The following is a 57,671-nucleotide window of genomic DNA, read 5'->3' on the forward strand; positions in this document are numbered from 1 at the left end:
AGGAGGATTTGTTAGAGATTTTATTTTAAATTTGAAATTTTCTGATATTGATATAATAACTAATGCGAATATAAAAAAAATTAAAAAATTATTTAATTGTTTTTATATAAACGAAAAATATGGTTCTTTCAAAATTTTATTTGAAAAAAATATATTTGAAATTAACATTTTTAGAAAAGAAGATGGTTATTTAGATTATAGACATCCAACATCGGTAACAGGGCGTGAAATGATGCCTAATTATTAGTGATTTAACGTATCACGAACATAATGATAATGTGTTCCTTCATATTCTTGGCTTTTGAAACGAAAGAATGAAAAGTTACAGCAAAGAATAAAAGCGGATTGAGGAGAAATTCATATCCAATAAGATTACGCTAGAAGAATGACTCACATGGATAACCTTTATCGAAAAAGGCTAAATGCAATAAACGGGGTAATGATGCTACTGAACAGAAATGAATTGTGACTGTTCATCAAAGTTATTTGAAAAAATAAAAGTTACAATTTTCAAAATTATCAATGTTTTTAAAAAACATCATAGGTTAGTATTAACCTAACTTTGAACTTACCTTTACTTTATATATTATATAAATGAACTTACTCTTTCATGTTATATAGATGTAAGAATAAATTATAAAAAGGTCTGCATGCCTAAATGAGTCGCGTAAATAATTAGAGTAACTTCGATCTTCCTAAACTTCTCTTAGAGAAAAAAATTCTCTGAAAAAAAACACAGAATAGTCTGTGGAAGCAAGGAAAAAGCAGAATCATAGTAGTCGTGAGTAATACAAAGCTTCTTTTGGAAGAAAGAAGTGGACTGACTCACCAAGGCAAAGGGTAATAACCTTTACAAGGCGAAAGAGGAAAAAGAAGTTTTGAGAAAAAACTTGTTTAACCGCCGAATGCTTGGAAACTTGCTTGTTCGGTGGTGTGAGGGGCTTAGATTAATATCTAGTAAATAGAAAAACGGTCTAATTCTATCTCGATCCATCATTCGCTCCAAAAAAATATTAATTTTGTTTGACATTTTTTAATTATTTAAGTATACTAATTTTACATATTTATTAAAATTTTAATAATTTATATTGTTTTTTTATTTAATTTTTTTTATTATCTTTAGGGAAAATTTTTATTTTTTATTAAATTTAATTTATACTTATATTTAAATTTATTTTATTTATAAATTAAATTTAATAAAAATTTTTAAAATAAAGAATTTATTTTATTTTATTAATAAAAAAAATAAGTAAATTTTAATAAACTATCAAATGTTAAGGTATATTATTTCATATGAACAAAAAAGAATCAAAAATAATTTCATTAAAACAAAAAAGCAAAGAAAATAAAGAAAATAAAAAACAAAAAATAAATAATAATGATAAAAATAATAAAACTTTATCAATAAATGAAAAAAAAATAATCCGTAGATGGTTTTTAGTTGATGCAGAAAATAAAATTTTAGGCAGACTTTCAACTAAAGTAGCTTCTGTTTTGAAAGGTAAAAGTAAAACTGATTTTACTCATAATATCGATAATGGAGATTATGTAACAATTATAAATGCTAGTAAAATTGTTTTAACAGGTAAAAAATGGAAACAAAAAAAATATTATAGACATTCAGGTTTTCCAGGAGGACTTAAAAAAATAACAGCATTTGAATTAAAAAATAAATTCCCAAACAAAATAGTAGAAAGATCTATTTTTGGAATGTTACCTAAAACTAAATTAGGAGAAAAAATGCGTAAAAAATTATTTATTTACTCTGAAAAAAATCATAAACATGAATCTCAAAAGCCTATAATTATAGAGGTATAAAGAAATGAAAATGGAAATCAATAAAAATCAATTTTTAGGCACAGGAAGAAGAAAAAGTTCAATAGCAAGGGTTATTTTAAAATTAGGTTCTGGAAATATTACTATAAATAAAAGAAAATTTCAAGATTATATACCTTCGGAAGAAACTAGAACTGATACTATAAAACCTTTAAGATTAACTAAAAAAACAGATGAATATGATATTTTTGTAAATGTTTGTGGAGGTGGAATTACATCACAAGCAGGAGCTATTCGATTAGGAATTTCTAGATGTTTAATAAAAGCAAATCCAGATTTAAAAATTATTTTAAAAAAAGATAAATTATTAACTAGAGATTCTCGTTGTGTAGAACGTAAAAAATATGGTTTGAAAAAAGCTCGTCGTGCTCCACAATTTTCTAAACGTTAATTTGTTATTATCATATTACATCATATTACTTTAAAACATTTTAGAGAACCTACATTCTTTTTTTAAAAAAATATTAAAAAGATTGCAGGTTCTTTTTTATTTTTTTCAGCAAAAAAATATTTTTTTATTTTAATGTAAACATTTAATAAAATAAAATAAACTAAAAGAGGTATTTATGAATAAAATAAGAGTTCGTTATGCTCCAAGTCCTACTGGTTTTTTACATATAGGTAACGCGAGGACTGCTTTATTTAATTTTTTATTTGCTTGCCATTTTAAAGGCAATTTTATTATTAGAATAGAAGATACAGATTTAAAAAGAAATGTTGATAAAAGCGAACAAACACAATTACAACAATTAAAATGGTTAGGTTTAAAATGGTCAGAAGGACCTGATATTGGTGGTAATTTTGGACCTTATAGGCAATCCGAAAGAACAGAAATTTATCAAAAATATGCAAATTTTTTAATAGAAAAAAAATTAGCTTATAAAGAATATAAAGATCAAACACAAAAAAATAATTTTGTTATTCGTTTTAAAGTTCCTTCAAATACTAAATATGAATTTAATGATTTAATAAGAGGAAAATTATCTTTCCAGAGTAAAGATATAGAAGATTGGATCATAATTAAAGAAAATGGTTTCCCTACTTATAATTTTGCTGTAACAATAGATGATCACTTAATGGGTATTTCTCATGTTTTAAGAGGAGAAGAACATATAACTAATACTCCTAAACAAATAATGTTATACAAGTCTTTTGAATGGGATATACCTTTATTTGCGCATTTATCAATAATTTTAAATAAAAATAAAAAAAAATTAAGCAAAAGAGATAACAATGAAATGCAATTTATAGAAAAATATATTAGTTATGGTTATTTACCAGAAGCTGTATTTAACTATTTATGTCTTTTAGGTTTTTCTCCTTCTAATGATAAAACTATTCTATCAAAACAAGAATTAATCGATTTATTTAATATAAAAAAATTAATTAAATCTCCTGCTATATTTGATAATGAAAAATTAAATTTTATTAATTCACAATATTTAAAAAAAATGGATTCACAACAATTAGTAGAACAAACTCAATATTTTTTTAATAAAAATAAAATAAATAAAAACAAAGAATGGATAACAAATTTTATTTATTTATTTAAAAATAGATTAAATAATATTCAAGAAACTATAACTTTATATAATGATTTTTTTTCAAAACAAGAAAAATTAATTTTAAATTTAAATTCAGAAGAATTATCTTTTTTAAAAGAAAAAAATACTTTATATAATATAAAAGAATTATACAATATGATATTAAAAATAAAATCATTAGATGATTCTTCAATAGAAAAATTAATAAAAGAATTTAGCGAAAAAACAAAATTAAAAGGTAAAAATTTATTTCAAACTATCAGAATTTCTTGTTCAGGTAAAACACATGGTCCTGATTTATATATTTTTTTAAAACTATTAGGAAAAAGCCAAATAATTAAAAATATAGAAAAAATAATAAAATTAATAGAATTATAAATAATAAAATAATTTTTTAATTTTTATAATTAATTGTATAAAAAAATTGTATTTTATATTAAAATATAATTATATAGAATATTTTTTTTGAAAAAATATATCTTTAAAAAAGAATTGAGTTTATTTTATGTTATGTTAAAAATTTATAACTCTTTAACAAAGAAAAAAGAATATTTATTAACTTCAAATAAATCTAAACTAAATGTTTACCTATGTGGACCCACAGTATATAGTCATTTACACATAGGAAATATAAGATCTTTGATTTTTTTCAGTATGATGAAAAGATATTTGAAACTAATAGAAATTGAAACATATTTAGCAGTAAATATTACTGATATTGATGATAAAATTATTGAAATCGCAAAGAAAAAAAATAAATCTGAAAAAGAAATATCTTCAAAATATACTTTAGCTTTTTTAAAATTATTAAAAAAATTAGAAATAAAAAATATAAATGAAATTCCAATGGTAACAAATTATATTGAAAAAATTGTATCATTCATTGATATTTTAATTAAAAAAAAATACGCTTATACAACTGATAAAGGAATATATTTCAGAATTAATAAAATAAAAAACTATGGTATTCTAAGTGGACAAAATCTAAAAAAATTAAAAATAAATCAAAGAAAAAAAATTAATAATTTTCAAGAAAAAGAAAATTATAAAGATTTTATTTTATGGAAAAAAACAGATATAGGAATTAAATTTCCAAGCCCTTGGTTCATGGGAAGACCAGGTTGGCATACCGAATGCGTTGTAATGATAAAAGAAATTTTCAAAAATAACACTATAGATATACATGGGGGTGGAATTGATTTAAAATTTCCACATCACGAAAATGAACAAGCTCAATTTTTGGCTAGCGAAAATAAACCTTTAGCTAATTTTTTTATACATGTAGGACACGTAGAGTATGAAAACAAAAAAATGAGTAAATCTACAGGAAATATAATCTTAGTTAAAGATTTATTAAAAAAATTTGAAACAAACGTTTTAAAATTATTTTTTTTAAAATATCATTACTTACAACCAATAAATTTTAATGAACAATTAATCGAAAAAACGCAAAAAGAATATTCAAACTTATTAAAAATTTTAAACAAAAATAATTTTCAATTAAATTTAAATAAAATTAATGATTTTAAAATAATTCCTGATTATATTAATAAATTTCATGAAATTATGAAAAATGACTTTAATACTCCTAATTTAATAACTATAATAGAAGAAATTATAAAAGAATTAAACAAAAACAAGAATTTAAATATTTTAGCACAATTACAAAATACATTAATTTTTTTATTAAAAAATATAAATATAAAAATTATTTTAAAAAAAATAGATCCGCAAGATGAAAAATTATACAATTTATGGGAAAAAAATAAAAAAAATAAAAATTTTAAAGAAGCAGATTCTATTAGACAAATTTTATTAAAAAAAGAAATTATTTAAATTAGAAAAGTATGGTATATTCAATATTGTTATGATAAAAAATATAATAAAAAAAAAAGAAAAATCAAATATTAAAAAAGAAATTTGGTCAAATTTTGAAGGCTTATCAGAAGAAATTGTAAAAAAGAAAATAAAAGAAAAAAAAAACAATAAAAATATAATAGATAATAATAAAACTATAAAAGATATTATATTTAGTAATGTATTTACTTTTTTTAATTTATTATTATTTTTCATGACAATTATAATCTTAAATACTCATCATTATGAACAATTATTTTTTTTATTTATAAATGCTTTAAACCTAATCATAAACATTACTCAAGAAATAAAAGCAAAAATTACTTTAGATAAAATTTCTTTAATAACACATACTAATTCTAAAGTAATTAGAGAAAAAAAATTAATTTCTATTTCTTCGGAAAATATAATTAAAAACGATATTATCTTTTTAGACAATAATGAACAAATTATAGTTGATGCTAAGATTTTAAAAGGATTTTTAACAGTAGATGAATCGCTTTTAACAGGAGAATCCAAACCCATAATTAAAAAAAAAGGTGACTTTTTATATTCTGGAAGTTATGTAATAGATGGACAAGCTTGTGCACAAGTAAAAGCTGTAGCAAAAAATATGTATATTTCTAAATTATCTAAAACAGCAAAAAAATATAAAAAAATTAAAACGCCTTTAACTCAAAATTTTTCTTTTTTAGTTTTATTTATAACTTTTTTATTAGTTCCTATCGCTTTATTATTGTCTTTTTCATTCAAAAAAATTTCAAATGATAATTTTATTTTAAGTCTATGCGGTTTCATGTTAGGAACAATGCCTTCAGGACTTTTTCTTTTAACTAATGTGACTTTAGCTATAGGTTTTGTAAAATTAGCGAAAAAAAAAGCATATATTAAAGATCTTTTTGGAATAGAAATGTTAGCGCAAATAGATATTTTATGTTTAGACAAAACTGGAACTATTACAGATGGAAAAATGGAAGTAAAAGAAATTTTAAATTATCCAAATTACCCTATGAATAAACAATTATTATCTGATATTATAAATTCATTTAGTAATAATAATGCTACTCAAAACGCCTTAAAAGAAAAATTTTACATTAAAGAAAAAAATATTAAAAATAATAATAAAATTATAAAAGTGCAAAATTTTTCTAGTTTATTAAAATACAGTATGGTAGAATTTGATAAATTAGGTACTTTTGTCTTAGGTGCCCCTGATTTTATACTGAAAAAAAATTTTTATATTATTGAAAATGATGTAAATAATAAAACAAAAAAAGGATTTAGAGTTTTATTACTAGCACAAACAGATGAAAAAATAAATAAAATTAACAAAAATACTAATTATAAATTAATTTCTTTAATAATGTTAGAAGATGTAATTAAAAAAGATGCTCCTCAAACTATTAAATTTTTTAAACAAAATAATATAAAAATAAAAATTATTTCAGGCGATAATCCAGAAACTATCAACTTTATATTAAATCGAATAGGAATAAATGATTCCAAACAAAAAGTAATAAACTTAGCTAATTTATCAGAAGAAGAAATAAAGAAAATATCTATTAAAAATGATTTTTTTGGAAGAGCTACACCAGAACAAAAAAAAATAATAATTAATGAAATTAAAAAAAATAATCACAAAGTTGCTATGATAGGTGATGGTATTAATGATATTTTAGCTTTTAAAGAATCAGATTTATCGATAGCTATGGCTTCAGGAAATAAAACAGTTCAAAATGTTGCTAATTTGATATTAATAGATTCTAAATTCCATTCTTTAACTAAAGTAATAACAGAAGGAAAAAGAGTAATTAATAATTTAACAAAACTTTCCGTTTTATTTTTAGTTAAAACTATTTCTTCTTTTGTTTTAGCATCAATAACAATTATAAATAATACATTTTCAAAAATAATATTAACATATCCATTTAACCCTTTACAAATGAATTTAATAGATACTTTTTTTATTGGAATACCTTCATTTTTTTTAGCTTTAGAACCTAGTGAAAAAAAAATAAAAACCAATTTTCTAAAAATTATTTTTAAAAATTCACTACCTTTCGCAATTATGATAGGATTTAATTATTTTTATTTATTAAATTTTATTTTTGAAAAAAATTTTATACAAGAACAAATATCAATTATATTACACTTTATAACTGCTATTATTTTTCTATTTCTTTTGATAAAGAGCTCTATGCCTTTAAAAAAATTTAAATTATTTTTGATAATTTTAATGTTATTAGGGTTTGTAATTTTTGATTATTTTTTATTATTAAATAAAACTGATTTAGTTTCTTTAAAGCAAAATTTAATTCAAAATTATTCTTCATATATAAAAATTTCCATAATAAATATTATTTTTTTATTTTTTGTAACAAAAAAATTCAATATAAAAAAATAAATTTTAAACAAAAATTATTGTATATATTGTTATGCGAATAATACTTTTAAAATAAAAATATAAAAATAAATATACAAAATATAAAAATTATATTATAATGTAATTAATGATAATTTATGGAAAAAATATAATTAAAGAAGCAATAAAATCAAAAAGATTAATATATAATTTATTTATAGATGAAAAAATAAAAGATTTAAAATTTTTAAATTTTTTAAAAAAAAATAATATCAAATTTAAATTATTAAATAAACATCAATTAAATGAAAAAGTTAAAAATAATTCTCATCAAGGAGTTGTAGCAGAAGTTGAAGATTATTGTTATAAAAACTTAAAAAATTCATTGAATTATAATAAAATACAAAAATTTTTAATTTTAGATTCAATTCATGATCCTCAAAATTTCGGAGCTATTTTAAGAACTATCGAAGCAACAGACTTTAATGGAGTAATTATAGGAAAAAAAAATCAGGTTTTATTAAATGGAACAGTAGCGAAATCAGCGAGCGGAGCATTAGAATATGTAAATATTTTTCTAGTAAATAATTTATATACGACAATTTTAGAATTAAAAAAAAATCAATTTGTTATAATAGGTTCTGATTCTGATGCTAATATTGAATTAAATAAAATACCTTTAAATCGTTCTATAGCTATTATTTTAGGTAATGAAGGAAAAGGAATGCGTTATTTATTAAAAAAAAGTTGTGATTTTTTAATTAAAATACCTATGAAAGGTAAAATAAATTCTTTAAATGTAAGTGTTGCAGCTGCTATAATATTGTATTCAACGCAAAAATAAAAAATAATTTTAATTTATTTTTCATTAAATTAATGTTAAAATAAGGGTAATATAATGTTTTTATAATTATTAATATTATTATTTTATTAAAAAAATAATTTTTTTTTATAAAATTTAATTATTTTTTTTCTTTTTTTAATTGCAATTAATTATAAAGATTATAAAAAAGGAAAATTTTTATTAAATATGAAAAAGAAAAAAAATATTCTAATATGTAGTTGTTGTTTGAATCGTAATTATAAAATTAAAATTCATAACAGCAATAATCGTTTAATTTTAAAAAAATTTTGCCCTAAATGTAAAAAACATATTTTACATGAAGAAACAAAATAACAAATAAAATATAAGGAGTTTTTATGGTATTTAAAAATCCGGAAGAACAACAAAATCAATTATCCAATATATTATCCGATATTATTAAAAAAAAATATAGTTTTAACAATATTTTTATTTTTTTCTTATCTATTTTTTTAATGGGTTTGTCTAGAACTTTAAATCATGAATATACAAATTTAGAAGATTTTTGCTTTATTTTATTTATGTTTTCTTTTGTTATTTTTTTGTTTAATACTTTAATATTTATTTTAAATTCATTGGAAATTTTATTTTTAATAAAATGGCCTTCTTTTAGAAAAATTTTAATTAATTTAATACAAGTTTTTTGTTTTACTTTGATTTTTGTATTGATAATAGATTTATTTCAAAATTTTTATAATAACTATATTGATCCTTTCAAAGAAGCTAAAAAATTATTTTCAAATTTTAATATTATTTAATGTTTATCCAAAAAACAAAAAAATTAAAAATAAGGTTATTTTAAATGAAAAATAAAAAAAAAATAAATAATGAATTCGAAGAAAATCAAAAAATAACAAATTCAGAAGAAAATCAAAAACCAAAATGGTATATTATTCAAACTTATTCTGGATATGAAAATTCTGTTAAAGAAGACTTATTAAAATTAGCGAATAGCGGAGTAGGAGTTTCTAATTTAATATTCGAAGTTATTTGCCCAAAAGAAAAATATTTTAAATTTAAAGCAGATGGTTCCAAACAAGAAAAAGAAAAGAAAATGTTTTCTGGTTATATATTTATTAAAATGATTGTTACTGAACAATCTTGGTTTGTAGTGAGAAATATACCAAAAGTTACTGGTTTTTTAGGTTCTATTAAAGGAAGCGATGCAAAACCTGTTCCTTTAAGTGAAAAAGAAATTAACCCTATATTAATAAAAATGGGGATAATAACAAAACCTAATTATGAATATTTAATAAATAAAAAAGTAGAGATAACACATGGTTCTTTTGCGGGTCAAAAAGGTAAAGTGGCTTTTGTTGAACAATCCAAAGATAAAATTATAGTAGAAATAGATTTATTTGGTAGAAATACTCCTATTGAAATTTCTTTTGCTTGTTTTAAAGAAATTAATTAATGCCTAATTTATGTTAAAATTTTAAATTATTTTTTATATTTATTTTATATTTTAGGTGATAAATATGTTATAATTATCTCTTAGAGAATTATTTTTTTAGATTTTGATAATTTTTATTGTAAAAAATTATTTTCAATTTTTTAATTCAATTTTTAATATATATAAAAAATAAATTTCGTTATTTATAATATTTTTTTGAAAGAGGTTTTACAAAATAATGGCTAAAAAAATTATAAAAACTATTAAATTACAAATACCAGCTAAAAAAGCAAATCCAGCTCCTCCAGTAGGTCCAGCTTTAGGTCAAGCTCAGGTTAATATTCCATCTTTTTGTTCTCAATTTAACGAAGCTACAAAAGATCAAGAAGGATTTATAATACCTGTTATTATTTCAGTTTTTCAAGATAGAACTTTTTCTTTTGTAACTAAAACACCACCAGCTAGCGATCTTTTGAAAAAAATAGCAAAAATAGAAAAGGGTTCTGCTAATGCAAAAAAAAATAAAATAGGAACTTTAACAAAAAAACAAATAGAAGAAATAGCTAAAATAAAATTATCTGATTTAAACGCTTATTCTTTGGAAAATGCATGTAAAATCATAAAAGGTACTGCTCTTAATATGGGATTTACAATAGAAGAATAATTGAATATTTTATATTTTTATTTGTTTAAAATTAATTATATTCTTCTTAAGAAAGGATTTATTTTTTTCTATATTGAATTTTATATAGAAAAAAATATAAAAATAAAATAAATTATTTATGAAAAAAAGTAAAAAATATTTAGCAGCAAAAAAATTAATAGAATGTAATAAATTATATAATTTAAATGAAGCTTTAGAATTAGTCAAAAAAACTAAAATAGCTAATTTTGATGCTACAGTAGAGTGTAATTTTTGTCTTAAATTAGATCCTAAAAAAGTTGAACAAAATATAAGAAGTTCATTAATTTTACCTAATGGAAATGGTAAAAATTTAAAAATAGCTGTTTTAGCTAAGGGTTTACAACTAGAAAAAGCAAAAGAATTAAAAGTTTATTGTTCAGGAAATCAAGATTTAATAGATAAAATTTCTAAAAAAATTTTAGATTTTGATGTTTTAATTTGTACACCAGATTTAATGCCATCAATATCTAAATTAGGTCGTATTTTAGGACCAAAAGGTTTAATGCCTAATGCTAAATTAGGTACTGTAACAGAAAATATAGAACAAACAATAAAAGATATCAAAAAAGGAAGAATAGAATACAGAGTAGATAAATCAGGTAATGTTCATACTATTATAGGAAAAATTTCATTTCCAAAAGAAAAATTAGAAGAAAATTTAAAATTTTTATATTCACATTTAACATTAAATAAACCTAAAACCGTAAAAGGAGAATTTTTTAAATCTGTAACTATCTCAACTACAATGGCTCCTGGAATTAAAATAGATCACGTATCTATACAATAAAAATATTTAACAATTAAGTAAATAAAATATAATTAAACAAATCATTTTTTTAAAAAAATATATTTTTTATTTTTAAACAATTATTTTGTTTAAATATTTTTTAGTTGTTTAATTTGAAATATTCATTATATTTTATAAAATAAAATTAAAGAAAGAAATAATAACTAAATCATGTCAAATTCTATTATTAAAAAACAAGAAGAAGTAAATTTATTAGTTCAAGACATTAACAATTCAAAATCAATAGTTTTGTTCGAAAGTCAAGGATTAAAAGTAAGTAATATTACTGAATTAAGAACAAAAATAAGAGAATTCGATAGTAAAATTAAATTATATCCAAATAATATAATAAAAAGAGCTTTTAAAATTGCAAACAAAGAAGAAATTTCAGAATTAGCAAAATATTCTAAATCTTTATTAATAAATAATAAAAATTCAGTAGAACCTATTAAAATTTTGTATGATTTTACTAAAACTAATAAATTTTTGAAAATTATTGCAGGAATTTTTGAAGATAAATTTTATACAGAAAAAATGATTAAAGAAATAGCAAATTTACCATCAAAAGAAGTATTATTGGCAATGTTATCAACAAGTATGTTAATGCCTTTAAAAGAATTAGCAATATCATTAAATTTATTATTAAAAAGAGATAATTTCAAAAAATAAATAATTTTATTTATTGTTAATAATTGAAATTTTTTAATATAAAAAATATATAAATAAAAAAAAAAGAAGGATTTAAAAAATGTCTAAATTAAATAAAGAAAAATTTATAGAATCATTAAAAGGTATGACTTTACTAGAAATAAAAGAATTAGTAGATGGAATAAAAGAAGAATTTGGAATTGATCCTTCTAGCGTTTTATCAGCAACAAATCAAAAAGATTCAGAGACAAAAAATGAACAAGAAGAAAAAACAGAATTCCAAGTTATACTTAAAACTTTTGGTCAACCAAGCAATAAAATTGCAGTTATTAAAGCGGTTAGAGATATAACTAATTTAGGATTATCAGATTCTAAGAATTTAACTGAAACTCCTGATTCAATAATTAAAGAAAATATTAACAAACAAGAAGCTGAAAAAATAAAAAAACAATTAGAATTATTGGGCGCTACAGTAGAATTAAAATAATATTTTAAAAACCTAAGTTGAAATATATCTTAGGTTTTTATTATCTATTTGGTTTCAAAAATTTTTATTAATTTTTATTTTCTATTTATATTTATTTCAAAAAAAATTTAAAAAAAATAATAAAAAATAATTTCAAAAAATATTGGGAGCATTTTATAAATGATAAAATATCGTAACGTTAAATATGGTACTAAAGTAGAACGTCGTAATTATTCAAAAATTAATTTTGATGTTGATTTGCCAAATCTAATTAAAATACAAAAAGACTCTTTTGAATTATTTTTAAAAGAAGGAATTCGAGAATCTTTAAACGAAATTTCTCCTATAGAAAGTTATAATGGAGATTTAAAATTATATTTTAATGATTTTTTTTTAGCAAGTCCTAGATTAAATGTTAAAGAATCTAAAAAAAGAGATTTTAGTTATTGTTCAGAACTATTCGCGGAAGTAACATTAGAAAATGTATTAACAGAACAAGTTAAAAAAAGCCGCGTATTAATGACAGATTTACCTTTAATGACTCCTTCTGGTACTTTTGTTTTTAACGGAACAGAAAGAGTAGTAATAGCTCAAATAATACGTTCTTCAGGAATTTATTTTTCTGAAAAAATAGATATAAAAACAAATAAAATACGTTATGAAGCACAAATTATACCTACAAGAGGAGCTTGGATCGAATACGAACAAAGCAATAAAGATGTTCTTTATGCTAAATTAGATTGTTCTAAAAAAATTCCTTTAACTAAATTTATCCATGTTTTAGGCTTAAATAATCAAGAAGAAATAGAAAGAGTTTTTGGACAAAATTATCTTTTAAATTTAAGTTTTCAAAAAGACAATATTTCTAATACTAATGATTCCATAATGGAACTTTATTCAAAATTACACCAAGGAGAAAAAGTTTCAATTAATTCAGCTAAAGATTTTATAAGAACTAGATTATTTGATAGAAAAAAATATGATTTGTCTTCTGTAGGAAGATATAAAATAAACAAAAAATTAGATGTTTTAAACAGAATTGAAAATACTGTTTTAGCCCAAAATATAATAGAACCGACAACAAATAGAATTATTTTCAGTCGAAACACTTTCGTAACAAAATCTGTTATAGAACAATTAAAAAATTATCGTCATTGTTTTAGAGTAGAAACAATCAATAGCGAAATTACTTTAGAAAACGAAAATAATAAAAATCATATAAACATAATTTATAAAAAAAATAATTCTAATGATGAAATATATATAAAAAATAATATTTTTAATTTACAAACAGGAGAAATTGTAATACCTGCTGATACTTTGTTAGATGATAAAGCAATAAATATTTTAAAACAAAATCAAAATTTTATAAAAACAAAGATCCTGAAATTTCTTTTAAATTACAAAAAATATCAAAATCAAGAATCTATAAAAAATAAAAGCGTTTTAAATGAAGTATTAGAAGTTTATGCAGATGGAAAAAAAATCAAAATATTAGGAAATAATCAAGAAGAAAATAGAAAAAATATTACTTTATCAGATATTATAGCTAGTATTAGTTATTATTTAAACCTTTATGACAATGTTGGATATACAGATGATATAGATTATTTAGGAAACAGAAGATTAAGATTAATAGGCGAACTTTTAAAAAATCAATTTCGTATAGGGTTAACTCGTTCTGAAAAAAATATAAAAGATAGAATGTCTATCAGTAAATTTGATTCAACAACTGCTGGAGAATTAGTTAATTTTTCTTCGCTTTCGATGGTTATTAAAAACTTTTTCGGAAGTTCTCGTTTGTCTCATTTTATGGATCAAATCAATCCGTTAGCTGAATTAACACAAAAAAGAAGAATTTCAGCATTAGGAGCGGGAGGAATAGATCGTGATCGTGCAGGAATAGAAGTAAGAGATGTTCAAAACTCTTATTACGGAATGTTTTGTGCAATTGAAACTCCTGAAGGTCCATCTATAGGTTTAATTTCTTCTTTATCTACATATGCAAAAGTAGATCAATATGGTTTTCTAAAAACTCCTTTTTTAAGGGTAATACATTCAGGAGGATTAAGTCAAGTTTCTCAAGAATATGAATATTTAACTTCAATCCAAAGTGAAAACAAAATTATTGCATCAGCAGATTCTCTTTTAAAACTAGATGAAAATAATTTTTTATTAGAAAAAAAAATTATAGCTAGAAAAAACGGAGAAACAGGAGTTTATGACGTAACACAAATAGACTATATAGATGTTTCGCCAAAACAAATAGTTTCTGTAGCAACTTCTTCAATACCTTTTTTAGAACATAACGACGCATCTAGAGCTTTAATGGGTACTAATATGCAAAGACAAGCTTTACCGCTTTTGATACCTGAATCTCCAATAGTAGCAACTGGGATAGAATATAGAATAGCTAAAGATTCTGGTTGTTTAGTTATTGCTAAAGAAGATGGTTATGTGTCTTATGTTGACGCAACTAAAATAATTATTATTAACTATAGACAACAAGAAGAAGTTTACGAATTAATTAATTTTTTAAAATCTAATCAAAATAATTTAATTTTACAAAAACCTATAGTGCAAAAAAATGAATTTGTTAAAAAAGGAGATATTATAGCAGACGGACATGCTACTGAAAAAGGCGAATTAGCTTTAGGAAAAAATGTATTAGTAGCTTTTATGACATGGCATGGTTATAATTATGAAGATTCTATCGGTATTTCTGAAAGACTTGTACAAGAAGATGTTTATACTTCAATACATATAAATAAATATGAAATACATACAAGAGAATTAAAAAAAGGTTCAGGTAAAGAAGAAATAACAAGAGAAATTCCTAATGTAAGTGCTGATATGATAAAAAATTTAGATGAAAGAGGAATTATTATACCTGGTTCCGAAGTAAAAGAAGGAGATATTTTAGTAGGAAAAATTATACCACAAGGAGTTTTTGAGCCAACTCCTTATGAAAAATTAATTCAAACAATTATAGGTGAAAAAGCAAGAGACTATAAAGATGCTTCTTTAAGAGTTCCATTCGGAGAAGAAGGTATAGTGCAAAGTGTTGAATATTTTTCAGTAAAAAAAGGAGATGTTTTATCTAATCCTGGAATAAAAGAATGTATCAAAGTTTATATAGCTAAAAAAAGAAAAATAAAAGCAGGAGATAAAATAGCAGGAAGACACGGAAATAAAGGAGTTATTTCTCTAGTTCTTCCGAAAGAAGATTTACCATATTTGGCAGATGGCACTCCTATAGACATAATTTTAAATCCTTTAGGAGTTCCAAGTAGGATGAATATTGGACAAATATTAGAAATGCATTTAGGACTTGCTGCTAAAAAATTAAACATTAAAGTAGCAACTCCTGTTTTTGATGGAGTTAATAATGAAGATTTAAATTCTATTATGAAAGAAGCTAATTTGCCTTTAGATGGAAAAGTAACTTTATATGACGGAAGAACAGGAGAACCATATGATAATAAAATTTCTGTAGGAGTACTTTATATAAGTAAATTATCACATATGGTGGATGATAAACTACATGCTAGAAATGTAGGACCTTATACTTTAATAACAAATCAAGCTACTAGAGGACAAGGACAAAGCGGACCAGGAGGACAAAGAACTGGAGAAATGGAAGTTTGGGGATTATATGCTTTTGGAGCTGCTAATATATTACAAGAACTATTAACAATTAAAAGCGATGATATTATAGGAAGAAATAAAACTTACAATGCTATTGTAAATGGATTGTGTTTACCAAAACCTTCAATACCTGAAAGTTTTAGAGTATTTTCAAAAGAATTACAAGCTCTAGGATTACATGTAGAATTAATAAAATCCAACACTAAAGAAAATAAAGTTCATTTTTCTTTGGTTCAAAAAGGTAAGGAGCAATAATAATTAATCATGAATTTAAATCAAAAAATTGAAGATTTTTTTATTTCGAAAAATCAAATTGAAGAATTAAAATTAATTGGAATCAATTCTTTAAAAGATTTTAATTATTACAATTTAACAGACTTAAATTCTTTTTTAACAAAAAAAACTTTTTTTAAAATAATTCCTATTTTAAAAAAATATTTTTTGCCAAATTCTTTAGAAAATTTAGGTTTTGATCGAGAAATACAAACAATTTTAAAACAAAAAGGAATTACAGATAATTTTTCTTTTTTAAAAACGGAACCTAATATTTTATTTAATTTATTTAAAAATAATAATAATCATTATGAACAAATAAACACAATATTAAATTTGTATAATGATGACGATAAAAAATTAAACAGCAAAGAAAATAATTTCCAAAATAATAAAATTATGTCAGAAGAAAAAAAATACGATTCTAAAAAAGAATATGGTAGTCGTGAATACGATTATTTTAAAATTAGATTAGCTTCTCCAAATGAAATAAAACAGTGGTCCTATGGTGAAGTAGTTAATTATGAAACTATAAATTATAGAACAGCAAAACCAGAAATAGGAGGACTTTTTTGTCCTAGGATTTTCGGACCTACAAAAGACTTACAATGTTTTTGTACAAAAAAACAAACATTACAAAAAAATACAATCTGTCCAAAATGTGAAGTAGAATTAACAGAACAAAAAGTAAGAAGAGAAAGAATGGGTCATATTGAACTATGTTCTCCTATAGTACATAGTTGGTATGCAAATAGCTCTCCAAGTAGAATAGCTATTTTGTTAGGGATTAAGGCCAAAGAATTAACAGAAATAATTTACTACGCATCTTATATAGTAATGAATCCAGGAAGTACTAATTTAAAAAAGGACCAAATAATATCTGAATTAGAATATAGTTATTACTTAGAAAAATATGGAGATAATTTTAATGCTCTTACAGGAGCTGAAGCAATTAAAAAATTATTGAAAGATTTAGATTTAAATAAAACTATTAAAGAATTAAGAAATCTTTTAAACAACGTTTCAAAACAAAAGAGAATAAACGTAATTAGAAGACTAGAAATTATAGAATCATTTCATAAATCAGATAATAAACCTGAATGGATGGTAATGGATGTTATTCCTGTATTGCCTGCAGATTTAAGACCTATTGTTCCTTTAGATGGTGGACGTTTTGCCACTACTGACATTAATGATTTATACAGAAGAATTTTAAATCGTAATAATAGATTAAAAAAACAAATTAAGCAAAAAGCACCAAGATTAATAATTAAAAACGAAAAAAGAATGTTACAAGAAGCAGTAGATTCTTTATTCGATAATGTAAAAATGAATAAAAAAAATAATTCTAATTTAGAAAGAAATAGACCATTAAAATCTTTATCAGAAATGTTAAGAGGAAAACAAGGTCGTTTCCGACAAAATCTTTTAGGAAAAAGAGTAGATTATTCAGCTAGATCAGTTATTATTGTAGGACCAGAATTGAAAATACACGAATGTGGTATTCCAAAAGAAATGGCTGTTATTTTATTTAAACCTTTTATTTTGAATAAATTACAAAAAGTAAAAGGAATAGATAAAAAAAGTGCTATTCTATTATATGAAAAAATGAACGATTATGTTTGGACTGTATTAGAAGAAGTTGTTAAAGAACATCCTATTTTATTAAACAGAGCTCCAACTTTACATCGTTTAGGAATGCAATGTTTCAGCATTAAAGTAGTGCAAGGGAAATCAATAAAATTACATCCTTTAGTAACTCCAGCATTTAATGCAGATTTTGATGGAGATCAAATGGCTGTATATTTACCTCTTTCATTAGAAGCACAAGCAGAAGCTCGTTTATTAATGTTATCTTCAAATAATATTTTAGATCCTAAAAATGGTAATCCTGTTTTAACTCCTTCTCAAGATATGGTTTTAGGAAATTATTATTTAACTATAGAAGAAAAAAGAGACCGTACTTTAACAGGTTTTAACGCTGAAGAAAAAAATATAATTCATAAACAAAAACACAGAAATGAAGGAAAAATTTTTTCAGATTTAAAAGAAGCTGAATTGGCATTTTTTCACAAAGAAATTGCTTTACATACTAGAATATTAGTTCAACCAAAAAATATTAATTCTTATTTTACAGAAGAACAAAAAGAAAAATATTTAATTACTACATTAGGAAAATTAATTTTTAATCAAATTTTACCTTCAGATTTTCCTTATATACAAGAACCAACTGCTTTTAATTTAGAAAATAAAACACCAGATATTTATTTTATTTCTAAAGGAATTAATCCTAGAGAAAAATTAGATAAAGCAGAATATATTGAACCTTTTAAAAAGAAATTTCTTTCTATGATTATAACTCTTGTTTTTAAAAAAAATAATAACACAAAAACAGCAGAAATTTTAGATAATATTAAAGATTTAGGATTTAAATATTCAACAATGTCTGGAATAACTATTTCATACAGCGATATAAATATTTATTCTAAAAAAGAAGAATTATTAGAATTAGTAGAAAATAAAATTTTAGAAATAGACAAATGGTATGATTCTGGTCTTTTAACAAGTTCAGAAAAAAAAGGATTAATAATTCAAGAATGGAAAAATGTTAGAGATGAAATACAAGAAGGTTTGACAGTAGCTGAATTTTTCCTTTCAGTTCATGGAACTCGTAAAGTTTCTATAGATTTAGCATTAAAAACTGCTGAATCAGGTTATTTAACAAGAAGATTAGTTGATGTAGCGCAAGATAATATTATTACAAAAAATGATTGTTTTAGCGATAAATATTTTACAGTAGAAAAAATTAAAAGAGATGATAAAGAAATTATAAGTTTAGAACAACGTATTTTTGGTCGTTATTCTGCTGAAAATATATTCGATCCTATTACAAAAGATCTTATAATAGAAAAAAATCAATTAATAACTAGATCAATTAGTAAAAAAATTTGCGAATCTTTAATTACTAAAGTAAAAATAAGAAGCGTTTTAACTTGTAATTGTGAACATGGTATTTGTGTAAAATGTTACGGTTTAAATCTAGCTACTAATAAAGATGTAGAAATAGGAGAAGCGGTTGGAGTTATAGCAGCTCAATCTATTGGAGAACCAGGAACACAATTAACTATGAGAACTTTCCATACTGGAGGAGTTTTATCAGTTTCCGACATAACTCAAGGGTTACCTAGAATTCAAGAATTATTAGAAGCAAGAAAACCAAAAGGACAAGCAATAATAAGTGAATATGATGGAATTATAACTAAAATAAAAAATATTAACAGTAATTCATTTGAAATTTTTATTTCACCAGATACAGACGTAAAAAAAGAAATAAGTTATATTACTTATCCTAATACAGAAATTTTGGTAAAAGAAAATATGAATGTCAAATCAGGACAAAAATTAACTAATGGTTCTATTGATATAAAAGAATTATTAAGAACAAGTAATACACAAGAAACTCAAAAATATATTTTAGAAGAAGTTCAAAAAGTATATCAATCTCAAAGTGTAACAATAAGCGATAAACATATAGAAATAATTGTTAGACAAATGTTTAAACAAATAATGGTTATTTCTAGCGGAGATACTAATCTTTTACCAGGTTTAGAAATATCTGCGAAAGAATTTAAAAAAGCTAATGACAAAATGATCAGAAAAAATAAAAATCTAGCAGTAGGAAAACCTATTTTATTAGGTATTACTAGAGCTTCTTTAAAAAGTGATTCTTTTTTATCTGCTGCTTCATTCCAAGAAACTACTAAAATTTTAATAGATGCAGCTATAAAAGGTCAAAAAGATCCTTTATACGGATTAAAAGAAAATGTGATTGTAGGAGGTTTAATTCCTGCTGGAACAGGAATTTTAGATTCTATTCTTTTTAAATATCCTAAAAAAATAAAAAAAAATAAAATTTAATTTACAAAAATTTTAAAAAAAATTAAATAAAATTATTTTAATCAAAATCAAATGAATAAATAATACAAACATTGATTTTTTTTACAAAAAAAGATATAATTAGTTGTCTGCAATTTTATACTAAAATTAAAAAATAATTATCAAAATAATCTATAAAAGAGGTTCATTAAATGCCTACTATTTCACAATTAACAAGAAAAAAAAGAACTGCTAAAAACTTTAAATCAAAATCTCCAGCGTTAAGATATAGCTTTAATAGCTTGCAAAAAAAAAATAAACAATATAATTCTCCGCAAAAAGCTGGTGTTTGTATTAAAGTTTCTACTTTAACTCCTAAAAAACCTAATTCTGCCTTAAGAAAAGTAGCTAGAGTGAGATTAAGCAACAAAACAGAAGTAACAGCTTATATTCCTGGAATAGGTCATTCTTTACAAGAACACAGTGTTGTTTTAGTAAGAGGTGGGAGAACAAAAGATTTACCAGGAGTAAGATATCAAATAATCAGAGGAGCTCGTGACGCAACTGGAGTAAATAATAGAAAACAAAGTCGTTCAAGATATGGTGCTAAAAAAACCATTAATCAAAAATAAAAAAATAATTAATCTAAAAAATTAAATTTACAATTCTAAAAGAAAGTTAAAATAAGGTAAAATTTTATGTCTCGTAAAAAAAGTGTTTATAAAAGAGATATATCTTCAGATACTGTTTATAATTCCCAAATAATATCAAAAACAATAAACGCCATTATGAAAGATGGTAAAAAAAGCATTGCTAGAACTATTTTATATAGTGCTCTAAAAAAAGTAAAAAAAGCAACAAACCAAGAGGCTATAGATGTTTTTAACAAAGCTTTAAATAATATTATGCCCATTTTAGAAGTACGTAATCGTGCAATAGGAAGTCAAAATTATCAAATTCCTTCAGAAGTTCTTCCTAAAAGACGTCAATCATTAGGATTAAGATGGTTAATTCAATGCGCTAAAAAACGTAATGAAAAAACTATGATAGAAAAACTAGCTAAAGAAATTATAGATGCTTCTTTAGGAACTGGATTATCAATAAAGAAAAAAGAAGATATGCATCGTATGGCTGAAGCTAATAAAGCTTTTGCGTATTATCGTTACTCTTCTTCTTAATTTAATAATTTTTATGTACAACAATAATATATTAACAAGGAGATTTTATTATTATTATGGGACGAGAAAAACAATTAGAAAAAATACGTAATATTGGTATTATGGCTCATATTGATGCTGGTAAAACAACTACAACAGAAAGAATTTTATTTCATGCAGGTAAAATTCACAAAATAGGAGAAACTCATGATGGTGATTCACAAATGGATTGGATGGAACAAGAACAAGAAAGAGGAATCACAATAACATCAGCTGCTACAACTATTTTTTGGAAAAACAATAAAATAAATGTTATAGATACTCCAGGACATGTGGACTTCACAGTTGAAGTTTCTCGTTCTTTAAGAGTATTAGATTCTGCCATAGCAATTATTGATGCACAAGCAGGAGTAGAACCACAAACTGAAACTGTTTGGAGACAAGCTACAGAATATAAAGTTCCAAGAATTGTTTTTGTTAATAAAATGGATAAAATAGGTGCTGATTTTGATTACGCCATAAAAACTTTGAAAGAAAAATTAGGAATAAAAGTTGCTGCTATTCAATGGCCTATAGGAAAAGAAAATAACTTTACAGGAATTATTGATCTTTTAGAATTGACAGCATATGAATATGATGGTTCGCCAACTGAAAATAATAAAAAAATTGATATTCCAGAAAATTTAAAACAAATAGCTTTTCAAAAAAGAAAAGAATTAATCGAATTACTGTCTGAATTTGATGATAATTTAATGGATATGTTTTTAGAAAATAAAGAAATAAATTCTGATATATTAAAAAAAGTGATCAGAAAAGCAACAATTGAAGTTAATTTTTTTCCTGTTTTATGCGGTTCTTCTTTTAAAAACAAAGGAGTTCTTAAAATTCTGGATGCAATGATAGATTACTTACCTTCTCCTTTAGATATTCCACCAATAGAAGGTTTAGACGAACAAAATGAAAAATTAGTTCGTACGCCTTTGGATGAAAATTTTACTGCTTTAGCTTTTAAAATTATGACAGATCCTTTCGTAGGTAGATTAACTTTTTTAAGAATTTACTCTGGAAAGATAAAAACAGGAACTTATGTCAAAAATACAACTAAAAACATTAGAGAACGAGTTGGACGTATTTTGCAAATGCATGCGAACACAAGACAAGAAATAAAAGAAGCTAATGCAGGAGATATAGTTGCAATTATAGGTTTAAAAAACACAAACACAGGAAATACTTTAACATTAGAAGATGATTTTATAGTTTTAGAATCTATGAATTTTCCAGAACCAGTTATTGAAATAGCAGTGGAACCTAAAACTAAAATAGATCAAGATAAAATATCTGTTGCTTTAGGAAAATTATCTGAAGAAGATCCTACATTTAAAGTACATATAAACCACGAAACTGGTCAAACAATTATAGCTGGAATGGGCGAATTACATTTAGATATAATTTTGGACCGTTTAAAAAGAGAATTTAAAGTACAAGCAAATGTTGCTGAACCTCAAGTTTCTTACAGAGAAACTTTAACGAAAGTTACAGAAACAGAAGGCAAATTTATAAGACAATCGGGTGGTAGAGGACAATACGGACATGTTATTATTCGTTTCGAACCTAATCAAGCAAAAGGATTCGAATTTGTAAACAAAATTGTAGGAGGAGTAGTTCCAAGAGAATATATTCCTGCAGTTAAAAAAGGTCTTGAAGAATCTTTGCCTAATGGTATTATAGCTGGATATCCTTTAATAGATTTAAAAGCAACTTTATTAGATGGTTCTTATCATGATGTAGATTCTTCTGAAATAGCATTTAAAATAGCTGCTTCTTTATCTTTAAAAGAAACTAAAAATAGTGGCGGCATTGTTCTTTTAGAACCAATAATGAATGTAGAAATAATAACACCTAATGATTATGTAGGTAATGTTATTGGTGATTTAATTTCTAGAAGAGGGAAAATCGAAAATCAAGAAAATCGCAATAATAGCTTTTATATTAAAGCTTTAGTTCCTTTATCTGAAATGTTTGGTTATGCTACCAATTTAAGATCAAATACACAAGGTAGAGCTAGTTTTATAATGCAATTCTTTAATTATGAAAAAACACCTAAAAACATTACTGAAAAGATAATTAAAGAAAGAAATTAAAATTTTCAAAAATAATTTATTATTTCTTTATAATTATTAATTTTAATATTTTTAATATTTTTAATAGATTAATTACAAAATAAATAAAAAACATAAATAATCAAAGGAGGCCTTAAAATGGCTGTTGTATTTAAAAGAAAAAAACCACATGTAAATATAGGAACAATAGGACACGTAGATCATGGAAAAACTACATTAACTTCAGCAATAACACATTATTTGTCATTGCAAGGTTTAGCAGAAAAACAAGATTACGAACAAATAGATAAAGCTCCTGAAGAAAAAAAACGTGGTATAACTATTAACGCTACGCATGTTGAATATGAAACACAAAATAGACATTATGCTCATGTAGATTGTCCTGGACATTCTGAATTTATAAAAAATATGATTACAGGTGCTGCACAAATGGATTCAAGTATTTTAGTTGTTTCCGCAGCTGACGGAGTTATGCCGCAAACAAAAGAACATATTTTATTAGCAAAACAAGTAGGAGTTCCTAAAATATTAGTTTTTTTAAACAAATGTGATTTAGTAGATGATGAAGAACTTTTAAATTTAATAGAAATGGATATCAAAGATATTTTAAAAGAAAATAAATTTGATTATGAAAATGTACCAATCATTAGAGGTTCAGCTTTAAAAGCTATTCAAGGCGATGAAAAATATGTTAAAAGTATAGAACAATTACTTAATGCTTTAGATCAATATATTCAAGAACCAGTTCGAGAAATTAACAAACCTTTTTTATTACCTATAGAAGATGTTTTCACTATTACAGGTAGAGGAACAGTAGCTACAGGACGTGTTGAAAGAGGACAAGTAAAAGTTGGAGATAGCGTAGAAATAGTAGGAATAAAAGAAACTAAACAAGCTGTTGTCACTGGATTAGAAATGTTCCGTAAAAGTTTAGATGAAAATGGAGCTTTAGCGGGAGACAATATAGGTGTTTTATTACGTGGTATTTCACGTGAACAAATGGAACGCGGACAAGTTTTAGTAAAAGTAGGTTCTATTAAACCTTATTCTAAATTTACAGCTCAAATGTACGTTCTTACTGCTAAAGAAGGCGGTAGAACAACTTCATTTACTAATAATTATAGACCACAATTTTACGTAAGAACAACTGATGTAACAGGTATTATACAAATAAAAGATCCTAATATTCAACTAGTAATGCCTGGAGATTTAGTTGAAATAACAGTTACTTTAATACACCCAATAGCTTTAGAAAAAGGCACTAAATTTGCTGTTCGAGAAGGCGGTAAAACTGTAGGAGCTGGAACAGTAATCGATATTATAGAATAATATAACATAACACAAAATTTTTCATATATCATTATTAAAGATAAAAAATAAAAAATCATAAAAAACTAAAATTTTTTATGATTTTTTTACTTTTTATCTTTAATTTTGTTTTCAAAAATATTAATAAATTCTTCGATTGAAACATTTTTAGAAAATTTACTTCCATATTCTCTAAAAGTCAAATTATTATTTAAAAACTCTTTTTCTCCTATAACAATTTGATAAGGTATTTTATTTTTTTGAGATTCTCTTATTTTATAACTTAAACTATTATCTCTATCGTTTATTTCTGTACGGAAATTTTTTGTTTTCAATATTTTTTCAATATTTTGAGTATATTTTAAATATTTAATATTATTTATAGGAATTAAAACAACTTGAATAGGAGCTAACCATAAGGGAAAAAATCCCTTATTTTTTTCTATCAAAAAAGCCATAAATCTTTCTAAAGTAGAAATAATAGCTCTATGAATCAAAATAGGATTATATTCTTTATTATCCGAACCAACATAAGTTAAATTAAATTTTTTAGGCAACAAAAAATCTAATTGAATGGTGGACAAAGTTTCTTCATTATTTAAAGCAGTTAAAACTTGAATATCTATTTTAGGGCCATAAAACGCAGCATCACCTACACTTTCTTTATAAGGAATTTTTAATTCTGTTAAAATATTTTTCAAAATAGATTCAGATTTTTGCCAAATTATTTCATTATCAAAATACTTTTTTTTATTATTGATATCTCTAGTACTTAAATTAAAATAATATTCTGTAATATTAAAATCTTTATAAACTTCCAAAATAAAATTAATAATTTTGATAATTTCATTTTCAATTTGATTTTCTGTAATAAAAATATGAGCATCATTTAAAGTCATTGCTCTAGTTCTTTGTAATCCTGAAACAGCGCCTGAATGTTCATAACGATGCATAATACCTAATTCAGCTATCTTAAAAGGCAAATCTTTATAACTACGTAATTTTTTTTTAAAAATCATCATATGATGAGGACAATTCATAGGTCTTAACACTATTTCTTCATCATTTTGTAGTTTCATAATAGGGAACATATTTTCTTTATACAATTTTAAATGACCAGATGTTTTATATAAATCAATGTTAGCTAAAACAGGAGTATAAACATGTTGATATTTATATTCTAATTCTTTATCAACAATATATCTTTCTATAATGCGTCTAATAGTTGCTCCTTTAGGCATCCACAAGGGAAAACCCAAACCAACATCTGACGTTAACATAAAAAATTCTTGTTCTTTGTTTATATTTTTATGATCTTTTTGCTTTCTTTCTTCTAATAATTTTAAATAATTTTTTAAATCTTTAGAATTAAAAAAAGAAATTCCATAAATTCTAGTTAATTTTTTATTTAATGAATTTCCTTTAAAATAAGAACCAGATATTTTTAAAAGTTTAAAATTTTGAATAATATTAGTATTTATAAGATGAATGCCTCGACAAAGATCAAAAAATTCTCCTTGAGAATAAATACTAACTTGCGATTCTTTAATTTCATCTAATATTTGTGTTTTATAATAATTATCTTTAAACAAATCGTAAGCTTTTTTTATATTTATTTCTTTACGAATAATTTCTAATTTCTCTTTTGAAATTAAATGCATCATTTTTTCTATTTCGATTAAAGAATTTTCAGAAATATTATAATCTAAAAAATCAATATCATAATAAAAACCTTCTTTTATAGTGGGACCAATATTTAATAGAGATTTAGGAAAAATCCTTTTAATCGCTTGTGCTAATAAATGAGCAGTGCTATGATTTAAAATTTCTATACTTCTTTTATCTTTAATAGTTAAAATTTCTAAAAAACCATTTTGATTTAATTTTCTATTCAATTCTATTAAATCATTATTAAATAAAGCTGCTATAGGTTTTGAATCCAAATTAAAATAATTTTGCCTTATTATTTCTATAGAAGTAATTCCGCAGGGAAAAGATTGAATTAAATTTTTATTTAATTTAATGTTAATCATAATAATATATTTTTTTATATTAACCTTTTCAATTATATTATTTAAATTTATTTTTTTAAAATTATTTATTTTAAAACTTAAGAATAAATATTTTTAATAAAAAAAATTATTTTCCTAAACAAAATTTAGAAAATAATTCGTTAATTAAAGAATCTTTTGTATTAGAACCTAAAATTTCACCTAAAGATTCATAAGCTTCTTTTAAATAAATAGTATACATATCAATAGGAATTAATGGATGATTAAGGTTTTTTTCCATCATTATTAAAGAATTTAAAGCTATTTTTACTTGTTTAATATGCCTAGCATTAGACAAATAATTAAAATCCTTATTTTGTAATTTGTTTAATTTAAACATTTTTAAAATATTTTCTTTTAAAAAATTAATCCCTTTTTTTGTAATATTAGAAATCAAAATAACTTTTTCATTTAAAGAAGGAATATTTAATTTATTAGGTAAATCTGATTTACTACCGATCAAAATTCTAAAATGTTTTTTAGTTAATTTTAATAAAAATTCATCATCTTTTTCTAATTCATTACTTTGATCTAATACCAATAAAACCAACTCAGTATCCTTTAAAATATGTTTAGCTTTTTGAATTCCTATTTTTTCTAAATAATCTTGCGTCTCTCTAATGCCAGCTGTATCAATTAAATTCAAATTAATACCACCAATATTTACTTGTTCTGAAACAAAATCCCTTGTTGTTCCAGCTATATCAGAAACAATAGCTCTTTCTTCATTTAATAAAATATTTAATAAACTTGATTTTCCAACATTAGGTTTACCCAAAATTAAAGTTTTAATACCATTTTTGATAAAAGTATTTTTTACAGAACAATTTAAAATATTTTTAATTTTATCAATTAAAATTTTTGTTCTAAATAAAATTTTTTTATTAGTAACGATAGGAATATCATCATATTCAGGATAATCGATATTAACTTCTATTTCGCCTAATAAAGATAAAATATCTTGTTGCAATTCAGAAACTAATTTAAAAGTATTTTTTTGTAATCCAAACTGAGCTAATTTTAAAGCATTTTCATTTTGAGCATGAATTAAATCCATAATTGATTCTGCTTGAGTCAAATCTATTTTATTATTTAAAAAAGCTCTTTTACTAAATTCGCCAGGTTGAGCCAATCTTATTCCTAAAGATAAAACCCTTTCTAATAATAATTGAGATATCAAAATACCTCCATGACCATTAATTTCTATAATATCCTCACCAGTAAAAGAATTAGGTTTTTTAAAAATAGAAATTAAAACTTCATCTAAAATATCTCCTTTTTCATCTAAGATAAAACCATTATGAATAGTATGAGATAATTCTTTTAATAAATTTTTTTTTTTGCTATTTTTAAATTTAAATATTTTACAAATTTTTTTAATCGCTTCAGGCCCGCTAATTCTTATAATAGAAATACTTCCGGTACCTAAAGGAGTTGAAATAGCTGCAATAGTATCATTTAAAAACATTTTTTGACCTCAAAAATTTATTATTATTTTTTTTTAAATAATCACTGATAGACTTTTGCAATAATATTATAATTTTATCAACTTCTTCTTTTGTTTTAACAATTACACCACAAGCTCTAAAATGTCCTCCACCACCAAATTTATTAGCTATATCATCTATTTTAGGTCCTAAAGAACGAATACTTAATTTCCAATTACCGTTAGATAGTTGAATAATAAAAGCCCAAACAGGATAATTTTCAACATTATTCAAAACATTAACTATTGAAAAAGCTTTTTCAATAGTTAAATTAAATTTTTCCACTTCAGAAATAGTAGTCTTAAAATAAATAAATCCTTTTTCAGCTATAAAATTATTTAAAACATATCCTTGATATCTTAAAATATTTAAACTTTGAATATTAATTTTTTTATCTATTTCAAAAATATTTATTCCATAACTTAACAATTCAGAAGCAATTCTTAAAGTTTTTTCATTAACTCTTTCAAAACGAAAATTACCAGTATCAGTAACCATTCCAACATATAAAGGTAATGCGCCTTTTCTAGTTATTTTAAAATCATTTTTTTCTTTAAAAGAATAAATCATTTCAGAACAAGAAGAAAAAGAACTATCTACCCATTGATGATCTCCAAAATTTTCAATCAATAAATGATGATCTATTCTAATAATCTTTTTCCCTAATTTATATCTCAAATCACTAATAACATTGCTTTGTCCACAATCAACAACAAAAACTAAAGCATTTTTATAAAAATTATCATTAATTATATCCATTTTTCCTAAAAAAGATAAATTATTATTAACTTCGCCAACAGAATAAACTTTTTTTTCAGGATAATTTGTTTCTATTATGTTTTTTAATCCTAATTGTGAGCCATAACTATCTCCATCAGGATTTTTATGACTATGGATTATAATAGTATCAAATAATTCAATATATTTTCGAATAAATTTCATTTTATTTTTTAACATTTTCCTTCTCTTTATAATTAAAATTTTTTTTAATTTTGTTTATATGTGTGAAAAAAAATAAAAAAAATTCAAAAAATCAATAAATTTACTAATTAGTTATCATCCTCCTATAAGCTTCATGAAATAAATAATCTACTCTCTTTGATAATTCATATTCTTTCAATTCAAGAGTTAAAATTTCTAAAAATAATTCATTTATAACATTTCTAAAAAAACTAGAATTTTCAAAAACAGGATTAGTAAAAAAACCAATATTATCTTGAGAATTAGCAACCGGTAAAGCAAAATCTATTAGAAATTTATTTTTTAACAATTCAATTCCCAATTCATTTACTTTTTCTTTATTATTTAAATTATTATGAATATCTTCTTTTAATTTTTTTATATAAGAATTTATTTCTTCTTTTTTTTCGTTAAAAAATTTCAAAACATCTTTTCGAACTATAATCAAACCACCTTTTTCTTCAATGATTTTATTATAAGTTTGTTCAGATATTAAATGTTTCAAAAATAACCAAGACGCTAACATTTCATCTTGATCTTTAGAATAAAATAAATTTACATTTGAACCTTGTAAAAGATTTTTAAAATGTGGTTCAGAATTAAATTTAGGAATAAAAGTCACTTCTATATTAAAATTAGGACTATAAATTGAATCTATTCTTCTAGTTGAAGTCATAAATAAACCAACTTTTTGTTCAACAAATAAATCTCTACTATTTTTTTCACCACTTAAACTAGAAGTAACCATATATCCTTTATCAAAAAAATTAGTTTTAAAATGTTTCATAATATTTTTATTTTTTTCATTTTTAAAATAATCTTCTATTTCGGTTCTATTAGAAGGATATTTAACAACACTAGAACCATTATTAGAAGAAAAAAATAAATTTGCTTCACTATCAACTAAAAGAGGAACAAAATCTTGATCTTTTTTAATATTTTTCATTTTTTGACAAATTTTTTCCATTTTATCCCAAGTTAATCCAGAATTATAAGAAATATTCCCTTTTTCATCTATTAATGAATTTAATTCATCATCATCATGCAATTCTGATTTAACTTGTTTCATAATATCACTATTATAAAAAAGAACATCAATTGATTTCAAAAAAGGAACATAATAAAAATTTTCACCTTTATAATCAGTTCTTTTTAAATTAATAGCATTCAAAGCAAAAGGAAAAAATTGTTCTTTATAAGAAGAAATGTAATCCTGATCATTATTCATAAAAATATTTAAAGGAATTACTTTATTAGATTTAGAATAAAACTCTATATGATCAGGATAAGAACATACTAAATGTGGTTGTTTATCTACAGACAAAGCATTTGAAACATTTTTATAAATTTGCCCCCAATTTCCTTTTTCTGAATCTAAAACTTCAATATTAGGGTATTCATATTCAAATTTTTGAATTATTTTTTTTAAAATTTCATGTTCTTTATTAGAAAAATTATGCCAAAAAACAATCTTTGTTTTCTTATTTTTATTTTCGAAATATTTTTTTTGTTTTTGTTTGTTATTGAAATTATCAGAAACATAATGTTCTAATTCATTATATTTTTCAACAAAATTAACAGTTTTTGATATTGTTAAAAAATTAAAAAAAATAACAATAAAAATAGTTATAATAAAAAACAAAATAACAATAAAAATATTTCTTTTATTATCCTTTAATGCCACTTCTTTGATCTCCAGAGACAATATATTTTTTAAAATAAATAAAAATAAAAAATAAAGGTAAATTAATCAAAACAGAAGCAGCCATTTGAATATTAACAGCATCAATACCAGTTTCAGAATCAAATACCTTCCTCATCATATTAGTCAACAACTGAGCTCCAACTAATTCTGGCCAAGCATAAGCGGTCCATGCAGATACTATTCTAAAAATCAAAATTAAAATAATAGTAGGCTTTGTTAAAGGTACTAAAATTTTCCATAAATATTGCCAATCTGTTATACCATCTATTTTAGAAGTATAATATAATTCTTTAGGAACGCGTTCAAAACTTTTAATCAATAAAAAAACATGAACAACATTAACCAAATAAGGAAAAATCATAGCATAATCTGTACCAAAAATAATATTATTTCCCTTACCTGTGTCAATCCAATTCAAACTTGAAACAGTTCTATAATTTGGCAAAACTAAAGTTTCACTAGTCATCATTAAACACAAAAATAAAAGAATCATGATAACTTTTTTATATCTAAAATTTAAAATATTTAAAGCAAATGAAGTTAAAATACAACATAAAGTACCTAATAAACTGGAAAAAAAACACATTCTAAAAGTATTAATAAAATATTTAGAAAAATTAAAAGCAGTAAAGAAAGCTTTTTTATAATTAGAGAAATGTATTCCGTACTTAGGCCAAAATAATGCATTGTTTTGCGCAATATCATCTATATTTTTAAAAGATGTCACAATCATTAAATAAAAAGGGAAAATAAAAAATATAGAAAAAACAATTAACAGTAAATATTGAAAAAATTTTGAATAATTAAATATTTTAATTTTCATTTTTATATTAGAAAAAATTTTTTTTATAAAAAACAATTTATTTTTGCTCATTTTTAATACCTTATTAATCAATTCTTTTTTTCGAAAAATAAAAACTGATAGTCGTACACAAAATAGAAATTAACAATAATATTACAGCAGCGGCTGCTCCTTTAGAATAAGAATCAACGCTTGAACTATATAATTGACTATATATATAACCTACAATAGTTTGTATTTTATAATTTGTTTGCTTACCAAACAAACCTACTACAGATTCATATTCTTTAAAAAGAGATAACATCTCTATAATAAATTGATAAAAAATAATAGGCATTATCAAAGGTAAAGTAATTTTAGAAAAAATGCGCCATCTAGAAGTTCCATCTATTTTTGCAGAATTATAATAAGATTTATTAATATCTTGCAAAGCTAAAACAAAAACAAAAACTTTAAAAGATAATCTAGTCCAAACGTTATAAAAAATTAAAGCAAACATTTTATTTCCATAAGAAGCTGAAGCATTTACCCAATTTTGAGATTTAATTCCAAATAAATTCAAAAAACTATTAAACAAACCATCAGGTTTATCAGAAATAAAAGTAAAATTATAATAAAAAAAAACACTAAAAACCATTCCCATAACAACAGTATTAGACAAAAAAGGTAAAAAAAATACGGTTTTAAATGTATTTTTTAAAAAAACATTTTTTAAACTATTTAAAGATAAAGCTATTAACAAAGCCAAAGACAAAGAAATAGGAACTGAAAATAAAACTAATATTAAAGTATTTAATAATGCAAATCTAAATTCATAATCATTAAAAACATTTTTATAATTTACAAAACTAAACAAATTAGTTATTGATAAACTAAAAATATCATTAAATTTATCATAATGCTTATTAAAAGAAATAATAATTGTTTTAGTTAAAGGATAAAAAGTAAAAACAAATAAAACAATTAAAGAAGGAGCCAAATAAAACCAATGTTTATTATTTTTATAACCTATAATTTCAAACATTTTTAAACAATCCTATTACCATTAATTTTATCAAAAATAAACAATTTATTCTCTAAAATATTAAATCTAAATTTATTTTTTTTAACTTTTTCAAAATTTAATAAAGAAGAAATGTGGTTAGGAATAATAATTTGAAAATTTTTATGAACAGAATTAATATTTCTAGCTAATAAAATCAATTCTCTACCAATGTTTTCTGTAGTTATTGCTTCTACCTCTAAAACTCCATTTTCTGATAAAACATATCCTTCAGGTCTAATTGCGACATATACTTCTTTTATAACATTATTATTTTTAAATTCCAAATTTTTAAATTTTTTATTAGAAAAAATAATACTATCCCCAATGTAAATTTTACCATTTAATATTTTTCCATTAAAAACAGAAATAAAAGGAACGCCTAAAAAAGAAGCTACAAATAAATTATTTGGTTCATCATAAATTTTTTTAGGAACATTGCTTTGTTGAATACATCCTTTATTCATTACATAAATATAATCACTAATAGACATGGCTTCTTCATGATCATGAGTTACTAAAATGGCAGTTATTTTAGTTTTTTGCTGAATTCTTCTAATTTCTTCTCTCATTTTTAAACGTAATCTAGTATCTAAATTAGACAAAGGTTCATCTAATAATAATATTTTTGATTTTTTAATCAAAGCCCTTGCTAAAGCAACCCTTTGTTGTTGACCTCCTGAACTTTCAGAAGGTTTTTTATCTAAATATTCTTCAATAGAACATAAAACAGAAATTCTTTCTACTTCTTTCTGTATTTCAGAAATAGGCATTTTCATATTTTGTAAAGGAAACATAATATTTTGTCTTACAGTCATATGAGGATATAAAGAATAATTTTGAAACACTAACCCAATTCCTCTTTTTTCAGGAGGTAAATTAGTTACATCTTTATCATCAAAAAAAATTTTCCCTTCAGAAACATTCATTAATCCTGCAATCATATAAAGAATAGTGGATTTTCCACAACCAGAAGGTCCTAAAAGAGTAACTAATTTACCCGTAGGTATATCTAAATTAATTTTATTCGCAGCATAATATTTTTGTTTATTTTTACCATTGATAAAAATTTTTGAAACATTCTTTAACTTAATAGCCATAATAAATTCCTTAATTATTTTTACTTAAAGTTGAATTGAAATGAAATTAAAAAAGAGCATTTTTAGGAGTTCTAGGAAAAGCAATAACATCTTTAATATTATCTAAGCCTGTTAAATAAACTAAAAATCTTTCTAATCCCATACCAAATCCAGAATGAACGCAACTACCAAATCTACGAAGATCTAAATACCATTGCAATTCTTTAAAAGAAATATTAAATTCTTTCATTTTTTCCTTTAAAACTTCTAATTTTTCTTCTCTTTGCGATCCACCAATTAATTCTCCAACTTTGGGAAATAACAAATCCATAGCAGCTACAGTCTCATTGTCTAAATTATTTTTCATATAAAAAGCTTTTATTTTTTTAGGCCAATCAATGACAAAAATCGGTTGTTTAAAATAAACTTCTGTTAAAAATTTTTCATGTTCTAATGATAAATCTTCTCCATAAACAGGTTTTTTTTCAAAATTTATTTTACTATCCAATAAAATTTGAATAGCTTTTTTATATTTAATTTGTAAAAATTTTGGCAAATAAGCAGTTTCTTCTAATTTATTTATTAAATTATTTTCTTGTGTCTGTTCTAAAAATTCTAAATCTTTTTTATTATTTTTTAAACAAAATTTAATAACATATTGTATTAAATTTTGAGCAACAATCATATTTTGTTGCAAATCTAAAAAAGCCATTTCAGGTTCTATCATCCAAAATTCAGAAATATGTCTTGGAGTATTAGAATTTTCAGCTCTAAATGTAGGCCCAAAAGTATAAATTTTACTAAAAGCCATAGCAAAAGCCTCACCTTCTAATTGTCCAGTTACAGTCAAAAAAGTAGGTTGAGCAAAAAAATCTTTCTTAAAATTAACTGTTTTATCATCATTTAAAGTTATTTTAGATAAATCTAAAGTAGTAACTTTAAACAATTCTCCAGCTCCTTCTCCATCGCTAGAAGTAATAATAGGAGTATGGGCATACAAAAAACCTTCTTTTTGAAAAAATTCATGAATAGAAAAAGAAACTGAATTTCTTATTCTAAAAACAGCACCAAATAATTTAGTTCTTAACCTTAAATGAGCTACCTGACGTAAAAAAGACTTAGAATGATTTTTAGGCTGAATAGGATAATCAGTAATGTTTTTTTCAAAAAAAATTATCTTAGAAGATAATAGTTCAAAATTATTTTTAATTTTAACGTTAGATACTAAAACACCTTCTGCACAAATAGCTGAACCAATTTGTAAATTTTCTTTCATTTTTTTTAAATCAATTTCATTTTTATAATTGTTTTTATAAACAACTTGTAAATCTTCTATAAAAGAACCATCATTCAAATCAATAAAAAATATATTTTTTTGAAAACGACAATTTTTAATCCAACCATTAACACGAATTTTTTCTTCTTTATTTTTTAAATAATCATATTTAAAATTAATTTCTTTAACAGAATACAATAAACACATAATTTTATTAAAAATTCACTCTCTTTAAACATATTTAAAAATAGAAAAAATATAATTTTTTAATTTAAAAAAATCAAAAAATTAATATATTGACAAAAAAATTCATAAAATAATAAAAATTTAAAAACAATAATTAATTATATTTTTATTTTATTGGAAAAAAATAAAAAAATTCAAAATTTATAATTCACAAAAATAATAACAAAATATAAATATTATAAACATAAAAATTTAAATACAAGAAAATAAATTTATATTATTGATATTATTATATAACATTATTGTATAAATATTATATTAATAATTAAAATAGGAAAATAAATATATTTTTATTATTAATATAATTAAAATTTTTTATTTTATATAAAAAAAAACAATTTTAAAAAATATTTTCAAATAATATGTTATAATTTTTATTATTTTATTTTATAAAAAATTATTTTTTTATACAATTAAAATTATATTTATTTATTCAAAAATAATTTTAAAATATCAAAGAAATGAAATTAAATTAATAAAATGTTTAATAATTATGATTTAAATAAAAAATTAATTAACAACAATATTAATAACATAAAAGAATTAATATTGACTAAACCTAAAAAATATAAAAATTTTATTGTAAATGATATCAGTAAAGTTTTTCACGAAGAAGAAGTCAATTTACTAGGGAAAATAATAAGTAAACCAATATTAATAAAAAATCAATCAGAAAGAAAAAAAAATTATTTAAAAATTTCAATTTTAGTAAATGACAAAATAATAAAAATTTTAATTTTCAACAATTTCTTTTTTAATATTTTAAAATCAGGCCAAAATATTTTTATAAAAGGGAAATATTATTTATATCAAAATTGCGTAATAGCTTCTTTTGTTTCATTAAATACAAATATTGCCAACAATATACAACCTATTTATAAATTAAAAAAAATTTCAGACAAAAAAATAACTATTTTTTTAAAAAAAGTTTTTAATTCCCCAAAATTAATCATTAAAGAAAATTTAGATAATAATTTTTTAAAAAAATATAATTTAATAAGTAGAAAAAAAGCATTTGAAAATTTACATATTCCTCAAAATAAAAATTTATTAAATCAAGCTTTAATTAGATTTAAATTTGAAGAAGCTTTAAAAATAAATAAAAAATGGTTAAAAGAAAAACATCATTTAATTCCGAAAAAACCTTTAATATTTTCTAATAAAGAAAAATTTATAAAAAAAATAATAGAAAAAATTACTTTTGAATTAACTAAAAATCAAAAAACAATAATAAATGATATTTTTAATGATTTTCAAAAAGAAAATTATACACAAAGGCTAATACAAGGAGATGTAGGTTCGGGAAAAACTATAATTGCTTTTATTTCAGCTATGGCAATTATAGAGAAAAAAAAACAAGTTATTATGATGGCGCCAACTGAAATTTTATCAAAACAACATTATTCAAATTTTAAAAAATTTTTTCCTGAAATAAAATCACTATGCTTAAACTCTAAAACAAAAAATTTAAATATATTAAAAAAAGAAATTAAAAACAATAACATACAAATGATTTTTGGAACACATATATTATCAAATTTAAATATACCTAATTTAGGTCTAATAATTATAGATGAAACACATAAATTCGGGACAGACATTAAAAACAAAATTACTGCACAAAATACTCCATCAGATATTTTATACTTAACAGCTACACCAATACCTAAATGTTTAGCTTCAATTTATTTAGGATTCTTATGTATTTCTTCATTAATAGAAAAACCAAAGATAAATCAAAGTCAAATAATAACTAAAAAAATTAATTTTAATCAAATTATAGATATTTTAAAAAAAAATCAATATAAAAAAGAACAAACATATATAATAGTGCCAGCTATTAAAGATAATAAAAAAATTTACAATATTGAAAAAATAACTTCTTTTTTAGAAAATCAAAAAATTAAAGATTTTTATGTATTACATGGTCAAAAAAAATCCGAAGAACAAGAAAAAATTATATATAACTTTACTAAAAATAATAAAGGAATTTTAATAGCAACTTCAATTATTGAAGTAGGAATAGATATTAAAAACGTCACTACAATTATTATTTTAGGAGCAGAATATTTTGGATTAAGTCAATTACATCAATTAAGAGGCAGAATAGGAAGAAACAACAAAAAAGAAAATTATTGTTTCATAGTATCAGAAAAAAATAACGAACGTTTTAAAATTTTTCAAAAAGAAAATAATGGTTTTAAATTAAGCCAATTTGATTTAAAAATAAGAGGGCCAGGTAGTTTTTTAAGAAAAGAACAAAGCGGTTTTATAAAATATCATTTTTTAGATATAGTAACTGATTATAAAATATTATTACAAGTAAAAAAAGATCTTGAAAAAATTATATAATATATTTGAATTATAATAAATTTTTAAAAAGAAAAATATTTTTATAATTAAAGAAAGAAGAGTTATCAAAATGATTAAATTAGCTGTAGATGCTATGGGAGGAGATTTTGCTCCTGAAGTAATTATAAAAGGCGTTTGTAAAGCTTTATCAGAAGAAAAAGATCTGTATATTGTTTTATTTGGCAATAAAAATAAAATTGAAAAAATTTTGAATGAACAAATAAACAAAAAATTATATACAAAAATAAAAAAAAATTTTCATATAATTCATACACCTTTTTTTATTGATTCAAATATACAAAATATTAGAGAAGAAATAAGAAATAATGTTAATAATTCTATGTTTTTATCTATCAAAGCAGCACAAAACAATGAAGTAGAAGGAGTCATTTCTGCAGGACCTACTCAAGCTTTGGTATTATATAGTTTTTTAATGTTACAGAAATTAGAAGGAATGAATAGGATAGCTTTAGCACCAATATTTAATTCACCAGACAAAAGAAAAAGAATTTTATTAGACGCAGGAGCAAATATTGATGTAACAAAAGAAAATATGTTAAAGTTTGCTATTTGCGCTTCTACAGTAGCTAAAGAATTACTTAATATAGAAAATCCAATAATAAAATTATTAAATATAGGAACAGAAAAAAACAAAGGTAGACAAAAAGAATTAGAATTATATAATTTATTAGAAAAAGATAAAAATATTAATTTTAAAGGAAACGAAGAACCACAAAATATTTTAATTTCAGAAGCAGATATTTTATTAAGTGACGCTTTTACTTGCAATATGGTTTTAAAAAGCTACAAAGGAGCTATAAAACAAACTATATTAAATATAAAAAAAATTTTAAGCAATAATTTATTAAATAAAATAATAAGCAAATTATTATTTGCTAAAAAATTAAAAAAATTAAATAAAAAATTGGATAGTAAAGAAATCGGAGGTGCTATGCTTTTAGGTTTAAATAAAATTGTGATTAAAGCTCATGGAGATTCTAACGAATATGCTTTTTATAAAGCTATTTTACAAGGCAAAACACTAATCGAAAAAAAATTTTTACACAAAATTATGAAAAATCTACAATCAAATAAAAATTAATTATGCCTTTACAAAAATTATTTCAAAGATTAAAAATTGAACCAAAAAACATTTCTTTATATATTAATGCTTTAACGCATAGTTCTTATGCTAATGAAAGTCCTTTTCCGAATAATGATAATGAAAGATTAGAATTTTTAGGAGATTCTGTTATTAATTTTTTAATGGCAAATTATTTATACAGAAAAAATAAATATGATGAAGGCTCTATGACAAAAAAAAGAGCACAAGCCGTTTGTATAGATTCTTTATTAATATATGCTAACGAAATCAATTTAAAAGATTATATTTTATTAGGCAAAGGAGAACAAAAAAGATATATTCATAATTATTCAATTATAGCAGACGCTTTTGAAGCTTTATTTGGAGCAATTTACTTAGATTTAGGTTACGAACAAGTAAAAAAAACTTTTTATTATATAGTATTACCTTGCTTAAATAAAATTATTAAAATCATAGATTATAAAACCCAATTACAAGAAATAGTTCAAGCAGAAAAACAAACTATCCATTATAAAATAATTGAAGAAACAGGATTAGCGCATGAAAAAGAATTTATAGCTGAAGTTTCTTTAAATAATAAACTATTAGGTAGAGGTTCTGGAAAAACTAAAAAATCAGCCGAACAAAGAGCAGCTCAAAAAGCTTTAAATAAGATTAAGATTTCATTATTAAATGAAAGGGATGAAAATGATAAAAATTCTTTATGAAAAAGGTTTTATTAATATTGAAAAAATTTTAATTAAAGAATATTCAAAATTAAATTTAAATTTATCAGAATTAAATATTCTGCTTTTTTTATTAGAATGTTATGAAAAAAAAACTTTTTCTTCATTAATTTTAGCTAAAAAAACTAATCTTTCTAAAAATGAAATAGAATTAATTTTAGAAAAATTAATGCAAAAAAAATTTTTTTCATTATCTTCTAAAAATAAAGATAACAAAATAATAGAAACTTTTAATTTAGACCCCACTTTTGAAAAAATAGAAAAAATATATGATAAGAAAAACAAAATTAAAAAAGAAAAAGAAAAAAAAAATTTAATATCTGAAACAATAAAAAAATTAGAAAATTTAAAAAATAAAATTTTAACAGAAAATGAATTAGACATAGTTAAAAATTGGTATTCAAATCCTAATTATACTCATAAAGAAATTTTAGAAGCTATTGAAAACGCAAAAATTAAAAACAAAGAATCCATTTTTTTCATAGAAAACACTTTAAACAAAAATAAAATTATAAAATTAAAAACAGACGAAAAAGCGGATAAAATTCTACATAAAATTTTTAAAAAAATTAAATAATAGAATAATGTGTTTTGATTAAAATATATATTTCTGTGTTATAATCATAGTATTGAGTCTTTATAAATGAAAGATTTAATAAAAATTTTACCAATTTACCAAAGGAGAAAAAAATTTAATGAACAAAGAAAATTTTTTAAATTCTAAACAAGGGAAAATTATTATTGGTTCTAGCAGCGCTGTAGCTTTAGTAATTTTAACAGTTGTTTTGCTTTGGACTTTTGAAATGTGGCCTTTTTCTAAAACTTTAGACTTAGAAAAGCTTAAAACATTAGAAGCAAATTTTAAAGTTGTTACAATTTCAGATGAAGAATTAAAAGATCAATCTAAAGTAAAATCAGTTGTTAAAAATGTAAAAGAAAATTTTGATAACGTTTACAATACAATAGAAAATCTTGTAAAAAAACAATCTGAATTAATTAAAGAAGACACAAAAAGCAAAATGGAAAATATGAAAACAATAATTGAAGAAATTAAAAATAATTCAGAAACTTCTCCATTTGATGCTGCAGCACAAACTGCTTTCAAAAATAGTTATAACAAATTAAAAGACGCTGATATTAAAGCATTATTTGCTTCAATTAAGAGTAATCTTAAATTATAAAAAAAAACAAATTAATTAAAAAAAAAATTATATAAAAAATTTTAAAATATCATTAATAAAAAATAAAAAAAAAGATATTCAATCAAAAAAATTGAAATATCTTTTTTTTATTTTTTATTTTTTTTATTAAAATTATATTTTTTAGCAGCCAAAATAAATTCTCTAAACAAAGGATGAGGTTTTAAAGGTCTAGATTCAAATTCTGAATGAAATTGAACAGCTATAAACCAAAAATGTTTTTTTAATTCTATAATTTCAACTAATTTTTCTTCTGGATTAATTCCTGAAAAAATAAAATCACTATCTTTAGAAAAAATAGAAACATATTCAGGATTAACTTCAAAACGGTGACGATGTCTTTCATAAATAAATTCTTTTTTAAAAATTTCATAACTTTTACTATTTTTATTTATTTGACATTCATATAAACCTAACCTCAAAGTTCCTCCTAAAAATTTATTTTTTATTTTTTTAAAAATAACAGGATAAGGAGTATAAGGATCAAATTCTGTAGAATTAGCTTTTTTTAAATTCAAAACATTACGCGCATATTCTATAACTGCTAATTGCATTCCTAAACAAATTCCAAAATAAGGTATATTATTCTCTCTAGCAAATTTAATAGTTTCTATTTTTCCCTGAATTCCTCTATCACCAAATCCACCAGGAACTAATATACCATCAGAATTTTTTAAATATTTATCAACATTTTCAATATTTATTTTTTCTGAATCTATATAATTAATTTTTATAGAAACATTATTATAATATGAAGAATGTTTAAGAGCTTCTGTTACAGATAAATAAGCATCACAAGAATCCACATATTTCCCTACTAAAGAAATAATAATTTGTTCTTTTTTTGAATTTTCAATTTTATAAATTAAATTTTTCCATTGAGATGGATCAAATAAAGGTAATTTTTTAATTTGAAAATAATCTAAAATAAAATCATCTATCTGTTGTTTATGTAAATTAATAATAATTTTATACAAAATATTTACATCTATATTTTCAAAAATAGCATTTTTTTTAACATCACATAAAATAGAAATTTTCTTTTTCATTTCTAAAGATACAGGTTTTTCGCTTCTTAAAATTAAAATTTGAGGCTGTATGCCTAATGTTCTTAATTCTTTTATACTATGTTGAGTAGGTTTAGTCTTCATTTCATTAGAATTTTTTAAATAAGGTATTAAAGTATTATGAATATAAAGAATATTTTGAATTCCTAAATCATGACGAATTTGCCTAATAGATTCTAAAAAAGGTAAAGATTCTATATCGCCAACAGTTCCTCCGATTTCAATAATAGCTATATCATAATCAAAAAATTTCATTGTTTCTAAAATATTATTTTTAATTTCATTAGTTATATGCGGAATTATTTGAATGGTTTTTCCTAAAAATTTTCCTTTTCTTTCTTGATTTATAACGGTTTGATAAATTTGTCCAGTAGTAACATTAGATTTTTTAGTTAAATTTTCATCTAAAAATCTTTCATAATGCCCTAAGTCTAAATCTGTTTCTGCTCCATCACAAGTAACGAAAACTTCTCCATGTTGATTTGGATTCATAGTTCCACAATCAAGGTTAATATAAGGATCAAATTTTTGCATAAAAACTTTCAATCCGCGTTTTTTTAAAATCTGACCTATAGCCGCTGCAATAATGCCTTTTCCTAAACCAGAAACCACTCCCCCAGTAACAAAAATAAATTTTCTTTGTTTTTTATTTTTATTCATATTTATTGTTCTTTCTAGAAGATTTATAAAAAATTTTTTTACCTATTTTTTGACCTATATTTACTTTAGTTTCTATATTTTTTAAAGTATTATTATAAATTTCACGTTCAAAAGAAACTATATTTTTTTTAACTAATAAAAGAATAGTAGATCCTCCAAAAGAAAAAAAACCTTTTTCTTGTCCTTTAGAAAAATTAATAATGGGATGATTATTAATTTTACCTACCATTAAAGCGCCTATTTCAACTTGAACCATTTCAGAAAAATTTTTAGTTTTTAAAACAGAATATTCACGATTGTTTTCTTTAAAAACATTGAAATATTTAAAAGCAATAGGATTAACCGTATGAAATTTTCCACTTATTTGAACATTATAATCTATTATACCATCGTCTACAAAAATATATCTATGATAATCTGATGGTTTTAATCTTAAAATAATTAAATTTCCATCTTTATAAGAAGAAGCTAATTCATCATTTTTCAAAATATCACTTAAATGATATCTAGTATCTTTAATTGTATAAATACTATCAGAAGAAATAGAATAAATACTTATTTCACCTTCTCCTGGGCTAATAAAATAATCAGGATTTTTAGAAAAAAATAACTTTTTATACTTACGAATAAAAAAATCATTATAAGAATTAAATTTTTTTTTTTCAAATAAATTTAAATTTATATTATGAGATTTAATAGTTTTTTTTATGTGTATTTTAGAAAAAAAAGAATTTAAATAAATTCCTGATATCAAAGTAAAAATTCTAGATATTAAAATTTTTAATAAAACTCTTTTGAAAAAACTTTTTTCCAAACGCGAATATAAAAAAAATTGTTTCAAGCTAGTAATTTTCTGATTATTATTAGCAAAATTTTTACTTTTATAATCTTTTTTTTTATCCATAAAATTCCTCTTACTAATTGGAATTATTTCAATTTAACAATAACAAACTAAATATCAAAGAAATAGAAAAAAAAGTTATCAAAAAGAAAAAAACAATATTTTTAGGTTTGCTAAATCGAATTTTTTCAAAAACAAATAAAAAAGATAACAAAATAATAAAAAACAAATATATTAAAAAATCATAAATCAAAATATCATAATAATTTCCAATAAAAATTTTATTTAATAAAAAATTTATTAAAATTATAAAAGGAAAAATAATAGAAGATACAGTAACAGGTATACCTATAAAAAAACTAATACCTGACTTTAAATTAACATTTTTGTCTGAACAAACATTAAAATAAGCTAATCTTATAAGAGAAGATAAAACATAAAATGAACCAAAAATAAAATAAATAAATTTTAATTGCTTTAAAGATAAAAAAACATCAAAAATCATTATATTATTAATATTATCCATTAAATTTAAGCCTATAAATACAGGTAAAACTCCAAAACTAATCATATCAGCTAAAGAATCTATTTGAATTCCATATTGTTTTTCTTTTAAGGTTCTATTCTTCTTAAAACGACTAACAAAACCATCAAACATATCTAAAATACCACATATCAATAAACAAATAGAAGCATAAATTAAATATTTATAAAAACTAAAAGAAATTCCTAAAAAACCAAAAATTAAATTAAAATAAGTTAAGTAAGTAGTGTAATTATACATTCCTATAAACATTATAATGAAAAACTCCCTATCATCTAAATAAAATAAACAAATTCAATTTACAAATATTTTTTATTCAATTTAAATGAATAATTAAATCATAATGCATAATATTTTTTATTAAAAAAATATAATTTTAAAATAAAAAATATTAAAAATTATTAAATTTTAATTTTCAATAGATTCACTATCATCAATATCAATATCATTTTCTAAAGAATCATCATCATTTTCAATATCATTATTTTTTAAATCATCTGAACTAATAACAGAATCTAATTCTTCCTGTTCAGGAGAATTTATTTCCTCTTTATCATCATCTTTAATAATAGAATCATCTTCTAAATCATTTGTTTTATCTAAAACAAATTCATCAAAATCAATAATATCTTCTTTTTCCGAAGCCGAAGATATTTTTTTTTCTTTTACCGCTTCTTCTGAAACAAAATTATTTTTATCCAACAAAAATAGATTATTCTTTTTAATTCCCCAAAGATCATTTCCATAAAACATAAAACGCCCACTAGAAACAATATCTAAATATAATTGAGAAAATTTTTCATAATTCTTAATATCTATTTTCTTAATTTGAAAAACTTTTTTCACTAGTGTTTTGATAGGCATAGGAATTAATCTATTTTCCTTTAAAATATCATAACAAATATCTATCATTGATTCATCTGAAAAATTATTTTTATGTTCTTTTTTTTTCATACATTAAAATAATAACTCTTTTCTTTTTTTAATTAAAATTTATAAAAATTAAAAAATATGTTTTTCTTTAATTAATTATTTATTAATAAATAAAAATAAATTAATTTTAAAGTTAAATAATTAATTCTCTGAAGCATTAAGAAATAATTCTTTTGAAGTATTTTCAATTTGTTCCAAAATATCATTCATAGCTAATAAAAGATTTTTTTGAATTAATTCCAAACTATTAATAAATTCTTTTTCTTTTGCATCAATGATAATTTTGACAACTTTTCTAGTTCCTCGCATAACTATAAAAACATTATCTTTTCGACAAGTAAATTCTTTATTTTCTATTTCTTTTTGAGCTTTATCAATATTGTCTCGAATTTTGTTTATTTTTTTTATCATTTCTTCATCCATATAAGAAACTCCTTTATTCAAATTTGAAATTATTTTTTTTCCTTTAAATCTTCACAAATCTCTACTTTATCAAAACCAAACAAAAATCTAGCTAATTTAACAACTTCAGACTTATTTTGTTCTACAATTAAAGGAGAATTTTGTTTATAAAATTCATTACTAAAACAAGATAAATCCAAATCATTAATTTGCTTAGTTTTGAGAAATTTTTGATAAGAAGGGTAAACAATATCTTCCCAATCCTTATGCAAAATAACAAAATAATCTTTAACCAATGATTGTTTAAAATTTAAAATTTTCTTAATTTCATTTCTTATATTATTATGCAATAAATCTACATAATGATTAGAATTTTCACAAGATAAAAGCATTTCTTTATTATAACTAATCATCAATAATCTAGATCTGTATAACAAACTAGCAGAAAGAGATAATTCTGGATTTGTATAATTATTTAATTTATGCCATGATTGATTCAAAAATTTATTAGTATTTTCATCTGAATCTATTAATATTCTTTTAATGGCTTTAATAAAATTATTTTCATTATCATTTTTTAAATTTATTTTCAATTCTTTTATTTTTTTTTTTGTATCTTTTTTTACTTTTTTTGCAAAAGGAAAAATAAATTGATGGATTTGTATTAAATTTATAATAAAAAAATTTTTTTTGTTTTTAGCATTAGACAAATGATACTGCATTTCTAAAAATATTTGGAACAATTTTGTTCTTTGAGAATATGTTAATTTATCAACAATATCATAATATTTTTTTTCTTCTTTAAAATGATTAATAAATAAATTATAAAAAAAATCAATAAAATCATTAATAAAAATGATAAAATCAACATTAAATGTTAAATTTTTTTCTAAAAATAAAAGTAAAAAATTAATATCCGGTTCAAATAATAATTCAAATATCTTTTTTATTTTGTTTTGAGAAACAACTCCTAGCATCTCTTCAATATCTTCTAATTCGATTTTATCAACTTTATAAGAACTTATTTGATCTAATAAATTTAAAGAGTCTCTTAAACTACCATTAGAACAAAAAGATATTTTTTGCAAAGAGTCATCAGAAATTAAAATTTTTTCTTTTTCAGAAATATATCTTAATCTTGACTGAATATCTTCGGGCAAAATATTAAATAAATTAAAATGCTGAACTCTAGAAATAATAGTTTTCGGAATTTTTCTAATTTCACTAGTAATTAAAATAAAAATAACATTAACAGGAGGTTCTTCTAATAATTTTAATAAAGCATTAAAAGCATTATGAGATAAAACATGAATTTCATCAATAATATAAATTTTGTATTTTAAAAAATGACTCTTATAATAAGATTTATCTTTTAATTCTCTTATATCATCAACACCATTACAAAAAGCACCATCAATTTCTATAATATCTAAATTATTTTTTTTATTGATAGATAAACAAGAATCACAATTATCACAACATTCACATTCTTCTATATTCAAATTTAAACAATTAATAGTCTTAGCTAAAATCTTAGCTAAAGTAGTTTTTCCAACTCCTTTTTCTCCGCTAAATAAATAACAATGGTGTATTTTATTATATTTAACTGAATTTTTTAAAATTTGAATAACTATCTTATGACCAATCATACTATTAAAATTTTGAGGCCTATATTTACGATATAATGCTATATGAGACATATAATTTTTTTTAATAAATCCTTTTATATTATGAATAAATTTTTGAAAAATAATTTTGTATTTTATATATAGAAATAAAAATATTTTGATAAAAAAATAAAAATTAAATCGAAAATAGTATGATAAAATTCAATCACAAATATTTTATCATATTTAAAATATTTTAACATAAAGATATTTTTAACAAAAAATATTAAAAAATAAAAAATAATCATTTAAAAATACAAATTCTATTTTTCTCCTGCAATAGTTAAATCACCAACATAAACACTAGAACTTCCAAAACCAGAAAATTTAAAAACAAAATCATTAGCTATTTCCTTTAAATTTATTAAAATATCAAAAAAATTACCTGAAACAACAACCATTTTAAATGGAGAAATTAAATTTCCTTTTTCTATTTTAAAACCACTAGCCTGAATACTAAAATCTCCACTAATAGAATTAACTCCAGCATGCAATCCAATTAAATAATCTATATAAACTCCATCATCAATAGATGAAATCATTTCTTTAAAACTTTTAGTACCCTTTTTCAAATAACAATTGCTCATAGAAATATAACCATCAAAAAAATTTCCAGTAGGTTCAGTTTTAAAAATATTAGATGTTCTTAAATTATGAATAAACTGTTTAAAAATTCCTTCTTTGATTATATATTTGTTTTTACAAGGAACACCTTCATCATCAAATGTACTTTTAAAAAATGAATCAGAAAACAAAGGATCATCAATTATAGTAACTTTAGAAGAAGCTATTTTTTGATTTTCTTTTCCTAATAATTTAGATAATTTTTGATAAGCTTGATTTCCGCTAAAAATATCAGAAAAACTACTCAATAATTTAGAAAACATTTCGTTAGAAAAAACTACAGGATAAGAACCAGAACTTAAAGATAAAGCACCAAGTTTACTTTCTCCTAAAGAAATTATTTCTTCAACATATTTGTCAATATCAAAAGAAGAAAATTTTTTAACTGGGAAATATTTTACAATTTCTTCTATATTTTTATCTTTTTTAAAAATACATACAGCACTCAAACAAGCATAACTTTCTTTTTCTTCTAAATCAAGACCTTTAGAATTAACTATTTTTTTGTGAAAAAAATTTTCTTCATAAGAAATACTTTCTATTTTTGTTAAAAAACGACTTTTTTCGAATAATTTTTTCTCAAATTCAAACAATAAATTATATTTTTGTTCCATAGGAACGTTAACAAAATCAAACAAAATAGGTTCAACAGTATGATAAGAAGAATCAGAACCATCAAAAATAAAATCTTTCTCAGGAAAACTTAAAATTTCAATTTGTTTTTTAAGAGTTTCCAAAACTTCATCAATAATTTCATCATTAATTTTTTCTAAATAAATAGATGTTTTTTTATTTTGATATAAACCTCTAATAATAACTGAAAATAAATCACTTTTTATATATTCATTTATTTTATTATCTTCTAAAATAATATTTAAAGTTTTATTATCATTCAATAAAATTTCTAAAGCGTCTATTTTTTTTTCAAAACTCTTTAAAAACCATTTTTTATAATCAATTAAATTTTCATTTTTAAGATTAATATTAGTTTGCATTACTTTTTGCTTCCCCCAACAATAATTTCTTTAACTCTAATAGTTGGTTGGCCTAAATCTACAGGAACATAACCAGAAACAGATCCACAATAACCCTGACTTAAAGATAAATCATCAGCAACTCTATCAATTTTTAACAAAATATCTTGACCGCTACCTATCAACATCATGCCTTTAATAGGTTTAGTCAATTTACCATTTTCAATTAAATAACCAAGATTAACCATAAAATTAAACTCTCCAGTAGAAGGTTGAACAGTACCACCACCTAAATTTTGAGCATAAAAACCATATTTAGTATCCTTGATAATTTGTTCAGAAGTATGTTCTCCAGCCTCAATATAAGTAGAGTTCATTCTAGAAGTAGGAGAATATTTATAAGATTGTCTACGAGCAGAACCAGTTGGTGACATATTCATTTTAAGACTATTTCTAAAATCTATTAAATAATTTTTCAAAATACCTTTTTCTATTAAAAGATTTTTTTGAGTAGATTGACCTTCATCATCGAAATTAAGACTTCCCCAAGAACCTTGAATAGTTCCATCATCATAAGCAGTAACAATATCAGAAGCAATTTTCTGATTTAATTTTCCGCAAAAAGGAGATAATCCTTTCGCAACAGAAGTAGCTTCTAAAGAATGTCCGCAAGCCTCATGAAAAATAACTCCTCCAAAACCATTATTCAAAACAACTGGCATTTTCTGAGGTTTTAATTCATCTGCTTTTAACAAAATTAAAGCATTTTTAGCAACATCTATAGCTTTTTGTTTAAAATCAATATTATCAAATATTTCTAACCCAGAAGAAAAACCAAAACTTTCACCAAACTCTTGAACATTTTGTCCTTCTTTAGTTACTGACATTAAACTAATTCTAATATAAGGTCGTAAATCTTTTTTAAAAACTCCTTTAGAATTTGCAATCAAAACTTTTTGTTGCTTTTCTTCCCAACCAACAATTGTTTGAATAATTTTTTTATCAAAATTTTTCATAATTTGTGACAAAAAAATCATTTTCTTAATTTTTTCTTCTACAGTTAAACTATCAAAAGTTTTTTTAACTTTACTTTTAAAATTCTTCAAATTATCTAAAGAAACAATAGGAGTAATAGTTTTTTCTTTTTCAAAAATTTGTTGTTTTTCTTTTATTAAATTAATAATATTTTCATAAGTAACTTTATTAGTATAAATATAAAACTCTTTATCTTTATTTAATAAACGAATTCCAACACCATAAACATTTTGTTTTTGACATACGACAACATCTTTATCAATAATTTTAAAATTATTTGTCCAACTATCTTCAAAAAATAACTCAGCAAAATCAACATAATTTGAACTTAAAGATTGTTTTAAAATACTTTGAATTTCTAACTTAGTTAACATATATAATTTTATTATAATCCTTACTATCTTATTTTTATTCATTAAAAAATTAATAAAAAATAAAAGAATTTTGTTAATAATAATTACCATTTTAATAATATTTAATAATGCAAAAATATAATATTATTATTTTATTAAATTAAACATAACAAAATTCAATTATAAAAAAATTAAATTTAAATAATAAAATATAATCAAATAAAAAAGATATTAAAAAATTAAAAAAATTATCTTATTTCTTCTATATTTAACATTTTATTTTCATAATAAATATTATTTTTAGACTTAATTAATTTAACTAAATTAGTAGAAATTTCAAAAACTGTCTTTTTATAAAAATGTTTAATATTACCTATGTTTTTACTATAAATATTATATTTTTCATTTAATAACTTCAAAAATAATGAAGGATTAATGCCATCATCTTTGCCTAAGTTAATACTTAATTGTACCATTGGTTTTCTATCATTAGAATTATTATTATATCTACTTCTGCTATTATAACTATTATAACTATTACTAGTATTCCTTACTTTGGAATAACTATTATAATTATCTTTATAATAATTAGATTTATTGCTAAAACGAGAATTAAAAGTTTTAACTTCAGAAATATATTCATAATTTTTTTTATTAGGGATTAAATATGATAATAAACTCTTAATTATTTGTTTAGAATCGAATTTGTCTAATAAAATAATAATAATATCATTTATATTCTTATCTTGAGAAGAATTTTGATCTTTTTCTATCAAAGAAATTATTTTATTTTTGAAAAAATTATTTTGTTCTTTTTGAACTTCTTCAACAGAAGGTATTGAAATTAAATTTATTTTATCTTTCAAATATTGTTCTAATCTTTTTAACTGAATTATTTGTTTTACACTAACAAAACTAAAAGCTATTCCTGTTTTTCCTGCTCGTCCTGTTCTTCCTATTCTGTGAACATAAACCTCAGTTTCATGCGGTAAATCATAATTAATTATCATAGTAATATCAGAAATATCTATTCCTCTTGCAGCTACATCAGTAGCAATCAAAATTTTAGTATTCTTAGTTCTAAAACTATTCATAACACATTGTCTTTGATTTTGTTTTAAATCTCCGTGAATTGCGTCTGCAGAAAAACCTCTTTCCAATAAATAACTACAAATAGCATCTACATCTTTTTTAGTATTAGCAAAAATAATTACTGAATCAGGATTTTTATAATCTAATAAACGAACTAAAAGTTTATTTTTATCGAATTCTTTAACCATAAAATAAAATTGATCTATTAATTTAACAGCAAGATTTTTACTTTTTACTCTTATAATTTCAGGATTTTTTTGATATTTAGTAGCGATTTGCTTAATAGATAAAGGCAAAGTAGCTGAAAATAAAACTGTTTGTCTTTTTTCTGGTATATTTTGTAAAATAGTTTCTAAAGATTCTTGAAAACCCATTTTTAACATTTCATCAGCTTCATCTAAAGTTAAATTATAAATTTTAGTTAAATCTATTTTTTTTCTTTCTAATAAATCTATAATTCTTCCGGGTGTAGCTATAATAATATGAGGTTTTTTTTCTAAAGCTTGAAATTGTTTAATATAAGACTCTCCACCATAAATAACTGCTATTCTTATTTCTGGATAAAATTTTAATAATTTTTTAATCTCTAAAAAAACTTGTAAAGCTAATTCTCTAGTAGGACATAAAACTAAAGATTGAATATAAGATATTTTAGGATCTATTTTTTCAATTATAGGAATACCAAATGAAAAAGTTTTTCCAGTTCCAGTTTGCGATTGCGCTATGATATCATTTCCTTTTATCATCTCTGGAATAACCAAAGACTGAATAGGCGTAGGACTATTTAATTCTAATTCAGTTAGTGCTTTTTGCGTTTGAGGCAATAAATTTAATTCTTTAAATAAAATACTCATTTTTTTTAATTTCCTTCTAAAATTAATATTATATTAATAATTAATCAACAAAAAATCATAAAATAAATAAATATTCTAAAAAATTTTTTTAAATTTTTTTAAATTGATAAATAATTAATGTAATTTAATAATTTTATTTTTATTTTTAATAATTTAATTAAGAAATAATTAATTAATAATAATTAATTAATGTAAATAATATTTTAGTGATACTAAAATTTGAAAAAATTTATTTTAAAAAATAACATAACAAATATACAATACTTTTTATTATATATCAAAAAATTAATAAAAAAATTTTTTTTAAAAAAATTAAACATCAAAAAATAAAAAAATATAAAACAAAAATTAAAATAATAAATTTAAATTTTTATAAATATTTTGTGATTAAAAAATATAAAAATTTAATTTAAAAATTTTAAAAAACTTTTTTAAAAAAATAAAAAACCAAAAATAAAATATAAAATTTATAAAACCAAATTTAATTTAAATCTAATTCTAAAATTATATAAATTTTATATATCAGGTTTATTTTTTTAATTAATTAATTTTTTTGTTTTTTTATTATTTTTTTTATTTTAAAATTCTAGGAAAAATTATCTTTTATTTATTTCATATTTACTACTATTTATAATTATTTACATTACAACTATACTTTACTTATATTAACATAATATTATATAATTACATAAAATAAAAAATTAAATTTTAAAATTTAATTTAAAAAAAAATAATAATAAATAAATAAAAAAATGATATAATTTTTAAAAATTATATTTAAAAAATTAAAAAATATATACAAAAAAACAACTTTTAATAAAAATATGTTAAAATAAAGGGTGATTATTTTTTTAATATAATTTTTAAAAACTTTATCGACAATAAATAAAAATAATAAACAAGAAGGGACATTAAAAAAATTAATGTATTTTGTAAGAGAAAAATTAATTTTGGTTTTAGTAGCTTTTATATTTGCAATTTTAGGAGCTTTATTGTTCGAAGTTGGAGCAGAAAAAGCAAAGATTTATGAAGATAATTCTGAAATTATATCATTAGTAAACAGTTTTATTTTATCAGCAGAACAAAAGGAAAGCAAAATTTCAATAGGTTTTCAAGATAAAATACTTCATAAGTGGTACCAATTAATAATGTCTATAGTTCACGGAGATAGAAGTTATTTTAGTAAGTAAACTAAATAATTAATATCAAAATATTATAAAAAAATAAAAATAATAAGAAATATATAAAAGAAAAAACTAAAAAATGAGATTTTAGAAAAAAGTTTTTTTAATTCTTTTTTCTTCTTCTTTTTGTCTTATTGACATTCTTTTATCATATTTCTTTTTTCCTTTTGCTAAAGAAATTTCTAATTTTAATAAATTTCGGACAGATAAAATTTTAGTAGGAACAACACTAAATCCTTTTTTTTTAATATTATTTTTAATTTGTAAAATTTCTTTTTTTTTTAATAAAAGTTTTTTTTTTCTCTTTTCATCGAAATCAAAAAAATTACAAAAAATATACTTTTCTATAAACATATTTAAAATAAAAATTTCATTTCCTTCAATTTGAATATAAGAATTATCTAAATTAACTTTTCCTAAACGAATTGATTTAACTTCATTTCCAAATAATTGAATTCCTGATAAATATTTTTTTTCTAAAAAATAATTATAAAAAACTTTTTTATTTTTGAAAATAGTTTTATTCATTTTAATTTTTTTTCCCATTTATTCAATATAGATAATAAAAAAAATAATCAATTAATTATTTTTTTTAAATAATTTTTAATTTTAAAAAATTAAAAATATATTATTAATTAGTAATTAATTCAAGAATGAGATTTTAATTCTTTATATTTTAATAAAGAATTTTCAATTGTTAATTCTGCTTCATTTTTAGAATCTATTTTTTTTATTAAAACTTTTTTATTTTCTAAATCTTTATAATGAGACAAAAAATGTTTTATTTCAGAAATACAATAAGAAGGAATATCTTCCATATCATTATAATTTGCAGTAGATAAATCTGCAATTGGAACAGCAATTATTTTTTCATCTAATTCACCATTATCAATCATTTTAATAACCCCAATAGCTCTACATTCTACCAAAACCATAGGATCTAAAACTTCTTGACTCAAAACAAAAACATCTAAAGGATCTTTATCTTCACAATAAGTAAAAGGGATAAAGCCATAATTAGCAGGATAACGAAAAGATGTTGTCAAAAAACGATCTAATATTAAAAAACCCGTTTCCTTATCTAATTCATATTTTTTTTTACTTCCTTCAGGAATTTCAATAAAAACAATAAATTTTTTTTTATTAATTCTATTCAAACTTAAATTTTTTAATAAATTCATTTTTTTCACTCATTTTTTTATTTTTTTTAAATACATAACTAAAGTTAAGAAATTAAATATTAAAAAAATACGGAAATAATTAATATTTTCCATATTTTAATAATATTTTTTTTATTTTTTAATATTTTATTTTTATTTAATTTTAAGTAAAATTATTATAACATAATAATTAATTTATATTATTAAAATTAATTCCTATAATTAAAATTTGAGAATAAAAAATTAATTTAAATCTTTATATAAATTTTAAAATTAAAATTTAAACTAATTTAGTTAATTTATCTATAGCGCCAGACAAAGAAATTTTTTGAATAAATATTCTCTTTTTTTGCAAAACATTAATACTTAAATGATTAAATAAATCTACATTTATTTTATCTTTTTCAGAAATTAAAATTTTTTCAATTAAGTTTAATTTTTCTTCATCTCTGTTATTTTCTTCATCTGTAAAAATTTCATAAATAAATAAATTTGAATGTTGCTCTTCATCATTTTGTATCTTAACTAAAAAACCTTTTGTTTTATGATTTTTCTTTAAAGAAACATCAAAACTAACTTCTTTATTAGGTTTTATTCTTTTATTATGAATAGAATGTTCAAAAGAAAAAGCATTAGGCATATGAATATATGCTAAATTTTTAATTAAATTAAAAAGAATTGTTTTTTCTAAATTTTCAGTATTGTCTACATCTATAATACTATTTACATCGAGATAGAATTAAACCGTTTTTCTATTTAATAGATATTAATTTAAGCCTCTCACACCACCGAACAAGCAAGTTTCCAAGCATTCGGCGGTTAAATAAGTTTTTTTATAAAAAAACTTATTTTTCCTCTTTCGCCTTGTAAAGGTTATTACCCTTTTCCTTGGTGAGTCAGTCCACTTCTTTCTTCCAAAAGAAGCTTTGAATTACTCACGACTACTATGATTTTGCTTTTTCCTTGCTTCCACAGACCATTCTTTGTTTTTTTTAGAGAATGTTTTACTCTGAGAGAAGTTTAGGAAGATCGAAGTTACTCTAATTATTTACGCAACTCATTTAGGTATGCAGACCTTTTTTTTCTTTATCTTAAAACAAAAACTTTTTATATTTATACATTATTAAGATAAAAAAGAAAATAGGTAGATTCAAAGAATAAGATTATATTGAAAAATCTTTTATGTTTTTTCTTAAAACATTGATAAATTTGAAAATCTAAAAATTATATAAATTTCAAATTTCCTTGATTAACAGTTTCAATTCATTTCTGTTAAGTTTTATAATTACATCATTTTAGCATTTAGCCTTTTATAAAAAGGTTATCCATGTGAGTTATTCTTCTTGCGTAATCTTATTGAATATGAATTTCTCCTCAACCCGCTTTTATTCTTTGCTGTAACTTTTCATTCTTTCGTTTCAAAAGCCAAGAATACGAAGGAACACATTATCATTATGTTCGTGATGCGTTAAATCACTAATAATTAGGCATCATTTCGCGCCCTAATTCTTCTATAGAAATATTAACTTTTTCTTTTGATTCCTCTTTGTCGCTATTTTTAATTAATTCTTCTAAATGAGAAAAATAAAGAAATAAATGTTTTCTTAAGTCTTCTATATCATTTACACTAGTAAATTTAAAATTAACAACTTCTTGAATTAAATCTAAAACAGAATAACCATTCATTTTACAATTACAAAATGAAAAATTAATAGAAATAATTTTAGAAATATTAGAATCTTTAAAATAAAAATATCCTAAAGAAGGATTATTTTTTAATAAATTACAAAAACTAACCATATCTAAAGCTATTTTTTCAATCACGATAGAATTAAGACGTTTAGCTATTTTTTTAAAAGTTATTATCTTAAGCCCCGCACACCACCACGCAAGCAAGTTTCCAAGCACGTAGCGGTTACAACATTTTTAATATTAATTATTTATTCAATTTATTATCAATAATATATTGATAATTTTTCTAAATAAAATATGTATTATTAAAAATATATTTCTTTTTAATAATTTTTTTATAAATCGATAAAAAATATTTTTTATATTTCTGATAAATCAATATTCAAAAAATAATCTTTATCTTTTTAAAAAATAATATAAAAATGTGGTTTCCTCTTTCGCCTTGTGAAAGTTATTATCTTTCTCCTTGGTAGGCCATTATACTAAAACATTCCAGTTTAGCTTTAAGTTTCCTACGACTACTATGATTTTGCTTTTCCCTTGTCCCCACCAACTTAGGTGTTTTATTTAATTAATAAATTAATAAATAAGGGATTTAGAGAGATAGAAGTTACTATAAAAAACTACCGTGTACTTTTAGGAGAGATAACCTATTCCAAAAATATATAGGTGGATTTTTGTCTATTTTCCTATAAAAAGGATGATAATTTAATTTGTCAGTTTAAACAAATTAATACAAAAACTAAGAAATTTTTAATATTTCAAGGTTATGTCATAACTTCTCTTTTTTCTCTTAGGATTATTTCAAATCTTATCCATGAGTACTTTCATCTTGCGAAATCATATTGGTTAAATAATTTTACCTCAATTCGCTTTTATCTTCTGCTGTATTTTATAGTCTTTTCATCCCATAAAACAAAGATATGATGTACAACATTATCACAGTTGTTGCAATTGGTTAAATTGCTAGTATTTTATGCATCTTTCTCGCCCTAAACCTGACAATACATATGATATCGATTAACAATATAATTTTCTATTGAATTAATACTACTTTTTTTAAAAACAACTTTATTATTATATATTTCTATTCCTCTAATTAATCTATCTAAATCAATAGAATCATTAACTCCAGTAAAAAAAGAATCTCTTTTTAAATAATCTAATCTATCAAAATCTAATTGACTAGACAAAAGTTTTTCTAATAAAACAAATCTATGTTCCTTATTTATAATCGCGATAGAATTAGAAAGTTTTAATTTAATAAAAAATAAATTAATTATTAATATTTATTTTTTCTAAGCCCCGCACACCACCACGCAAGCAAGTTTCCAAGCACGTAGCGGTTACTCATAAAAAATGAGTTTCCCCTTTCGCCTTGTAAAAGTTATTAACTTTTTCTTTAGTAAGCACATTACATTTCAATATTCCAATTGAAAATTTGATTAACCTACGACTACTATGGTTCTGCTTTTCCCTTGCCTCTTTTAAATAAATAATGATAAAAAAATTATTTTTTTAAGTAAGAAGTTTAGGGAGATAGAAGTTACTAAAAACACCACCTTTATACTTTTAGGAGAGATAACCTAACATTTTTTATTTTAATTAAAATTAAAAAATAATCAGGTGAATTCTGATTTTTTATCTCTTATTTAAACATAAGAGAATGATAATTTTAATTAGCTTCTATTTTTCTAATTAAATTTTCAGAACTGAAAATAATTTAAATATTTTATTT

Annotated in this window: 47 protein-coding genes and 1 pseudogene; 26 read left to right on the forward strand and 22 right to left on the reverse strand. The window is 21.7% G+C overall.

The window, feature by feature from the left end:
- From FEF22_RS00730 to tuf, 20 genes and pseudogenes are all read left to right on the forward strand, one after another.
- Window positions 1-247: pseudogene (locus tag FEF22_RS00730) on the forward strand (CCA tRNA nucleotidyltransferase); the annotation flags it as partial.
- A gap of 1,046 nt (window positions 248-1,293) precedes the next feature.
- A complete protein-coding gene (rplM, locus tag FEF22_RS00735; RefSeq protein ID WP_138107957.1) occupies window positions 1,294-1,818 on the forward strand; it encodes a 50S ribosomal protein L13 in 525 nt (174 codons plus the stop codon).
- Between the two features lie 16 nt (window positions 1,819-1,834).
- The gene (gene rpsI / locus FEF22_RS00740) at window positions 1,835-2,227 is read left to right on the forward strand and encodes a 30S ribosomal protein S9 (protein ID WP_210352268.1); all 393 of its coding nucleotides are present in this window, start codon (window positions 1,835-1,837) and stop codon (window positions 2,225-2,227) included.
- Window positions 2,228-2,402: 175 nt separating this feature from the next.
- Entirely contained in the window at window positions 2,403-3,758 is a 1,356-nt protein-coding gene (gltX, locus tag FEF22_RS00745; RefSeq protein ID WP_138107958.1) for a glutamate--tRNA ligase, read from the forward strand.
- A gap of 114 nt (window positions 3,759-3,872) precedes the next feature.
- A complete protein-coding gene (gene cysS / locus FEF22_RS00750; RefSeq protein ID WP_246833693.1) occupies window positions 3,873-5,216 on the forward strand; it encodes a cysteine--tRNA ligase in 1,344 nt (447 codons plus the stop codon).
- A gap of 31 nt (window positions 5,217-5,247) precedes the next feature.
- Window positions 5,248-7,641 carry an HAD-IC family P-type ATPase gene (locus FEF22_RS00755; protein ID WP_138107960.1) on the forward strand — a complete coding sequence of 798 codons (2,394 nt, stop codon included), beginning with the start codon at window positions 5,248-5,250 and terminating at the stop codon, window positions 7,639-7,641.
- A 106-nt stretch (window positions 7,642-7,747) separates the two neighbouring features.
- Window positions 7,748-8,443, forward strand: a complete 696-nt coding sequence (gene rlmB / locus FEF22_RS00760; RefSeq protein WP_138107961.1) for a 23S rRNA (guanosine(2251)-2'-O)-methyltransferase RlmB — start codon at window positions 7,748-7,750, stop codon at window positions 8,441-8,443.
- 186 nt (window positions 8,444-8,629) lie between these two features.
- On the forward strand, window positions 8,630-8,776 hold the full coding sequence (rpmG, locus tag FEF22_RS00765; protein WP_138107962.1) for a 50S ribosomal protein L33: 147 nt from the start codon (window positions 8,630-8,632) through the stop codon (window positions 8,774-8,776).
- Between the two features lie 23 nt (window positions 8,777-8,799).
- Window positions 8,800-9,219: a hypothetical protein gene (locus FEF22_RS00770; RefSeq protein ID WP_138107963.1), complete on the forward strand. Its 420-nt coding sequence runs from the start codon at window positions 8,800-8,802 to the stop codon at window positions 9,217-9,219.
- 44 nt (window positions 9,220-9,263) lie between these two features.
- Entirely contained in the window at window positions 9,264-9,875 is a 612-nt protein-coding gene (nusG, locus tag FEF22_RS00775; protein ID WP_138107964.1) for a transcription termination/antitermination protein NusG, read from the forward strand.
- Window positions 9,876-10,092: 217 nt separating this feature from the next.
- Window positions 10,093-10,518 carry a 50S ribosomal protein L11 gene (gene rplK / locus FEF22_RS00780; protein ID WP_138107965.1) on the forward strand — a complete coding sequence of 142 codons (426 nt, stop codon included), beginning with the start codon at window positions 10,093-10,095 and terminating at the stop codon, window positions 10,516-10,518.
- Window positions 10,519-10,636: 118 nt separating this feature from the next.
- Window positions 10,637-11,326: a 50S ribosomal protein L1 gene (gene rplA / locus FEF22_RS00785; RefSeq protein ID WP_138107966.1), complete on the forward strand. Its 690-nt coding sequence runs from the start codon at window positions 10,637-10,639 to the stop codon at window positions 11,324-11,326.
- A 171-nt stretch (window positions 11,327-11,497) separates the two neighbouring features.
- The gene (gene rplJ / locus FEF22_RS00790; protein WP_246833694.1) at window positions 11,498-11,995 is read left to right on the forward strand and encodes a 50S ribosomal protein L10; all 498 of its coding nucleotides are present in this window, start codon (window positions 11,498-11,500) and stop codon (window positions 11,993-11,995) included.
- A gap of 79 nt (window positions 11,996-12,074) precedes the next feature.
- Window positions 12,075-12,461 (forward strand): 50S ribosomal protein L7/L12, encoded by a 387-nt coding sequence (rplL, locus tag FEF22_RS00795; RefSeq protein ID WP_138107968.1) that lies wholly within the window; start codon window positions 12,075-12,077, stop codon window positions 12,459-12,461.
- 159 nt (window positions 12,462-12,620) lie between these two features.
- Window positions 12,621-16,343 carry a DNA-directed RNA polymerase subunit beta gene (locus FEF22_RS00800; RefSeq protein WP_138107969.1) on the forward strand — a complete coding sequence of 1,241 codons (3,723 nt, stop codon included), beginning with the start codon at window positions 12,621-12,623 and terminating at the stop codon, window positions 16,341-16,343.
- A 9-nt stretch (window positions 16,344-16,352) separates the two neighbouring features.
- Window positions 16,353-20,279: a DNA-directed RNA polymerase subunit beta' gene (locus tag FEF22_RS00805; protein ID WP_138107970.1), complete on the forward strand. Its 3,927-nt coding sequence runs from the start codon at window positions 16,353-16,355 to the stop codon at window positions 20,277-20,279.
- Between the two features lie 170 nt (window positions 20,280-20,449).
- Window positions 20,450-20,869, forward strand: coding sequence for a 30S ribosomal protein S12 (rpsL, locus tag FEF22_RS00810; RefSeq protein ID WP_138107971.1), 420 nt, complete (start codon window positions 20,450-20,452; stop codon window positions 20,867-20,869).
- Between the two features lie 66 nt (window positions 20,870-20,935).
- Window positions 20,936-21,415 carry a 30S ribosomal protein S7 gene (rpsG, locus tag FEF22_RS00815; protein ID WP_138107972.1) on the forward strand — a complete coding sequence of 160 codons (480 nt, stop codon included), beginning with the start codon at window positions 20,936-20,938 and terminating at the stop codon, window positions 21,413-21,415.
- A gap of 56 nt (window positions 21,416-21,471) precedes the next feature.
- Window positions 21,472-23,535 carry an elongation factor G gene (fusA, locus tag FEF22_RS00820; protein WP_138107973.1) on the forward strand — a complete coding sequence of 688 codons (2,064 nt, stop codon included), beginning with the start codon at window positions 21,472-21,474 and terminating at the stop codon, window positions 23,533-23,535.
- Between the two features lie 117 nt (window positions 23,536-23,652).
- Window positions 23,653-24,843: an elongation factor Tu gene (tuf, locus tag FEF22_RS00825; RefSeq protein ID WP_138107974.1), complete on the forward strand. Its 1,191-nt coding sequence runs from the start codon at window positions 23,653-23,655 to the stop codon at window positions 24,841-24,843.
- 86 nt (window positions 24,844-24,929) lie between these two features.
- On the opposite strand, the gene thrS is transcribed toward tuf, so the two are convergent.
- From thrS to asnS, 8 genes are all read right to left on the reverse strand, one after another.
- Window positions 24,930-26,855, reverse strand: a complete 1,926-nt coding sequence (gene thrS, locus FEF22_RS00830; protein WP_138107975.1) for a threonine--tRNA ligase — start codon at window positions 26,853-26,855, stop codon at window positions 24,930-24,932.
- Window positions 26,856-26,961: 106 nt separating this feature from the next.
- Entirely contained in the window at window positions 26,962-28,341 is a 1,380-nt protein-coding gene (gene mnmE, locus FEF22_RS00835) for a tRNA uridine-5-carboxymethylaminomethyl(34) synthesis GTPase MnmE (protein ID WP_138107976.1), read from the reverse strand.
- Window positions 28,328-29,317 (reverse strand): DHH family phosphoesterase, encoded by a 990-nt coding sequence (locus FEF22_RS00840; protein WP_308699400.1) that lies wholly within the window; start codon window positions 29,315-29,317, stop codon window positions 28,328-28,330. Before FEF22_RS00840 ends, mnmE begins: the two co-directional genes overlap by 14 nt.
- An 88-nt stretch (window positions 29,318-29,405) precedes the next feature.
- Window positions 29,406-31,004 carry an extracellular solute-binding protein gene (locus tag FEF22_RS00845; protein ID WP_210352267.1) on the reverse strand — a complete coding sequence of 533 codons (1,599 nt, stop codon included), beginning with the start codon at window positions 31,002-31,004 and terminating at the stop codon, window positions 29,406-29,408.
- On the reverse strand, window positions 30,988-31,758 hold the full coding sequence (locus FEF22_RS00850) for a carbohydrate ABC transporter permease (RefSeq protein WP_246833695.1): 771 nt from the start codon (window positions 31,756-31,758) through the stop codon (window positions 30,988-30,990). The genes FEF22_RS00845 and FEF22_RS00850 overlap by 17 nt, the downstream gene beginning before the upstream one ends.
- A 154-nt stretch (window positions 31,759-31,912) precedes the next feature.
- Complete coding sequence (locus FEF22_RS00855; RefSeq protein WP_138107979.1) at window positions 31,913-32,851, reverse strand: carbohydrate ABC transporter permease; 939 nt, start codon at window positions 32,849-32,851, stop codon at window positions 31,913-31,915.
- Window positions 32,852-32,853: 2 nt separating this feature from the next.
- Window positions 32,854-33,969, reverse strand: a complete 1,116-nt coding sequence (locus FEF22_RS00860) for an ABC transporter ATP-binding protein (RefSeq protein ID WP_138107980.1) — start codon at window positions 33,967-33,969, stop codon at window positions 32,854-32,856.
- Window positions 33,970-34,015: 46 nt separating this feature from the next.
- Window positions 34,016-35,431 (reverse strand): asparagine--tRNA ligase, encoded by a 1,416-nt coding sequence (gene asnS, locus FEF22_RS00865; RefSeq protein WP_138107981.1) that lies wholly within the window; start codon window positions 35,429-35,431, stop codon window positions 34,016-34,018.
- Window positions 35,432-35,950: 519 nt separating this feature from the next.
- Here asnS and FEF22_RS00870 point away from each other — a divergent pair.
- The 5 genes from FEF22_RS00870 to FEF22_RS00890 all read left to right on the forward strand — a co-directional run bounded on the left by FEF22_RS00870 (window position 35,951) and on the right by FEF22_RS00890 (window position 40,833).
- On the forward strand, window positions 35,951-37,822 hold the full coding sequence (locus FEF22_RS00870; protein ID WP_138107982.1) for a DEAD/DEAH box helicase: 1,872 nt from the start codon (window positions 35,951-35,953) through the stop codon (window positions 37,820-37,822).
- Window positions 37,823-37,892: 70 nt separating this feature from the next.
- Entirely contained in the window at window positions 37,893-38,924 is a 1,032-nt protein-coding gene (gene plsX, locus FEF22_RS00875; protein ID WP_138107983.1) for a phosphate acyltransferase PlsX, read from the forward strand.
- A gap of 2 nt (window positions 38,925-38,926) precedes the next feature.
- Window positions 38,927-39,634, forward strand: coding sequence for a ribonuclease III (gene rnc, locus FEF22_RS00880; protein WP_138107984.1), 708 nt, complete (start codon window positions 38,927-38,929; stop codon window positions 39,632-39,634).
- A complete protein-coding gene (locus FEF22_RS00885; RefSeq protein WP_138107985.1) occupies window positions 39,615-40,229 on the forward strand; it encodes a DnaD domain protein in 615 nt (204 codons plus the stop codon). The genes rnc and FEF22_RS00885 overlap by 20 nt, the downstream gene beginning before the upstream one ends.
- Before the next feature lie 118 nt (window positions 40,230-40,347).
- Window positions 40,348-40,833: a hypothetical protein gene (locus tag FEF22_RS00890; protein ID WP_138107986.1), complete on the forward strand. Its 486-nt coding sequence runs from the start codon at window positions 40,348-40,350 to the stop codon at window positions 40,831-40,833.
- 107 nt (window positions 40,834-40,940) lie between these two features.
- Here FEF22_RS00890 and FEF22_RS00895 read toward each other — a convergent pair whose 3' ends face one another.
- From FEF22_RS00895 to FEF22_RS00935, 9 genes are all read right to left on the reverse strand, one after another.
- Complete coding sequence (locus FEF22_RS00895; protein ID WP_138107987.1) at window positions 40,941-42,578, reverse strand: CTP synthase; 1,638 nt, start codon at window positions 42,576-42,578, stop codon at window positions 40,941-40,943.
- Complete coding sequence (locus FEF22_RS00900; RefSeq protein ID WP_138107988.1) at window positions 42,571-43,482, reverse strand: phosphatidylserine decarboxylase; 912 nt, start codon at window positions 43,480-43,482, stop codon at window positions 42,571-42,573. The genes FEF22_RS00895 and FEF22_RS00900 overlap by 8 nt, the downstream gene beginning before the upstream one ends.
- 28 nt (window positions 43,483-43,510) lie before the next feature.
- Window positions 43,511-44,215 carry a CDP-alcohol phosphatidyltransferase family protein gene (locus tag FEF22_RS00905; protein WP_138107989.1) on the reverse strand — a complete coding sequence of 235 codons (705 nt, stop codon included), beginning with the start codon at window positions 44,213-44,215 and terminating at the stop codon, window positions 43,511-43,513.
- Window positions 44,216-44,371: 156 nt separating this feature from the next.
- Window positions 44,372-44,917 (reverse strand): DNA-directed RNA polymerase subunit delta, encoded by a 546-nt coding sequence (rpoE, locus tag FEF22_RS00910; protein WP_138107990.1) that lies wholly within the window; start codon window positions 44,915-44,917, stop codon window positions 44,372-44,374.
- Window positions 44,918-45,037: 120 nt separating this feature from the next.
- Window positions 45,038-45,319, reverse strand: a complete 282-nt coding sequence (locus FEF22_RS00915) for a YbaB/EbfC family nucleoid-associated protein (RefSeq protein WP_138107991.1) — start codon at window positions 45,317-45,319, stop codon at window positions 45,038-45,040.
- A gap of 29 nt (window positions 45,320-45,348) precedes the next feature.
- Window positions 45,349-46,998: a DNA polymerase III subunit gamma/tau gene (dnaX, locus tag FEF22_RS00920; protein WP_138107992.1), complete on the reverse strand. Its 1,650-nt coding sequence runs from the start codon at window positions 46,996-46,998 to the stop codon at window positions 45,349-45,351.
- A gap of 230 nt (window positions 46,999-47,228) precedes the next feature.
- Entirely contained in the window at window positions 47,229-48,584 is a 1,356-nt protein-coding gene (locus FEF22_RS00925) for a TldD/PmbA family protein (RefSeq protein ID WP_138107993.1), read from the reverse strand.
- On the reverse strand, window positions 48,584-49,972 hold the full coding sequence (locus FEF22_RS00930; RefSeq protein ID WP_138108003.1) for a TldD/PmbA family protein: 1,389 nt from the start codon (window positions 49,970-49,972) through the stop codon (window positions 48,584-48,586). Before FEF22_RS00930 ends, FEF22_RS00925 begins: the two co-directional genes overlap by 1 nt.
- A gap of 227 nt (window positions 49,973-50,199) precedes the next feature.
- Entirely contained in the window at window positions 50,200-51,897 is a 1,698-nt protein-coding gene (locus FEF22_RS00935; protein ID WP_138107994.1) for a DEAD/DEAH box helicase, read from the reverse strand.
- A gap of 923 nt (window positions 51,898-52,820) precedes the next feature.
- Between FEF22_RS00935 and FEF22_RS00940 the strand changes: the two genes are divergently transcribed.
- Window positions 52,821-53,087: a hypothetical protein gene (locus FEF22_RS00940; protein WP_138107995.1), complete on the forward strand. Its 267-nt coding sequence runs from the start codon at window positions 52,821-52,823 to the stop codon at window positions 53,085-53,087.
- Between the two features lie 81 nt (window positions 53,088-53,168).
- Here FEF22_RS00940 and smpB read toward each other — a convergent pair whose 3' ends face one another.
- The 5 genes from smpB to FEF22_RS00965 form a co-directional block, all read right to left on the reverse strand.
- A complete protein-coding gene (gene smpB / locus FEF22_RS00945; RefSeq protein WP_138107996.1) occupies window positions 53,169-53,609 on the reverse strand; it encodes an SsrA-binding protein SmpB in 441 nt (146 codons plus the stop codon).
- 119 nt (window positions 53,610-53,728) lie between these two features.
- The gene (locus FEF22_RS00950) at window positions 53,729-54,262 is read right to left on the reverse strand and encodes an inorganic diphosphatase (protein ID WP_138107997.1); all 534 of its coding nucleotides are present in this window, start codon (window positions 54,260-54,262) and stop codon (window positions 53,729-53,731) included.
- Between the two features lie 259 nt (window positions 54,263-54,521).
- Window positions 54,522-54,881 (reverse strand): hypothetical protein, encoded by a 360-nt coding sequence (locus FEF22_RS00955; protein ID WP_138107998.1) that lies wholly within the window; start codon window positions 54,879-54,881, stop codon window positions 54,522-54,524.
- A gap of 836 nt (window positions 54,882-55,717) precedes the next feature.
- A complete protein-coding gene (locus FEF22_RS00960) occupies window positions 55,718-56,149 on the reverse strand; it encodes a hypothetical protein (RefSeq protein WP_138107999.1) in 432 nt (143 codons plus the stop codon).
- A gap of 776 nt (window positions 56,150-56,925) precedes the next feature.
- Window positions 56,926-57,126 carry a hypothetical protein gene (locus tag FEF22_RS00965; RefSeq protein WP_138107868.1) on the reverse strand — a complete coding sequence of 67 codons (201 nt, stop codon included), beginning with the start codon at window positions 57,124-57,126 and terminating at the stop codon, window positions 56,926-56,928.
- Window positions 57,127-57,671 lie beyond the last annotated feature (545 nt).

Origin of the sequence: Texas Phoenix palm phytoplasma (genome assembly GCF_005774685.2) — a bacterium.
Lineage (GTDB): Bacteria > Bacillota_I > Bacilli_A > Acholeplasmatales > Acholeplasmataceae > Phytoplasma.

What these genes read in the sequence shown, in the direction of transcription:
- rplM (WP_138107957.1), top strand. Translation starts at nt 1,294, where the DNA reads ATGAACAAAAAAGAATCAAAAATAATTTCATTAAAACAAAAAAGCAAA.
- gltX (WP_138107958.1), top strand. Translation starts at nt 2,403, where the DNA reads ATGAATAAAATAAGAGTTCGTTATGCTCCAAGTCCTACTGGTTTTTTA.
- FEF22_RS00755 (WP_138107960.1), top strand. Translation starts at nt 5,248, where the DNA reads ATGATAAAAAATATAATAAAAAAAAAAGAAAAATCAAATATTAAAAAA.
- rlmB (WP_138107961.1), top strand. Translation starts at nt 7,748, where the DNA reads ATGATAATTTATGGAAAAAATATAATTAAAGAAGCAATAAAATCAAAA.
- rpmG (WP_138107962.1), top strand. Translation starts at nt 8,630, where the DNA reads ATGAAAAAGAAAAAAAATATTCTAATATGTAGTTGTTGTTTGAATCGT.
- FEF22_RS00770 (WP_138107963.1), top strand. Translation starts at nt 8,800, where the DNA reads ATGGTATTTAAAAATCCGGAAGAACAACAAAATCAATTATCCAATATA.
- nusG (WP_138107964.1), top strand. Translation starts at nt 9,264, where the DNA reads ATGAAAAATAAAAAAAAAATAAATAATGAATTCGAAGAAAATCAAAAA.
- rplK (WP_138107965.1), top strand. Translation starts at nt 10,093, where the DNA reads ATGGCTAAAAAAATTATAAAAACTATTAAATTACAAATACCAGCTAAA.
- rplA (WP_138107966.1), top strand. Translation starts at nt 10,637, where the DNA reads ATGAAAAAAAGTAAAAAATATTTAGCAGCAAAAAAATTAATAGAATGT.
- rplJ (WP_246833694.1), top strand. Translation starts at nt 11,498, where the DNA reads ATGTCAAATTCTATTATTAAAAAACAAGAAGAAGTAAATTTATTAGTT.
- rplL (WP_138107968.1), top strand. Translation starts at nt 12,075, where the DNA reads ATGTCTAAATTAAATAAAGAAAAATTTATAGAATCATTAAAAGGTATG.
- FEF22_RS00800 (WP_138107969.1), top strand. Translation starts at nt 12,621, where the DNA reads ATGATAAAATATCGTAACGTTAAATATGGTACTAAAGTAGAACGTCGT.
- FEF22_RS00805 (WP_138107970.1), top strand. Translation starts at nt 16,353, where the DNA reads ATGAATTTAAATCAAAAAATTGAAGATTTTTTTATTTCGAAAAATCAA.
- rpsL (WP_138107971.1), top strand. Translation starts at nt 20,450, where the DNA reads ATGCCTACTATTTCACAATTAACAAGAAAAAAAAGAACTGCTAAAAAC.
- rpsG (WP_138107972.1), top strand. Translation starts at nt 20,936, where the DNA reads ATGTCTCGTAAAAAAAGTGTTTATAAAAGAGATATATCTTCAGATACT.
- fusA (WP_138107973.1), top strand. Translation starts at nt 21,472, where the DNA reads ATGGGACGAGAAAAACAATTAGAAAAAATACGTAATATTGGTATTATG.
- tuf (WP_138107974.1), top strand. Translation starts at nt 23,653, where the DNA reads ATGGCTGTTGTATTTAAAAGAAAAAAACCACATGTAAATATAGGAACA.
- thrS (WP_138107975.1), bottom strand. Translation starts at nt 26,855, where the DNA reads ATGATTAACATTAAATTAAATAAAAATTTAATTCAATCTTTTCCCTGC.
- mnmE (WP_138107976.1), bottom strand. Translation starts at nt 28,341, where the DNA reads ATGTTTTTAAATGATACTATTGCAGCTATTTCAACTCCTTTAGGTACC.
- FEF22_RS00840 (WP_308699400.1), bottom strand. Translation starts at nt 29,317, where the DNA reads ATGTTAAAAAATAAAATGAAATTTATTCGAAAATATATTGAATTATTT.
- FEF22_RS00850 (WP_246833695.1), bottom strand. Translation starts at nt 31,758, where the DNA reads ATGATTGTGACATCTTTTAAAAATATAGATGATATTGCGCAAAACAAT.
- FEF22_RS00855 (WP_138107979.1), bottom strand. Translation starts at nt 32,851, where the DNA reads ATGTTTGAAATTATAGGTTATAAAAATAATAAACATTGGTTTTATTTG.
- FEF22_RS00860 (WP_138107980.1), bottom strand. Translation starts at nt 33,969, where the DNA reads ATGGCTATTAAGTTAAAGAATGTTTCAAAAATTTTTATCAATGGTAAA.
- asnS (WP_138107981.1), bottom strand. Translation starts at nt 35,431, where the DNA reads ATGTGTTTATTGTATTCTGTTAAAGAAATTAATTTTAAATATGATTAT.
- FEF22_RS00870 (WP_138107982.1), top strand. Translation starts at nt 35,951, where the DNA reads ATGTTTAATAATTATGATTTAAATAAAAAATTAATTAACAACAATATT.
- plsX (WP_138107983.1), top strand. Translation starts at nt 37,893, where the DNA reads ATGATTAAATTAGCTGTAGATGCTATGGGAGGAGATTTTGCTCCTGAA.
- rnc (WP_138107984.1), top strand. Translation starts at nt 38,927, where the DNA reads ATGCCTTTACAAAAATTATTTCAAAGATTAAAAATTGAACCAAAAAAC.
- FEF22_RS00885 (WP_138107985.1), top strand. Translation starts at nt 39,615, where the DNA reads ATGATAAAAATTCTTTATGAAAAAGGTTTTATTAATATTGAAAAAATT.
- FEF22_RS00890 (WP_138107986.1), top strand. Translation starts at nt 40,348, where the DNA reads ATGAACAAAGAAAATTTTTTAAATTCTAAACAAGGGAAAATTATTATT.
- FEF22_RS00895 (WP_138107987.1), bottom strand. Translation starts at nt 42,578, where the DNA reads ATGAATAAAAATAAAAAACAAAGAAAATTTATTTTTGTTACTGGGGGA.
- FEF22_RS00900 (WP_138107988.1), bottom strand. Translation starts at nt 43,482, where the DNA reads ATGGATAAAAAAAAAGATTATAAAAGTAAAAATTTTGCTAATAATAAT.
- FEF22_RS00905 (WP_138107989.1), bottom strand. Translation starts at nt 44,215, where the DNA reads ATGTTTATAGGAATGTATAATTACACTACTTACTTAACTTATTTTAAT.
- rpoE (WP_138107990.1), bottom strand. Translation starts at nt 44,917, where the DNA reads ATGAAAAAAAAAGAACATAAAAATAATTTTTCAGATGAATCAATGATA.
- FEF22_RS00915 (WP_138107991.1), bottom strand. Translation starts at nt 45,319, where the DNA reads ATGGATGAAGAAATGATAAAAAAAATAAACAAAATTCGAGACAATATT.
- dnaX (WP_138107992.1), bottom strand. Translation starts at nt 46,998, where the DNA reads ATGTCTCATATAGCATTATATCGTAAATATAGGCCTCAAAATTTTAAT.
- FEF22_RS00925 (WP_138107993.1), bottom strand. Translation starts at nt 48,584, where the DNA reads ATGCAAACTAATATTAATCTTAAAAATGAAAATTTAATTGATTATAAA.
- FEF22_RS00930 (WP_138108003.1), bottom strand. Translation starts at nt 49,972, where the DNA reads ATGTTAACTAAGTTAGAAATTCAAAGTATTTTAAAACAATCTTTAAGT.
- FEF22_RS00935 (WP_138107994.1), bottom strand. Translation starts at nt 51,897, where the DNA reads ATGAGTATTTTATTTAAAGAATTAAATTTATTGCCTCAAACGCAAAAA.
- FEF22_RS00940 (WP_138107995.1), top strand. Translation starts at nt 52,821, where the DNA reads ATGTATTTTGTAAGAGAAAAATTAATTTTGGTTTTAGTAGCTTTTATA.
- smpB (WP_138107996.1), bottom strand. Translation starts at nt 53,609, where the DNA reads ATGAATAAAACTATTTTCAAAAATAAAAAAGTTTTTTATAATTATTTT.
- FEF22_RS00950 (WP_138107997.1), bottom strand. Translation starts at nt 54,262, where the DNA reads ATGAATTTATTAAAAAATTTAAGTTTGAATAGAATTAATAAAAAAAAA.
- FEF22_RS00955 (WP_138107998.1), bottom strand. Translation starts at nt 54,881, where the DNA reads ATGCCTAATGCTTTTTCTTTTGAACATTCTATTCATAATAAAAGAATA.